The 56498-nt window shown below is 70.1% G+C and carries 56 protein-coding genes (2 of these 56 running past the window's edge); 24 read left to right on the top strand and 32 right to left on the bottom strand.

Going from position 1 to position 56498, the window contains the following annotated elements; all coding sequences use genetic code 11:
• From tkt to E9934_RS09650, 6 genes are all read left to right on the top strand, one after another.
• Positions 1–669, top strand: the final stretch of a protein-coding gene (gene tkt, locus E9934_RS09625; protein WP_136562686.1) for a transketolase. It extends 1440 nt beyond the left edge of the window; the window shows 669 of its 2109 coding nt (coding positions 1441–2109); its start codon lies beyond the left edge, outside the window; the stop codon is at positions 667–669.
• 39 nt (positions 670–708) lie between these two features.
• Positions 709–1827 (top strand): transaldolase, encoded by a 1119-nt coding sequence (gene tal / locus E9934_RS09630; protein ID WP_136562687.1) that lies wholly within the window; start codon positions 709–711, stop codon positions 1825–1827.
• An 8-nt stretch (positions 1828–1835) separates the two neighbouring features.
• The gene (gene pgi / locus E9934_RS09635) at positions 1836–3506 is read left to right on the top strand and encodes a glucose-6-phosphate isomerase (RefSeq protein ID WP_275106625.1); all 1671 of its coding nucleotides are present in this window, start codon (positions 1836–1838) and stop codon (positions 3504–3506) included.
• Positions 3503–4243, top strand: coding sequence for a 6-phosphogluconolactonase (pgl, locus tag E9934_RS09640; protein WP_136562689.1), 741 nt, complete (start codon positions 3503–3505; stop codon positions 4241–4243). Before pgi ends, pgl begins: the two co-directional genes overlap by 4 nt.
• Before the next feature lie 68 nt (positions 4244–4311).
• Positions 4312–5862 (top strand): sodium-dependent transporter, encoded by a 1551-nt coding sequence (locus E9934_RS09645; protein ID WP_136562690.1) that lies wholly within the window; start codon positions 4312–4314, stop codon positions 5860–5862.
• Positions 5859–5987 (top strand): methionine/alanine import family NSS transporter small subunit, encoded by a 129-nt coding sequence (locus E9934_RS09650; RefSeq protein ID WP_136562691.1) that lies wholly within the window; start codon positions 5859–5861, stop codon positions 5985–5987. Before E9934_RS09645 ends, E9934_RS09650 begins: the two co-directional genes overlap by 4 nt.
• A 29-nt stretch (positions 5988–6016) precedes the next feature.
• Here E9934_RS09650 and E9934_RS09655 read toward each other — a convergent pair whose 3' ends face one another.
• The 12 genes from E9934_RS09655 to uvrA all read right to left on the bottom strand — a co-directional run bounded on the left by E9934_RS09655 (position 6017) and on the right by uvrA (position 18718).
• Entirely contained in the window at positions 6017–6376 is a 360-nt protein-coding gene (locus E9934_RS09655; protein WP_136562692.1) for an RNA polymerase-binding protein RbpA, read from the bottom strand.
• Between the two features lie 24 nt (positions 6377–6400).
• Entirely contained in the window at positions 6401–6637 is a 237-nt protein-coding gene (gene secG, locus E9934_RS09660; protein WP_136562867.1) for a preprotein translocase subunit SecG, read from the bottom strand.
• A 30-nt stretch (positions 6638–6667) separates the two neighbouring features.
• Positions 6668–7459 (bottom strand): triose-phosphate isomerase, encoded by a 792-nt coding sequence (tpiA, locus tag E9934_RS09665; RefSeq protein ID WP_136562693.1) that lies wholly within the window; start codon positions 7457–7459, stop codon positions 6668–6670.
• Entirely contained in the window at positions 7456–8652 is a 1197-nt protein-coding gene (locus E9934_RS09670; protein WP_136562694.1) for a phosphoglycerate kinase, read from the bottom strand. The genes tpiA and E9934_RS09670 overlap by 4 nt, the downstream gene beginning before the upstream one ends.
• 33 nt (positions 8653–8685) lie before the next feature.
• The gene (gene gap / locus E9934_RS09675; RefSeq protein WP_136562695.1) at positions 8686–9684 is read right to left on the bottom strand and encodes a type I glyceraldehyde-3-phosphate dehydrogenase; all 999 of its coding nucleotides are present in this window, start codon (positions 9682–9684) and stop codon (positions 8686–8688) included.
• A 149-nt stretch (positions 9685–9833) separates the two neighbouring features.
• The gene (gene whiA, locus E9934_RS09680) at positions 9834–10820 is read right to left on the bottom strand and encodes a DNA-binding protein WhiA (RefSeq protein WP_136562696.1); all 987 of its coding nucleotides are present in this window, start codon (positions 10818–10820) and stop codon (positions 9834–9836) included.
• A gap of 38 nt (positions 10821–10858) precedes the next feature.
• Positions 10859–11827: a gluconeogenesis factor YvcK family protein gene (locus E9934_RS09685; protein ID WP_238694872.1), complete on the bottom strand. Its 969-nt coding sequence runs from the start codon at positions 11825–11827 to the stop codon at positions 10859–10861.
• Complete coding sequence (gene rapZ / locus E9934_RS09690) at positions 11820–12689, bottom strand: RNase adapter RapZ (protein ID WP_136562698.1); 870 nt, start codon at positions 12687–12689, stop codon at positions 11820–11822. Before rapZ ends, E9934_RS09685 begins: the two co-directional genes overlap by 8 nt.
• Positions 12682–14682, bottom strand: a complete 2001-nt coding sequence (uvrC, locus tag E9934_RS09695) for an excinuclease ABC subunit UvrC (protein WP_136562699.1) — start codon at positions 14680–14682, stop codon at positions 12682–12684. Before uvrC ends, rapZ begins: the two co-directional genes overlap by 8 nt.
• A 51-nt stretch (positions 14683–14733) precedes the next feature.
• Positions 14734–15132 (bottom strand): Rieske (2Fe-2S) protein, encoded by a 399-nt coding sequence (locus E9934_RS09700; RefSeq protein WP_136562868.1) that lies wholly within the window; start codon positions 15130–15132, stop codon positions 14734–14736.
• Between the two features lie 35 nt (positions 15133–15167).
• Entirely contained in the window at positions 15168–15662 is a 495-nt protein-coding gene (locus tag E9934_RS09705) for a Rieske (2Fe-2S) protein (protein ID WP_238694873.1), read from the bottom strand.
• 59 nt (positions 15663–15721) lie between these two features.
• A complete protein-coding gene (uvrA, locus tag E9934_RS09710; RefSeq protein WP_136562700.1) occupies positions 15722–18718 on the bottom strand; it encodes an excinuclease ABC subunit UvrA in 2997 nt (998 codons plus the stop codon).
• Between the two features lie 146 nt (positions 18719–18864).
• Here uvrA and E9934_RS09715 point away from each other — a divergent pair, with 146 nt between their 5' ends.
• Positions 18865–19557 (top strand): maleylpyruvate isomerase family mycothiol-dependent enzyme, encoded by a 693-nt coding sequence (locus tag E9934_RS09715; protein WP_158294974.1) that lies wholly within the window; start codon positions 18865–18867, stop codon positions 19555–19557.
• Positions 19554–20225, top strand: a complete 672-nt coding sequence (locus tag E9934_RS09720; RefSeq protein WP_136562702.1) for an MBL fold metallo-hydrolase — start codon at positions 19554–19556, stop codon at positions 20223–20225. Before E9934_RS09715 ends, E9934_RS09720 begins: the two co-directional genes overlap by 4 nt.
• A 49-nt stretch (positions 20226–20274) precedes the next feature.
• On the opposite strand, the gene E9934_RS09725 is transcribed toward E9934_RS09720, so the two are convergent.
• The 3 genes from E9934_RS09725 to E9934_RS09735 form a co-directional block, all read right to left on the bottom strand.
• Positions 20275–21315 (bottom strand): Ig-like domain repeat protein, encoded by a 1041-nt coding sequence (locus E9934_RS09725; protein WP_136562703.1) that lies wholly within the window; start codon positions 21313–21315, stop codon positions 20275–20277.
• A gap of 68 nt (positions 21316–21383) precedes the next feature.
• Positions 21384–21992 carry a DNA-3-methyladenine glycosylase I gene (locus E9934_RS09730; RefSeq protein ID WP_136562704.1) on the bottom strand — a complete coding sequence of 203 codons (609 nt, stop codon included), beginning with the start codon at positions 21990–21992 and terminating at the stop codon, positions 21384–21386.
• Between the two features lie 59 nt (positions 21993–22051).
• Positions 22052–22255: a cold-shock protein gene (locus E9934_RS09735; RefSeq protein ID WP_136562705.1), complete on the bottom strand. Its 204-nt coding sequence runs from the start codon at positions 22253–22255 to the stop codon at positions 22052–22054.
• A 230-nt stretch (positions 22256–22485) separates the two neighbouring features.
• Between E9934_RS09735 and E9934_RS09740 the strand changes: the two genes are divergently transcribed.
• Positions 22486–24426, top strand: coding sequence for an FAD-dependent oxidoreductase (locus tag E9934_RS09740; RefSeq protein WP_136562706.1), 1941 nt, complete (start codon positions 22486–22488; stop codon positions 24424–24426).
• 26 nt (positions 24427–24452) lie between these two features.
• Here E9934_RS09740 and E9934_RS09745 read toward each other — a convergent pair whose 3' ends face one another.
• From E9934_RS09745 to E9934_RS09760, 4 genes are all read right to left on the bottom strand, one after another.
• On the bottom strand, positions 24453–24884 hold the full coding sequence (locus E9934_RS09745; protein WP_158294975.1) for an SRPBCC family protein: 432 nt from the start codon (positions 24882–24884) through the stop codon (positions 24453–24455).
• Positions 24885–25071: 187 nt separating this feature from the next.
• On the bottom strand, positions 25072–26169 hold the full coding sequence (locus E9934_RS09750; RefSeq protein WP_136562708.1) for a ferredoxin--NADP reductase: 1098 nt from the start codon (positions 26167–26169) through the stop codon (positions 25072–25074).
• A gap of 33 nt (positions 26170–26202) precedes the next feature.
• Complete coding sequence (locus tag E9934_RS09755) at positions 26203–26505, bottom strand: hypothetical protein (protein WP_136562709.1); 303 nt, start codon at positions 26503–26505, stop codon at positions 26203–26205.
• Entirely contained in the window at positions 26505–27641 is a 1137-nt protein-coding gene (locus E9934_RS09760) for a 3-ketosteroid-9-alpha-monooxygenase, oxygenase component (protein WP_136562710.1), read from the bottom strand. Before E9934_RS09760 ends, E9934_RS09755 begins: the two co-directional genes overlap by 1 nt.
• Before the next feature lie 82 nt (positions 27642–27723).
• Here E9934_RS09760 and E9934_RS09765 point away from each other — a divergent pair, with 82 nt between their 5' ends.
• The 3 genes from E9934_RS09765 to E9934_RS09775 are packed head-to-tail and all read left to right on the top strand — an operon-like array spanning position 27724 to position 31538.
• Complete coding sequence (locus E9934_RS09765) at positions 27724–28917, top strand: acyl-CoA dehydrogenase family protein (protein WP_136562711.1); 1194 nt, start codon at positions 27724–27726, stop codon at positions 28915–28917.
• A 9-nt stretch (positions 28918–28926) separates the two neighbouring features.
• Complete coding sequence (locus E9934_RS09770; RefSeq protein WP_136562712.1) at positions 28927–29973, top strand: acyl-CoA dehydrogenase family protein; 1047 nt, start codon at positions 28927–28929, stop codon at positions 29971–29973.
• Positions 29970–31538: a long-chain-fatty-acid--CoA ligase gene (locus E9934_RS09775; RefSeq protein ID WP_136562713.1), complete on the top strand. Its 1569-nt coding sequence runs from the start codon at positions 29970–29972 to the stop codon at positions 31536–31538. Before E9934_RS09770 ends, E9934_RS09775 begins: the two co-directional genes overlap by 4 nt.
• On the opposite strand, the gene E9934_RS09780 is transcribed toward E9934_RS09775, so the two are convergent.
• The 3 genes from E9934_RS09780 to E9934_RS09790 are packed head-to-tail and all read right to left on the bottom strand — an operon-like array spanning position 31531 to position 35773.
• A complete protein-coding gene (locus E9934_RS09780; protein WP_136562714.1) occupies positions 31531–32979 on the bottom strand; it encodes an LVIVD repeat-containing protein in 1449 nt (482 codons plus the stop codon). The genes E9934_RS09775 and E9934_RS09780 overlap by 8 nt on opposite strands.
• 53 nt (positions 32980–33032) lie before the next feature.
• Positions 33033–34139 (bottom strand): NAD(P)H-dependent flavin oxidoreductase, encoded by a 1107-nt coding sequence (locus tag E9934_RS09785; RefSeq protein WP_136562715.1) that lies wholly within the window; start codon positions 34137–34139, stop codon positions 33033–33035.
• On the bottom strand, positions 34139–35773 hold the full coding sequence (locus E9934_RS09790) for an acyl-CoA synthetase (RefSeq protein ID WP_136562716.1): 1635 nt from the start codon (positions 35771–35773) through the stop codon (positions 34139–34141). Before E9934_RS09790 ends, E9934_RS09785 begins: the two co-directional genes overlap by 1 nt.
• A 46-nt stretch (positions 35774–35819) precedes the next feature.
• Between E9934_RS09790 and E9934_RS09795 the strand changes: the two genes are divergently transcribed.
• Positions 35820–36602, top strand: a complete 783-nt coding sequence (locus E9934_RS09795; RefSeq protein ID WP_136562717.1) for a crotonase/enoyl-CoA hydratase family protein — start codon at positions 35820–35822, stop codon at positions 36600–36602.
• 47 nt (positions 36603–36649) lie between these two features.
• Here E9934_RS09795 and fadD8 read toward each other — a convergent pair whose 3' ends face one another.
• From fadD8 to E9934_RS09810, 3 genes are read right to left on the bottom strand one after another with little or no spacing between them, the layout of a single operon-like run.
• Positions 36650–38248, bottom strand: a complete 1599-nt coding sequence (gene fadD8, locus E9934_RS09800) for a fatty-acid--CoA ligase FadD8 (RefSeq protein ID WP_136562718.1) — start codon at positions 38246–38248, stop codon at positions 36650–36652.
• 56 nt (positions 38249–38304) lie between these two features.
• Entirely contained in the window at positions 38305–38694 is a 390-nt protein-coding gene (locus tag E9934_RS09805; protein ID WP_136562719.1) for a hypothetical protein, read from the bottom strand.
• Between the two features lie 27 nt (positions 38695–38721).
• Positions 38722–39765, bottom strand: a complete 1044-nt coding sequence (locus E9934_RS09810; protein ID WP_136562720.1) for an LLM class F420-dependent oxidoreductase — start codon at positions 39763–39765, stop codon at positions 38722–38724.
• An 80-nt stretch (positions 39766–39845) separates the two neighbouring features.
• Here E9934_RS09810 and E9934_RS09815 point away from each other — a divergent pair, with 80 nt between their 5' ends.
• Genes E9934_RS09815 through E9934_RS09835 form a run of 5 tightly spaced genes read left to right on the top strand, consistent with a single transcriptional unit; the run spans position 39846 to position 45000 of the window.
• A complete protein-coding gene (locus tag E9934_RS09815) occupies positions 39846–40805 on the top strand; it encodes a Zn-ribbon domain-containing OB-fold protein (RefSeq protein WP_136562721.1) in 960 nt (319 codons plus the stop codon).
• 14 nt (positions 40806–40819) lie between these two features.
• The gene (locus E9934_RS09820) at positions 40820–41887 is read left to right on the top strand and encodes a thiolase domain-containing protein (protein WP_136562722.1); all 1068 of its coding nucleotides are present in this window, start codon (positions 40820–40822) and stop codon (positions 41885–41887) included.
• Positions 41887–43050, top strand: coding sequence for a thiolase domain-containing protein (locus tag E9934_RS09825; protein WP_136562723.1), 1164 nt, complete (start codon positions 41887–41889; stop codon positions 43048–43050). The genes E9934_RS09820 and E9934_RS09825 overlap by 1 nt, the downstream gene beginning before the upstream one ends.
• 30 nt (positions 43051–43080) lie before the next feature.
• On the top strand, positions 43081–43848 hold the full coding sequence (map, locus tag E9934_RS09830; RefSeq protein WP_136562724.1) for a type I methionyl aminopeptidase: 768 nt from the start codon (positions 43081–43083) through the stop codon (positions 43846–43848).
• 42 nt (positions 43849–43890) lie between these two features.
• Entirely contained in the window at positions 43891–45000 is a 1110-nt protein-coding gene (locus E9934_RS09835; RefSeq protein WP_136562725.1) for a carboxylate-amine ligase, read from the top strand.
• A gap of 29 nt (positions 45001–45029) precedes the next feature.
• On the opposite strand, the gene E9934_RS19590 is transcribed toward E9934_RS09835, so the two are convergent.
• From E9934_RS19590 to E9934_RS09855, 5 genes are all read right to left on the bottom strand, one after another.
• Positions 45030–45182, bottom strand: coding sequence for a hypothetical protein (locus E9934_RS19590; protein WP_158294976.1), 153 nt, complete (start codon positions 45180–45182; stop codon positions 45030–45032).
• 70 nt (positions 45183–45252) lie between these two features.
• Entirely contained in the window at positions 45253–45825 is a 573-nt protein-coding gene (locus E9934_RS09840) for a PepSY domain-containing protein (protein ID WP_136562726.1), read from the bottom strand.
• Between the two features lie 116 nt (positions 45826–45941).
• Positions 45942–47294, bottom strand: a complete 1353-nt coding sequence (locus E9934_RS09845) for a sensor histidine kinase (RefSeq protein ID WP_202977259.1) — start codon at positions 47292–47294, stop codon at positions 45942–45944.
• 1 nt (position 47295) lies between these two features.
• A complete protein-coding gene (locus E9934_RS09850) occupies positions 47296–47973 on the bottom strand; it encodes a response regulator transcription factor (RefSeq protein WP_136562728.1) in 678 nt (225 codons plus the stop codon).
• Positions 47974–48069: 96 nt separating this feature from the next.
• A complete protein-coding gene (locus E9934_RS09855; RefSeq protein ID WP_136562729.1) occupies positions 48070–49305 on the bottom strand; it encodes a cytochrome P450 in 1236 nt (411 codons plus the stop codon).
• Positions 49306–49502: 197 nt separating this feature from the next.
• Here E9934_RS09855 and E9934_RS09860 point away from each other — a divergent pair, with 197 nt between their 5' ends.
• Positions 49503–50666 carry a steroid 3-ketoacyl-CoA thiolase gene (locus E9934_RS09860; protein WP_136562730.1) on the top strand — a complete coding sequence of 388 codons (1164 nt, stop codon included), beginning with the start codon at positions 49503–49505 and terminating at the stop codon, positions 50664–50666.
• A gap of 66 nt (positions 50667–50732) precedes the next feature.
• Complete coding sequence (locus tag E9934_RS09865) at positions 50733–52166, top strand: NAD(P)/FAD-dependent oxidoreductase (RefSeq protein ID WP_136562731.1); 1434 nt, start codon at positions 50733–50735, stop codon at positions 52164–52166.
• On the opposite strand, the gene E9934_RS09870 is transcribed toward E9934_RS09865, so the two are convergent.
• On the bottom strand, positions 52167–53060 hold the full coding sequence (locus E9934_RS09870; protein ID WP_136562732.1) for an SDR family oxidoreductase: 894 nt from the start codon (positions 53058–53060) through the stop codon (positions 52167–52169).
• Positions 53057–53839: an SDR family oxidoreductase gene (locus E9934_RS09875; protein WP_136562733.1), complete on the bottom strand. Its 783-nt coding sequence runs from the start codon at positions 53837–53839 to the stop codon at positions 53057–53059. The genes E9934_RS09870 and E9934_RS09875 overlap by 4 nt, the downstream gene beginning before the upstream one ends.
• A 42-nt stretch (positions 53840–53881) precedes the next feature.
• On the opposite strand from E9934_RS09875, the gene E9934_RS09880 reads away from it, so the two are divergent.
• The 4 genes in view from E9934_RS09880 to E9934_RS09895 are tightly spaced (each overlapping or abutting the next) and all read left to right on the top strand, a layout consistent with a single transcriptional unit that may run on beyond the window.
• The gene (locus tag E9934_RS09880; protein WP_136562734.1) at positions 53882–54646 is read left to right on the top strand and encodes an enoyl-CoA hydratase family protein; all 765 of its coding nucleotides are present in this window, start codon (positions 53882–53884) and stop codon (positions 54644–54646) included.
• On the top strand, positions 54643–55536 hold the full coding sequence (locus E9934_RS09885) for a CoA transferase subunit A (RefSeq protein ID WP_238694874.1): 894 nt from the start codon (positions 54643–54645) through the stop codon (positions 55534–55536). Before E9934_RS09880 ends, E9934_RS09885 begins: the two co-directional genes overlap by 4 nt.
• On the top strand, positions 55533–56297 hold the full coding sequence (locus tag E9934_RS09890; protein WP_136562735.1) for a CoA-transferase subunit beta: 765 nt from the start codon (positions 55533–55535) through the stop codon (positions 56295–56297). Before E9934_RS09885 ends, E9934_RS09890 begins: the two co-directional genes overlap by 4 nt.
• On the top strand, positions 56290–56498 hold the beginning of the coding sequence (locus tag E9934_RS09895) for an NAD(P)H-dependent flavin oxidoreductase (RefSeq protein WP_136562736.1). Its footprint extends 862 nt past the window's final position; only the first 209 of its 1071 coding nucleotides appear in the window; the start codon lies at positions 56290–56292; its stop codon lies off the right edge, out of view. Before E9934_RS09890 ends, E9934_RS09895 begins: the two co-directional genes overlap by 8 nt.

The following is a 56498-nucleotide window of genomic DNA, read 5'->3' on the forward strand; positions in this document are numbered from 1 at the left end:
ATGGGCGCGCCGGTCGTCCACGTCTGGACCCACGACTCCATCGGCCTGGGCGAGGACGGTCCCACCCACCAGCCGATCGAGCACGTCGCCGCCCTGCGCGCGATCCCCGGTCTGGACGTCGTGCGTCCCGCGGACGCCAACGAGACCGCCGCTGCCTGGCTCCAGGTGCTGCGCAACAGCGACCGGCCGGCCGGCCTGATCCTGAGCCGCCAGAACGTGCCGACCTTCCCCCGGGGCACCGAGGGTTTCGCCACCACCGACGACGTGGCCAAGGGCGGCTACGTCCTCCTCGACGCCGAGGGCGGGCAGCCGGACGTCGTCCTGCTCGCGACCGGCTCCGAGGTGCAGCACGCCGTCACGGCCCGCGAGCAGCTGGCGGCCGAGGGCGTGCAGGCACGGGTCGTCTCGCTCCCCTGCCTCGAGTGGTTCGACGCGCAGACCCAGGCCTACCGCGACGCGGTCATCCCGCCGACCGTCAAGGCGCGAGTGTCGATCGAGGCCGGCGTGAAGCTGGGCTGGCGTGACTACGTCGGCGACGCAGGCCGCATCATCAGCATCGACCACTACGGGGCCAGCGCAGACGCTGGGACCCTGTTCCGAGAGTTCGGCTTCACACCCGAGGCCGTGGTCACCGCCGCCAAGGAGAGCATCGCCGCCGCGAGCGTCTGACCGACACCCCTTCGGGCACCCATCCCACGAGGAGGATCCATGACCGACCGACTGAAGGCGCTCGCAGACGCGGGCGTCTCCATCTGGCTCGACGACCTGTCGCGGGAGCGGCTCGAGACCGGCAACCTCGCCGATCTCGTGGCGACGCGATCTGTCGTCGGCGTCACGACGAACCCGACGATCTTCGCCGGAGCGATCTCCGACGGCGAGCGGTACGACGCCCAGGTCCGCGGCCTCGTCAGCGACGGCAAGGGCGTGGACGAGGTGATCTTCGCCCTCACGACGGACGACGTCCGCGCCGCCTGCGACGTGCTGGCCCCGGTGGCCGCGTCCACGGCTGACGACGGACGCGTCTCGATCGAGGTCGAGCCGACGCTCGCCAACGACACCGAGGCGACCATCGCGTCCGCGAAGGCGCTGTGGGCCGCCGTCGACCGTCCCAACGCGTTGATCAAGATCCCCGCGACGCTCGAGGGCCTGCCGGCGATCACCTCCGTCGTCGGCGCCGGCATCAGCGTCAACGTGACGTTGATCTTCTCCACCGAGCGCTACGAGGCCGTCATGGACGCCTACCTCGCCGGCCTCGAGCAGGCCCAGAAGGCCGGTATCGACCTGTCGACCATCCGCTCGGTCGCGTCCTTCTTCGTCTCCCGCGTCGACAGCGAGATCGACGGGCGGCTGGAGAAGATCGGCACCGACGAGGCCCTTGCCCTGCGCGGCCAGGCTGCCGTCGCCAACGCCCGACTGGCCTACGCCGCCTTCGAGTCGGTGCACCGCACCGAGCGCTGGGCCCGCCTGGCCGAGGCCGGGGCCAACGCGCAGCGGCCGTTGTGGGCGTCGACCGGCGTCAAGAACCCGGACTACCCGGACACCCTCTATGTCACCGACCTCGTCGTCGCGGACACGGTGAACACGATGCCGGAGAAGACGCTGCAGGCCTTCGCCGACCACGGCGAGGTCGAGGGCGACAAGGTCTCCGGACAGGGCGAGGCGGCACGAGCCGTCTTCGACCGGCTGGAAGCGGTGGGCGTCGATCTGGACGATGTCTTCCTTGCGCTCGAGTCCGAGGGCGTGGACAAGTTCAAGGCGTCGTGGACCGAGCTGGTCGCCACGGTCGAGGCACAGATGGCGGCGGTCACGGACCGCACCGGGGACTGATCCGGGTGGTGGACGCCCCGGTCGACCCGATCACGACGGCAGCCTGGGCGGACCTCCGCGCACTGGCCGACGGCTTCACCCCCGACCTGAGGGGATGGTTCGCCGCGGATCCCGAGCGCGCTACCGACCTGACCCGCACGGCAGGTGACCTCCACGTCGACCTCTCCCGCAACCTGGTCGACGCCGACGTGCTCGCCGCGCTCCTCGCGCTGGCGGAGCAGGTCGGGCTGGAGCGTCATCGCGACGACATGTTCGCTGCGCGACGGATCAACGTCACCGAGGACCGCGCCGTGCTGCACACGGCCCTGCGGCTGCCGCCCGGATCCCGGCTCGAGCTCGACGGCACGGACGTCGTACCCGAGGTCCAGGAGGTCCTGACGCGCTTCCTCGCGTTCGCCGACGACGTGCGCGAAGGTCGCTGGCGCGGTGTCACCGGCGCTGCGATCACGACGGTGGTCAACATCGGGATCGGCGGCTCCGACCTCGGCCCGGTCATGGCCTACGAGGCGTTGAAGCCGTTCGTGAGGGAGGGCCTCGAGTGTCGCTTCATCAGCAACCTCGACCCCACGGACGCCGCGGAGAAGCTCAGCGGTCTCGATCCCGCCACGACCCTGTTCATCGTCTCCAGCAAGACCTTCGGCACGCTCGAGACCCTCACCAACGCCCGGCTGTGCCGCAGCTGGCTCCTCGACGCCTTCCGGGACGCCGGAGTCATCGAGGCAGGTGCGGACCGCGATGCCGTGGCGCGCCACTTCGTCGCGGTCTCGACAGCGCTCGACAAGGTCGCCGACTTCGGGATCGACCCCGCCAACGCCTTCGGGTTCTGGGACTGGGTCGGTGGCCGCTCCTCCGTCGACTCCGCCATCGGCCTCTCTCTCGCGATCGCGATCGGACCGGACGGATTCCGCGAGTTCCTCGGTGGCTTCCACACGATGGACGAGCACTTCCGCACTGCGCCGATCGAGCAGAACGTCCCGGTCCTGATGGGCCTGCTCAACGTCTGGTACGCCAACTTCCTCGGCGCACAGACCCACGCCGTGCTGCCCTATGCCCAGTCACTGCACCGTTTCCCCGCCTACCTCCAGCAGCTGACGATGGAGTCCAACGGCAAGGGTGTGCGCTGGGACGGCTCGCCCGTCAGCACGTCGACCGGCGAGGTGTTCTGGGGCGAGCCCGGCACCAACGGCCAGCACGCCTTCTACCAGCTGATCCACCAGGGCACGCGCCTGATCCCTGCCGACTTCATCGCCTTCGCCACCCCCGCCCATCCGCTCCGTGACGGCGACCAGGACGTGCACCAGCTCTTCCTCGCCAACTTCCTGGCCCAGACCCAGGCGCTCGCGTTCGGCAAGACCGTCGACGAGGTCAGGGCCGAGGGCACGCCGGAGTCGATCGTGCCGGCACGGGTGTTCACGGGCAACCGACCGACGACGTCGATCATGGCGCCGGCCCTGACCCCCCGTGTGCTCGGCCAGCTCATCGCCCTCTATGAGCACATCACCTTCACCCAGGGCGCGATCTGGGGTGTCGACAGCTTCGACCAGTGGGGTGTCGAGCTCGGCAAGCAGCTCGCCGTGCAGATCGTCCCTGCCCTGGGCGACGACACCGATCTCGCCGCCCACCAGGACCCCGCGACGCGGGCCCTGATCGCCTACTACCGGAAGCACCGATCGTCATGACCGATGTCACCGACCGCCCCGAGGCGCTGGTCGAGGTCCACCCGGACGCCGACTCACTCGCCACCGCCGTCGCCGGCGAGCTCCTGAACCGCATCGCCGATGCCCAGGCCGCGGGCAGCGTGCCCGAGATCGGTCTCACCGGCGGCTCCATCGCCGAGGCGATCCACCGCGAGGTCGCCCGTCTGGCCGACGACTCCGGCGTCGACTGGGGCGCCGTCCAGTTCTGGTTCGGCGACGAGCGGTTCGTCCCCCGGAGCTCCCCGGACCGCAACGCCGGTCAGGCACGTGCGGCGTTCCTCGACGCCGTCGGCGCCTTCCGGGTCCAGGAGGTGCCGGCCGCGGCCGAGGTCGCCACGGCCGAGGAGGCCGCGGCGGCGTACGCCGAGCAGTTCACGACCCAGGGCACCGGCGGCTTCGACATCCTCATGCTGGGCATCGGCCCCGACGGCCACGTCGCCTCCCTGTTCCCCGGGCATCCGGGGCTCGACGTGACGGGCGCGACCACGGCTGCCGTCCACGACTCCCCCAAGCCGCCGCCGGACCGGGTGACCTTCACCTTCGAGGCCCTCAACCGGGCGACCACCGTCTGGTTCGTCGCGAGCGGAGCCGGCAAGGCAGACGCCGTACGACGCGGCCTGGCCGAGAGCGGGAGCGTCGCGGAGACCCCGGCGCGCGGCGTGCGGGGTGAGCGGGAGACGACCTGGTTCCTCGACCACGACGCTGCTGGCGAGCTCTGACCGGGTCTGACCCCCGTCTGACGGCACGGCAGCTTGGCTGGTCCTCCCTGGTGTGATGACGTGGTCCCATGACGACCACCGGAGACGAGACGCAACGGCGCGGAGCGTTCACGAGCCGCAAGGTGTTCATCCTGGCCGCGATCGGCTCCGCCGTCGGCCTCGGCAACATCTGGCGGTTTCCCTACGTCGCCTACGAGAACGGTGGCGGCGCCTTCCTGATCCCCTATCTCATCGCGCTGCTGACGGCTGGTCTGCCGTTCCTGCTGCTCGACTACGCGATCGGCCATCGTCACCGCGGCTCCGCACCGCTCAGCTTCGCCCGGCTCCACCGCCGCACCGAGATGCTCGGCTGGTGGCAGGTCGGGATCTGCTTCCTGATCGCCATCTACTACGCGGCCGTCATCGCCTGGGCCCTGCGCTACACCATCTTCTCCGTCGACCAGAGCTGGGGCGAGGACCCCGAGGGGTTCCTGTTCGGCGACTTCCTCCAGGCCGGTGACCCGGGAGTGTCCACCGAGGTCGTCCTCGGCGTCCTCGTGCCGCTCCTGCTGGTGTGGGTCGCCGTCCTGGTGATCATGTCGCTCGGGGTCGAGAAGGGCGTCGGCCGGCTGTCCCTCTACCTGATCCCGGTGCTCGTGATCGCCTTCGGTGCCCTCGTGCTGCGAGCCGTCACCCTCGACGGCGCCGCGCTCGGCCTGGACGCCCTCTTCTCACCGCACTGGGCCTCGCTGACCGAGCCGAGCGTGTGGGCGGCGGCGTTCGGCCAGATCTTCTTCTCGCTGTCGATCGGCTTCGGCATCATGATCACCTACGCGTCGTACGTCGACCGGCGCAGCGACATGACCGGCTCGGGCCTGGTGGTCGGCTTCGCCAACTCCGGCTTCGAGCTCCTTGCCGGCATCGGCGTGTTCGCCGCTCTCGGCTTCATGGCGCAGGCACAGGGCGTCGCGGTCGATGAGGTGGCCACGCAGGGCCTCGGCCTGGCCTTCGTCGTCTTCCCGGCGCTGATCAGTGAGGCGCCCGCGGGTGCACTGATCGGCGTCCTGTTCTTCGGCTCGTTGGTGATCGCCGGCCTCACCTCGCTGGTGAGCGTCATCGAGGTGGTGATCTCTGCCGTGCGCGACAAGTTCGAGCTCTCGCGGCTGACGGCCTCGCTGGCCGTCGGCGGACCGGCGGCGATCATCAGCCTCGTGCTCTTCAGCACCACCAGCGGGGTCTACGTGCTCGACATCGTCGACCACTTCATCAACCAGTACGGCATCCTGCTCGTCGCAGTGGTCAGCATGCTGGTCGTTGCCTGGGCCCTGCGGGCCCTGCCGGGTCTCGCCGCGCATCTCAACAGGTTCGGCTCGCTACGACTCGACCGCACCTGGTTCGCGCTGATCGGCCTGCTCGCGCCGCTCGCGCTCGCCTACGTCCTGGTCGACGCATTCGTCACCGACCTGCAGACGCCCTACGAGGGCTATCCGTCCTGGATGCTGAACGTCCTCGGCTGGGGCAGCGCCGTCGCCGTGATCGCGTTCGGCGCTCTCGCGACCCTGGTGCCATGGCGCCAGGAGACCAGCCTCACCGTCGCCGACGATGATGCCGATCCACTCACGAAGGAGACAGGCCGATGAGCGCCGACGCAGTGATCCTGATGCTGGTCGCGATGACGATCCTGTGGGGCGGACTGGTCGTGGCCGTCGTCCGGCTCCGCCGACACGGGCTTCCGGACGGCGACGAGCTCCACCGCGACCTCTGACCCGAAGCCGGGTCAGAGCCGTCGGGCGATCAGAAGATGATCTCGCCCGACTTGCGGCGCGAGCGCAGCAGCTGGATGGCCTCGTCGAGTATGACCTCGGCCTCCTTGTCGGAGCGTCGCTCCTTCACGTAGGCCAGGTGGGTCTTGTAGGGCTCGATCTTCGGCGGGGGCGGCGCGTTCTCCGAGTCGAGACCGGCCGGGAGGCCGCACTTGGGGCAGTCCCACGAGTCGGGCACGTTCGCCTCGACCGAGAACGTGATCACCGAGCGGTGCTCGTTGGTGCAGAAGTAGGTGACGGCCTGTCGCGGCGCAGCCTCGCCCCGCTCGGCCTCGCCCATCGGACCCGCGCCGACCCGGCTTCCCCGGATCGCGTTTCCTCCACCAGCCAACGGACTCTCTCTCCTCTGGGTCGATCAGTTCTGGTACGCGAGCAGCAGTCCGAGTGCGATCACGCACGCGAACCAGATCACGCCGATGCCGACCGTGAACCGGTCGAGGTTGCGCTCAGCGATGGACGATCCACCCAGCGAGCTGGAGACGCCACCGCCGAACATGTCCGAGAGTCCGCCACCACGGCCCTTGTGCAGCAACACCAGGAGGATGAGCAGCAGACTCGTGATCACGAGGAGGACCGTCAGCAGCGTCGACAACACGCGGGGAATCCTACGGTAGGGCCCTGATCAGGGCAGAACCGGCATGTCATAGAAGCGGCAGATGCCCCCGAACTCGTCGGCTTCGAGGCTCGCGCCACCGACGAGGGCACCGTCGACATCGGCCTTCGCCATGATGCCCGCGACGTTGGCGGCCTTCACCGAGCCGCCATAGAGCACGCGTACGGCGTCGGCGGCCTCGTCCCCGAAGGACTCGCGGATCTGGCCGCGGATCGCCGCGCAGACCTCCTGGGCGTCGTCCGGCGTGGCGACCTCGCCCGTGCCGATGGCCCACACGGGCTCGTAGGCGATGACCAGGCCGGCGACCTGCTTCTTCGACAACCCGGCGAGGGATCCCTCGACCTGCGCCATCGTGTAGGGCACGTGCTCGCCCGCCTGGCGGACCTCGAGGCCCTCCCCGACGCAGACGATGGGCGTGATCTTCTCACCGAGAGCGGCCTTCGCCTTGGCGTTGACGATCTCGTCGGTCTCGGCGTGGTACTGCCGGCGCTCGGAGTGGCCGACCACGACGTAGGAGCAGCCGAGCTTCGCCAGCATCCCCGCCGAGATCTCGCCCGTGTAGGCGCCCGATGCGTGCGCGGAGACGTCCTGGGCGCCGTACTTGAGCGAGAAGCGGTCGCCGTCGACGATCGTCTGGACCGAGCGCAGGTCGGTGAACGGCGGGATCACCGCCACCTCGACCTTGCCGTAGTCGTGGCGCTTGTCGGACAACAGCCACGCCAGCTTCTGCACCAGGTGAACGGCCTCGGCGTGGTTGAGGTTCATCTTCCAGTTGCCGGCCATGAGCGGGGTGCGGGTCATCGGTTCTCCTCCAGGACGGTGATGCCGGGCAGTTCCTTGCCCTCGAGGTACTCGAGGCTGGCTCCCCCGCCGGTCGAGATGTGACCGAACGCTGCCTCGTCGAACCCGAGCGTGCGGACTGCCGCCGCCGAGTCGCCGCCTCCGACGACGGAGAGCCCGTCGACCTCGGTCAGTGCTGCGGCAACGGCTCGGGTGCCCTCCGCGAAGGCAGGCTGCTCGAAGACGCCCATCGGGCCGTTCCAGAAGACGGTCCTGGCATCGGCGAGCGCTGCGGCGAACGCGGCGCCGGAGTCGGGGCCGATGTCGAGGCCGAGCGCATCGGCGGGGATGGCGGTCGCCGGCACGACGCGTGCCGACGCCTCGTCGCCGAACGAGTCGGCCACGACGATGTCGGTCGGGAGCAGGATCTCGACGCCGATCTCCTTGGCGCGGGCCTGGTAGGAGCGCACGGTGTCGAGCTGGTCCTCCTCCAGCAGGCTCTTGCCGACCTCGTGACCGTCGGCCTTGAGGAAGGTGAACACCATGCCGCCGCCGATCAGCAGCTTGTCGGCCTTGCCGAGCAGGTTGTCGATGACACCGAGCTTGTCGGACACCTTCGACCCGCCCAGCACGACGACGTAGGGACGCGCCGGCTCGACCGTGAGTCGACGCAGCACGTCGATCTCCGCCCCCACCAGCGCACCCATGGCGTGCGGCAACCGCTGGGCGACGTCATAGACGCTGGCCTGCTTGCGGTGGACCACGCCGAAGCCGTCACTCACGAATGCGTCGGCGAGCGAGGCCAGCTCGTCAGCGAAGGCGCCACGCGCTGCGTCGTCCTTGCTCGTCTCCCCCGTGTTGAACCGGACGTTCTCGAGGAGCGCCACCTGTCCGTCGGCGAGGGCCGCCACCGTCTCCTTCGCCGAGGCACCCACGGTGTCGGACGCGAAGGCGACGGGGGCGCCGAGCAGGTCTCCGAGCCGTTCGGCGACGGGCGCCAGGGAGTACGACGGGTCGGGCTCCCCCTTCGGTCGACCGAGGTGCGCCACCACCACGACCCGGGCGCCCGCGTCGGCGAGCGCCTTGATGGTCGGCACGCTTGCGCGGATGCGCCCGTCGTCGGTGATCGTCGTGCCGTCGAGGGGCACGTTGAGGTCCGATCGGACGAGGACGCGCTTGCCGCTGACCTCGCCCAGGCCGTTGTACTCAGTCACAAGCGGCGAGCCTAGGGCATTTTCGCAGGGCGATCAGAGTGAGGTGCCGACGTGGGTGATCAGGTCGGCGAGCCGGTTCGAGTAGCCCCACTCGTTGTCGTACCAGCCCGCGACCTTGACCTGGTTGCCGATCACCTTGGTCAGCGGAGCGTCGAAGATGCACGATGCCGGGTCGGTAACGATGTCGGAGGACACGATCGGGGCAGTCGAGTACTTGAGGTAGCGGCCGTCGGCGGCGGCCTCGACGATCGCGTTGACCTCCTCCACGCTGGTCTCTCGCGCGGCCTCGAAGCTGAGGTCCGTCAGTGAACCGGTGGGGGTCGGCACTCGCAGTGCGTAGCCGTCGAGCTTGCCCTTCAGCTCCGGCAGCACGAGGCCGATCGCCTTGGCGGCGCCTGTCGACGTCGGGACGATGTTGATCGCGGCAGCGCGAGCCCGGCGCAGATCCTTGTGGATGTTGTCCTGCAGGTTCTGGTCGGCCGTGTAGGCGTGGACGGTCGTCATCAGTCCACGGACGATGCCGAGGCCGTCATTGAGCGCCTTCGCCATCGGCGCCAGGCAGTTGGTCGTGCAGGAGGCGTTGGAGATGACGGTGTGGGAAGCCGGGTCGTAGAGCTGGTGGTTGACCCCCATCACGACGGTGATGTCCTCGTTGGTGGCCGGGGCCGAGATGATCACCTTCCTCGCGCCACCACCGTCGACGTGGGCGCGGGCCTTGGTCGCATCGGTGAAGAATCCGGTCGACTCGACGACGACGTCGACGCCGAGGTCGCCCCACTTCAGGGCGGCCGGATCGCGCTCGGCCGACACCTTGATCTCGGTGCCGCCGACGACGATCGCGTCATCGGTGGCCGTGACCTCGGCGTCGAGAACCCCGAGAATGGAGTCGTATTTCAACAGGTGCGCGAGAGTTGCGTTGTCCGTCAGGTCGTTGACCCCGACGATCTCGAGGTCTGCTCCGCTGGCCTGCACGGCGCGGAAGAAGTTGCGGCCGATCCGGCCGAATCCATTGATGCCCACACGAACGGTCACCTGGTGCTCCTCTGATAGGTCGCCGGCAGACCTGGTCTGTCGCCAGCAGCGTTGTGATGCAGGTCATGCATCACCTCGACCCTATCGGCGCGGGCACAGCCGACGCGCCTCTCGGTCCGCGATACGGGCCGGTAGCAGCAGGTGCCGGCTCAGGCGTCGCCGGCGAGCATCTCGGGCGTCAGGGACGCCTCGGTGTCGGGGATGCCGAGGTCCTCGGCACGCTTGTCGGCCATGGCCAGCAGGCGCCGTATCCGGCCTGCGATGGCGTCCTTCGTCAGCACCGGGTCGTGCAGCTGACCGAGCTCCTCGAGCGAGGCCTGCTTGTGTTCGAGCCGCAGCTCCCCTGCCATCCGGAGGTGGTCGGGGACCTCCTCGCCGAGGATCTCCATCGCGCGGTCGACCCGGGCGCCCGCAGTGACGGCAGCCCGCGCCGAGCGGCGGAGGTTGGCGTCGTCGAAGTTGGCGAGACGATTGGCCGTGGCGCGGACCTCGCGCCGCATGCGGCGCTCCTCCCAGGCCATCAACGTCTCGTGGGCGCCGAGGCGCGTCAGCAGCTGGCCGATCGCATCACCATCGCGGATCACGACCCGGTCGACGCCGCGGACCTCGCGGGCCTTGGCCTGGATGCCGAGCCGCCGGGCGACACCGACCAGGGCGAGTGCAGCCTCGGAGCCGGGGCAGGTCACCTCCAGGGAGGACGACCGGCCGGGCTCGGTGAGCGAGCCGTGGGCGAGGAAAGCACCTCGCCACGCCGCGACGGCGTCGCACGCGCCGCCGGACACGACAGCCGGCGGAAGGCCGCGCACGGGGCGGCCACGCTGGTCGAGGAGACCGGTCTGGCGGGCCAGCGCCTCGCCGTCCTTGGCCACACGGACGATGTAGCGGCTGCCCTTGCGGATGCCGTTGCCCTGCACCATGACGACGTCGGAGCTCTGGCCATAGATCTCGGCGATGTCCTTGCGGAGCCGGCGCGCGGCGGCTCCGGTGTCGAGCTCGGCCTCCACGACGATCTTGCCGCTGACGATGTGCAGGCCGCCGGCGAAGCGCAACGTGGAGGCGACCTCCGCCTTGCGGCAACACGCCTTGGTGACCGGAGTGCTGGCCAGTTCCGCCTTCACCTGAGCCGTCATCGCCATGGGGCCGATCCTGCCATGGAGGTCAACCACCTCGGCAGTCAGGAGTCGGCGAAGATCCGTGCGTAGGCCGCGGCGAGTCGCGTGGGGTCGTGGCGGTGGCTGCCGTCGTCCGCTGCGACGTCGTCGACGACCAGACGCGCTCCGAGCGCGGTGACGGTCTCGGCGAGCTCGGCGAGACCTGCGCCCACGGAGGCACGGTCGGCGAGGACGGTGTGGATGACGAGATCCGGTGCGTGCTCGGCCAGCACCGCGAGGTGATCGGCCGGACCGAAGCCACCCGTCTCGCCGTCCTGCTCCGCCAGGTTGAGTACGACGACAAGGCGGGCGTCCGTGCGGACGAGGGCCTGGCGCAGCTGCGGCACCAACAGGTGCGGCAGCACGGAGGTGAACCACGAGCCGGGGCCGAGCAGGGCCCAGTCGGCATCGTCGATCGCGCTGATCACGGCCGGTGACACGTCGGGCACCGCCGGGTCGAGGGCGATCGAGGTGATCACGCCGCCGGTCGTGGCCACCTCCACCTGTCCGCGGACGACGGTCAGTGCATCCGGGTCGTCGGCGATGAGGCCGCGAACCTCGGCGGTGATGTCCATCGGCGTGGCCGCCATCGGCAGCACCCGGCCCCGGGCGCCGAGCAGGCGACCGACCCAGGCCAGGGCGTCGACGTGGTCGCCCAGCAGCTCCCAGAGCCCCACGATGAGGAGGTTGCCGACGACGTGGCCGCGCATCTCACCGTCACCCTCGAAGCGATGCTGGAGGACGCGGGCCCAGGTGTCGCCCCACTCGTCGTCCCCGCAGAGCGCCGCCAGCGCCATCCGCAGGTCGCCCGGCGGCAGCACGTTGAACTCGCCCCGTAGCCGGCCGGACGAGCCGCCGTTGTCGGCGACCGTGACCACCGCAGTGAGCTCGTCGACGGTCAGGTCGTCGAGGAGCAGACGCAGCGACGTCAGCGAGGCGTGCAGGCCGTGGCCGCCGCCGAGCGCGACGACGGCCTGGGCACGGTCACTCACGACCGAGGTCTCGATGCAGTGCCCGCGCAGTGAAGCCCCGCTCGCGCAGCCGCTGGGTGATCTCCTCGCTCATCGCCACGCTGCGGTGCTTGCCGCCGGTGCAGCCGATGGCGACCCGCATGAAGCGCTTGCCCTCGCGCAGGTAGCCCTCGGCGACGACACCGAGCAGCGGGACGTAGGCGTCGAGGAACTCCGCCGCGCCGGGACGGTCCAGGACGTAGGACGAGACCTCCGCGTCCTGTCCCGTGCGCGGCCGCAGCTCGGGCACCCAGTGCGGATTGGGCAGGAAGCGCATGTCGGCGACGTAGTCGGCGTCGATCGGGATGCCGTACTTGAACCCGAAGCTGATCACCGTGACCCGCAGGCCGGTCGTCTCCGACGTCCCGAAGGCCTCGGCGATCCGGTCGGTCAGCTGGTGCACGTTGAGGTCACTCGTGTCGATGACGAGGTCGGCCTCCGAGCGGAGGTCCCCGAGGACGACACGCTCGCGGACGAGGCCGTCGAGCAGCCGACCGCCCTCCTGCAGGGGGTGCGGGCGCCGCGCGGCTTCCTGTCGACGGACCAGCACGTCGTCGCGTGCGTCGAGGAACACGAGGGTGGTGTCGCGGCCGGCGACGCCGTGGGCGATCGCACTGCGCAGTCCCTGGAAGAAGGATCCGGACCGCACGTCGACGACCACGGCCACCGGCTGCATCGGCCCGTGACTCTCGTCGACGAGGCGCACGACGTCGGGCAGCAGGCTCGGCGGCAGGTTGTCGACGACGAAGAAGCCGAGGTCCTCCAGCTCCTTGGCCGCCGTGCTGCGGCCCGCACCGGTCATGCCGGAGACGATGACGAGCTGGCCGGGGACCGTCTCACTCATGTGGGAGCTCCTTCCTGGCGACCTTGGGATCCTTGGGGTCCTGGGCGTCCATGGCGACATTGTCTCCTGCGAGCGCCGCCTTGATCGCCTCGGCGGTCGTCGGGCCGATGCCCGGGACCAGAGCGAGCTCGTCGACGGTGGCAGCGCGCAGCTTGCGGAGCGATCCGAAGTGGCGCAGCAGCGTCCTGCGTCGCACCTCACCAAGCCCGGGCACGTCGTCGAGGAGGCTCTCCACCATCGACTTCGACCGCCGGTTGCGGTGGTGGGCGATCGCGAAGCGGTGGGCCTCGTCGCGCACCCGTTGGAGGAGATAGAGGCCCTCGGAGGTGCGCGGCAGGATCACTGGATCGGCCTCGCCCGGCACCCACACCTCTTCGAGGCGCTTGGCCAGGCCGCAGACGGGGATGTCGTCGATGCCGAGCTCGTTGAGCGCCCGCTGCGCAGCAGCGACCTGGGGTGCGCCGCCGTCGACCACCACGAGCCCCGGGGCGTAGGCGAACTTGCGGGGCCGCCCCGTGTCCGGGTCGACGAGCAGCGGCCCGACTCCCGTCGCGGGGTCGCCCGGCTTGAGCTCGGAGCGCGACTGCTCGTCGAGGAGCCGCCGGAAGCGCCGGGTGATGACCTCGTGCATCGCTGCGACGTCGTCGGAGCCTTCCTGGTCGCGGATGACGAAGCGGCGGTATTCCCCCTTGCGGGCCAGGCCGTCCTCGAACACCACCATCGAGGCAACGATCTCGGTGCCCTGGATGTGCGACACGTCGTAGCACTCGATGCGCAGCGGCGGCTCGTCCAGCTCGAGCGCCTCCGCGATCTCGGCGAGGGCACGGTTGCGTGTCGTCAGGTCACTGGCGCGCTTGGTCTTGTGGAGCAGGAGGGACTCGGCCGCATTGCGGGCCACCGTCTCCTGGAGGGTGCGCTTGTCGCCCCGCTGCGGCACGCGCAGCTCGACCCGCGAGCCGCGCACGTCGGACAGCAGCTCCTCCCACGTGTCCGACTCGGCGGGCAGGGCGGGGACGAGGATCTCACGCGGCACCGCGTCCCGTGCGTCCTCGGGCGCCACGCCGGCGTAGAGCTGGAGCAGGAAGTGCTCGACCAGCGCGGCGGTGTCGCCGTCGTCGGTCCGGTCCGCGACCCAGCCGCGCTGGCCGCGGACCCGGCCGCCGCGGACGTAGAACACCTGGACCGCCACCTCGAGTGGATCCTCGGCCAGCGCGATCACGTCGGCGTCGGCGCCGTCGCCGAGCACGACCGCCTGCTTCTCGAGCGCCTTCTGCAGCGCTCCGAGGTCGTCGCGCAGCCGGGCCGCCTTCTCGAAGTCGAGGGCGTCGGATGCGGCGTACATCTCCTGCTCGATGCGTCTGGTGAACGCCGCGGTCCGTCCGGCCATGAACTCGCAGAAGTCGTCGACGATCGCGCGGTGGTCGGCGGGCGAGATGTTGCCGACGCAGGGCGCCGAGCACTTGTCGATGTAGCCGAGCAGGCAGGGCCGACCGATCTGGCCCGACCGCTTGAACACGCCGTTGGTGCACGAGCGCATCGGAAAGACGCGCAGCAGGATGTCCACGGTCTCGCGGATCGCCCAGGCGTGGCTGTAGGGCCCGAAGTAGCGGATGCCCTTGCGCTTGGCGCCCCGACCGACCATCACCCGCGGGAACTCGTCGCCGACGGTGACCGCGAGCCACGGGTAGGACTTGTCGTCGCGGTACTTGACGTTGAAGCGGGGGTCGAACTCCTTGATCCAGGAGTACTCCAGCTGGAGCGCCTCGACCTCGGTGCCGACGACCGTCCACTCGACCGAGGTCGCCGTGGTCACCATGCTGGCGGTGCGGGGATGGAGGTTGGCGATGTCCTGGAAGTACGACGACAGCCGCGCACGAAGGCTCTTCGCCTTGCCGACGTAGATCACCCGACCCTGCCGGTCGCGGAACCGGTAGACCCCCGGCTGGGTCGGGATCGACCCTGGTGCGGGGCGGTAATTCACGGCGGGTGACACGGCGATCAGCCTACGGACCGGCGCCGACAGCGCCGCGCCGGGCCGTATTCGTCAGGCAGCGAGGATCTTGCCGTCCTTGACGGTGATCTCGACCGTGGCGAGGGCCTCCGGGGCGGGTCCGCCCTGGACCGCCCCCGTCGTCGCGGAGTACGACGACCCGTGGTGGGCGCACTGGATGGTGTCGCCGTCGACGGACGTCACCGTGCGTCCCTCGTGCGTGCAGGTGGAGGTGAACGCCTTGAACTCACCCTCGGTGGGCTGGGTGATGACGACGCCCTCGTCGGCCAGCACGATGCCGCCCCCGACGGGGACCTCACTGGTCGACGCCAGCTCGGCGCCGGACTCCACGCTCGCCCCTCCGTCGCCGCCGTCGTCGCCCCCGGCACATCCCGCGAGCGCCGCGGCCACCCCGAGCGCGCCGAGACCGCTGAAGACGATGCGCCGCGACATCACCGGCGTGCTCCTCGTGGTCCTCGCGGTGCCCGTCATGCCCGGACCACCTGTCCGTCGACCACCTCGACGGCGACCTCTTCGAGCGGACCGTTGGCCGGTCCCCCCAGCACGGAGCCGTCGGTGATCGAGAACGTGCTGTTGTGGCACGGGCAGGTGATGGCGCCGTCGCCGACCGAGCCGACCAGGCACCCCTGGTGGGTGCAGATCGCGGTGAACGCCACGAAGCTGCCGTCGCCGGGCTGCGTGACGACGAGCTCCTCCTCCGACAGGATCACTCCCCCGCCGACGGGGACGTCGGCCGTCGCGACCAGTCCGACGGCGGGTGCAGTCCCCTCCGCGTCGGGGGTCGTGCCGCCGTCCGGCGCCGATCCCGTCGACGTCGGGCTCGTCGACGTCGGTGTGGACGGGGAGGTCGCGTCGGTCGCCGTGCCGTCGTCACTCCCGCTGCAGGCGGCGACGAGTGGCGCAGCCGCGCCCAGGGTCACCGCTCCGCGGAGGGCGTGCCTCCGGTGCATCGCTGAGGTCATGGGAGTCAGGTTACGGCTGGTGGCTGAGAGGAGCCTGTGGCCGGGCGATGCGAACCGGCTCAGGCCTTGGCGGAGCGGGTCGCCTTCTTCGCGGGCGCCTTCCTGGCAGGAGCCTTCTTGGCCGGAGCCCTCTTCGCTGCCGACTTCTTGTCGGGCTCCGGAGCCGGCGCCTTCCGCGGACGGCCGGGCTGCTTCGCGCCGCGGCCGTCGAGCAGGGGAGCCAGGAAGCTGCCGGTGTGGCTCGCTGCGACGGCGGCGACCTCTTCCGGCGTGCCCTCGGCGACGACGGTGCCGCCCCGCGAGCCACCCTCGGGACCCATGTCGATGATCCAGTCGGCGGTCTTGATGACGTCCAGGTTGTGCTCGATCACCAGGACCGTGTTGCCCTTGTCGACGAGACCGGCGAGGACGTCGAGCAGCTTGCGGATGTCCTCGAAGTGCAGGCCGGTCGTCGGCTCGTCGAGCACGTAGACGGTGCGTCCGGTGGATCGCTTCTGCAGCTCGGCGGCGAGCTTGACCCGCTGCGCCTCGCCGCCCGACAGCGTGGTCGCCGGCTGACCGAGCCGGACGTAGCCGAGGCCGACCTCGGTGAGCGTCTTCATGTGCCGTGCGATCGCCGGGACCGCGCCGAAGACCTCCAACGCCTCCTCGATCGGCATGTCGAGCACCTCGGCGATGGTCTTGCCCTTGTAGTGCACCTCGAGCGTCTCGCGGTTGTAGCGCGCTCCGTGGCAGACCTCGCAGGGGACGTAGACGTCCGGCAGGAAGTTCATCTCGATCTTGATCGTGCCGTCGCCGGCGCACGCCTCGCAGCGACCGCCCTTGACGTTGAAGGAGAAGCGGCCCTGCTGGTAGCCGCGCATCTTGGCCTCGGGCGTCTGCGCGAACAGCTTGCGGACGTGGTCGAAGACGCCCGTGTAGGTCGCTGGGTTGGACCGCGGCGTGCGGCCGATCGGCGACTGGTCGACGTGGATGACCTTGTCGACGTGCTCGAGCCCCGTGACCTTCTGGTGGCGCCCGGGGATCGCGCGGGCGTTGTAGATCTGCTTGGCCAGCGACGTGTAGAGGATGTCGTTGACCAGCGTGGACTTGCCGGACCCGGAGACGCCGGTGACGGCGCAGAAGACGCCGAGCGGGAAGGCGACGTCGACGCCCTGGAGGTTGTGCTCCTTTGCGCCGATCACCTTCAGCTCGCGACCGACGGTCCGCGGGCGTCGTACGGCGGGCACGGCGATCTCGCGTCGACCGGAGAGGTACTGCCCGGTCATCGAGTCCGGGTGCGTCAGCAGGTCGGCCACGGTGCCGGAGTGGACGACCTGGCCGCCGTGCTCGCCGGCGCCCGGGCCGATGTCGACGATCCAGTCGGCGACCTTGATGGTGTCCTCGTCGTGCTCGACGACGATGAGGGTGTTGCCGAGGTCCTTGAGGCGGATCAGGGTCTCGATCAGCTTCTGGTTGTCGCGCTGGTGCAGGCCGATCGACGGCTCGTCGAGGACGTAGAGGACGCCGACGAGGCCGGCGCCGATCTGGGTCGCGAGCCGGATCCGCTGGGCCTCGCCGCCGGACAGCGAGCCCGAGGGCCGGTCGAGCGAGAGGTAGTCGAGGCCGACGTCGAGCAGGAAGTTGAGACGCTCCTGGATCTCCTTGAGCACCCGCTCGCCGATCTGGCGCTCACGGGCGGACAGGTCGAGGTCGGCGAGATAGGCGGCCGCCTCGTTGATCGGCAGCGCGCACACTTCGGCGATGTTCTTGCCGCCGGCCTCCCGGGAGCCCAGCGTGACCGACATCGACACGGGCTTGAGGCGGCTGCCGGCGCACACGGGGCACGGGACCTCCCGCATGAAGCCCTCGAAGCGCTCGCGGCTGGTGTCGCTCTCGGCCTCGCGGTGGCGCCGCTCGACGTAGGTCCGGACGCCCTCGAAGTCGGCGTAGTAGGAGCGCTCGCGGCCGTAGCGGTTGCGGGTGACGACGTGGACCTTGGTGGGGTGGCCCTCGAGGATCGCCTTCTGCGCCTTCGGTGACAGCTGCTCCCACGGCGTGTCGACGTCGAAGCCGAGCTCCTCACCGAGGGCGATGAGCAGGCGCCCGAAGTAGTCCGCGACGTGGGCGTGGCTCCACGGCTGCAGCGCGCCCTCGGCGAGGGTCGCGTCCTGGTCGGGCACCACGAGCTCGGGGTCGACCTCCATCCGGGTGCCGAGGCCGGTGCAGGACGGGCAGGCGCCGAACGGGGAGTTGAACGAGAACGAGCGCGGCTCGAGGTCGTCGGTCTCGATGGCGTGCTCGTTGGGGCAGGCCATCTTCTCGGAGAACCTCATCTCCTCGCCGCCCCGCTTGGTGCTGTCGACCATGTCGAACACGACGAGCCCGCCGGCGAGGCCGAGCGCGGTCTCGACCGAGTCGGTCAGGCGCCGCTTGGCCGAGTCCTTGACCGCCAGGCGGTCGACCACGACGTCGATGCTGTGCTTGAGCTTCTTGTCGAGGGTCGGCGGGTTGTCGAGGCTGTGCGTCTCGCCGTCGACCCTGACCCGGGAGAACCCCTGGGACTGCAGCTGCCGGAAGAGGTCGACGTACTCCCCCTTGCGGCCGCGCACGACGGGTGCGAGGACCTGGAAGCGGGTGCCCTCCTCGAGAGCCATCATCCGGTCGACGATCTGCTGCGGCGTCTGGCGCTCGATCGGGGCCCCGCACGTCGGGCAGTGCGGTCGCCCGGCGCGGGCGTAGAGCAGTCGGAGGTAGTCGTAGACCTCGGTGATCGTGCCGACCGTCGAGCGGGGGTTCTTGCTCGTGGACTTCTGGTCGATGCTCACCGCCGGGGACAGGCCCTCGATGAAGTCCACGTCGGGCTTGTCCATCTGGCCCAGGAACTGACGCGCGTAGGCGGACAACGACTCGACGTAGCGTCGCTGCCCCTCGGCGAAGATCGTGTCGAACGCCAGGCTCGACTTGCCCGAGCCCGACAGTCCGGTGAAGACGATCAGTGAGTCGCGGGGCAGGTCGATGGAGACGTCCTTGAGGTTGTGCTCCCGCGCCCCGCGGATGATCAGCTGGTCGATCACTGCTTGCCCTTCATGGCTGGTCGGACCCACGACGGATCCGTCGAACACATGTTCGCCATCGTACGACGGCACGGCAAACCGCCACGCCTGGGACCCAGCCTCTCACCCGCCACCGACAACGCTCGTTTCGCGGGCATGATGGTGGTGTGACGCCCCCCGAACAGACCGCCATCGAGGCCGCCACCGACCGCCTCCTCGCCACCGTGGAGGCCCTCCCGGACGACACCTGGCGGGTCCAGAGTCTCTGCTCCGGCTGGTCCCGCGCGCACGTGGTGGCCCACGTCGCGCTCAACGCGGAGGGTCTCGCCGGCGTGCTCGGCGGCCTGGCCGATGGCCGGCCGACCACCATGTACGTCTCGGACGAGCGTCGCGACTCCGACATCGCCGAGCTCGGCGCGGGTCCCGTCGAGGAGATCCGCCGGCGTCTGACGGCGGCCTGTGCCGCCTTCGCGGACGCGGATCAGAGGGCCGGCGTGGTTGCCGCCGGCACCACCTTCGACCGGACTCCCGGCGGCCAGGTGCTCGACGCCTCCTTGATCCCGCTCCTGCGGCTGCGCGAGGTCGAGATCCACCACGGAGACCTGGTGGCCGGCTATGGCCCCGAGGACTGGCCTGCGGAGACGGCCCGGGAGTTCCTGGCGTGGTCGGCACGGCGTCACCGCGGTCCCGGCTTCCACGTCGACGCCGACGGCTGGCTCCTCGACTTCGGCACGCCCGGTGCGGAGGCGCCGACGCTCTCCGGCCCCGTGGCCGCCCTGGCCTGGTGGGCCACCGGTCGCGACCCGGGGCCAGTACTGTCGAGCACGGACGGGACGCTGCCGACGATGGGGGGACGATGACCTACACCGGAGAGGTGACGCCGGGCGGCGCACCCGACGTACGCGAGCTGGCCGACCTGACCATCACGAAGGTCGCGGTCGACGAGAAGATGTCCAACAACTGCTACGTACTGACCTGCCGAGCGACCGGCAGCCGAGTGCTCATCGACGCCGCCGACGCCGCGGAAGAGCTGTTGGCGCTGCTCACCGGCACCAACCTCGGCTCCGTGATCACCACCCATCAGCACTGGGACCACCACCGCGCGCTCAAGGCGGTCGCCGAGGCCACCAGCGCCGCGGTGGTCGCCGGCGAGCCCGACGCCGACGCCATCACGGAGCAGACCGGCGTGCACGTCGACCGACGCGTCGTCGACGGTGACACCATCGTGGTCGGCGAGTGCGTCCTCGAGGTCATCCGGATCACCGGGCACACCCCCGGCTCGATCTGCCTGCTCTACCGCGACCCCTCAGGTCACCCGCACCTGTTCACCGGCGACTCGCTCTTTCCGGGCGGCGTCGGCAACACGTTCGGCGATGACGCGGCGTTCGCGACCCTCATCGACGACGTCGAGACCAAGATCTTCGGCACGCTCCCGGACGACACCTGGTTCTACCCCGGCCACGGCAACGACTCCACCCTCGGCGAGCAGCGTCCGCACCTGGCCGAATGGCGCGAGCGCGGCTGGTGAAGCGCTCGCACCGTCACCCTGCCCTGAGGTCAGCCGACAGCATCCGGGGTCAGCGCCGGACGGTGATCACCCGCGTCGCCGACGACGACGCGTTCAGCGTGGTGGCCCGATAGACCACCGTGACGGTGGCCCTGCCCCTGGCCAGCCTCGGTAGCCGCTGCGTCACCGTCCCGTTGACGAGCGTGCGGGTGGCGACGGACCTGCCGTTCACCCGGATCACCACTCTCCCCTTCGCGGCGACGCCGCCGGCCTTGACCCGAGTGGTGATCGTGGGCCGCGCTCCGACCTTGACGGAGGTCGGCGCAGCGAGAGACGTGATCGTGACGTACTTGGGCACGGTGACCGTCACCGGGACGGCGGTCGAGCTCGCGAAGGCGGGGAAGGGACTCTCGAACCAGCCGATGTAGGTGTGCTTGCCGGGCAGCACACCGGTCAGGGAGCCCGTCCCGGCCCCACCCAAGAGCAGCAGACCTAGGAGGGAGTCGTGGACCTCACGGATCTGGATGCTCGATCCGGCGGGCGGAGCCGGCGTGACCGAGCCCGTGAAGGTCACCTTCTGCCTGCTCACCACCGCCGACAGCGTGGTGAGCGTCGGCTGGGCGTCGACGACGGTGACCTGCGTCTGCGACCCGGCGCAGTAGAGGTACGACGAGCCGTAGTAGAACCGCACGGTGTAGGTGTGGGAGCCGGGCACCAGCGGGAGGTCGGTGATGACCGTCGGCGTCTCACCGGTCGGGTTGTTGACGTTCCAGCGACGCCTCGACCCCACGACGGCACCGACCTCGTCACGCACGATGTAGTAGCCCCTGTCGGCCGGTGGAGTCGGCGTCGGTGGCGGGCCCTCGTAGAAGGACTGGGCGCACGTCGTCGAGAGGTGGATGTCGAACGTTCCCGTGTCGTGGTCCACCGCCGTCCAGGTGGCGCCGGCCGTGGTGCCCGTCACCGAGCCGGCATCGCCGGTGATGGGCGTCGCGTTGGCGATCAGGTCGTTCGACGGCGCTGCCGCATCGGCCCGGGCCGCGCCGAGCCCGACACCGGCCAGGGACGTGGCGACAAGCGCCAGGGTCGCCGACAGCGCACGGACGGTCATGTTGGCACGCTAGCCAGCGGGGAACCTGCCGGGGCAGTAGGGAATCGGCGTAGTCCGCGTGCGGGGGACTACGCCGGGGAGGCGAAGGACGCCCGCGCGTCGCGGACGGCCTCGCGGGTCACGCACCCCTCGACGTGGTCGTTGACGAGGCCCATCGCCTGCATGAAGGCGAAGGCGGTGGTCGGCCCGACGAAGCGCCAGCCGCGCTTCTTGAGGTCCTTCGACATCGCGATGGCGGTGGGCGAGGTGGTGAGCGTCTGCGGGACGGGCACCTCGGCCGGGTCAGGCTCGAAGGACCAGAAGTACGCCGCCAGCGAGCCGCGCTCCTCGATCAGCTCGAGCGCGCGGGCGGCGTTGTTGATGGTCGCCTCGATCTTGCCGCGGTGGCGGATGATCCGCGCGTCGGTCAGCAGGCGAGCGACGTCGGTCTCGCCGTAGGCCGCGACGAGGCTGGGATCGAATCCGGCGAAGAGCTCGCGGAAGGCCGGGCGCTTCACCAGGATCGTGCGCCAGCTCAGCCCGGACTGGAAGCCCTCGAGGCACACCTTCTCGAAGAGGCGCAGGTCGTCGACGACGGGGAAGCCCCACTCGGTGTCGTGGTAGGCGGGGAACTCCGGCGCGGAGACCGCCCACGAGCACCGGAAAATGCCGTCAGGGCCGGGCAGCACGTTCGTCACGCGACGAACTGTGCCACCCGGCCCCGACAGTGCGAGCCCAAGATGGGCTCAGCGCAAGATCAGACCTTGCGGACGTTCTCGGCCTGCGGGCCCTTGGGGCCCTGCGTGACCTCGAACTCGACCTTCTGGTTCTCGGCGAGGCTCTTGAAGCCGGTGCCGGCGATGGCGGTGTGGTGAACGAACACGTCGGCGCCGCCACCGTCCTGCTCGATGAAGCCGAAGCCCTTGTCGTCGTTGAACCACTTCACGGTGCCACTGGCCATGTGAGTCTCCTTGAATCGTCATCCTCGAGCCGTGCCGGTCAAGTCGACCGACACGGGCTGAAACCACTCGAACGGCGTCTCAGCATGACCAAGAGCAACTGCAGTGACCGCTGGTCGACAGGACAGACCGACCGGCGGGAAGGTGCGTGTCACCACGGACCTCCTTCAACACGTCGACGCTAGCACTGACTTGCTCGCCATGGGGCATTGCCACCCCTAGAGTCCCGATCATGGCGTTCACTGCACGGCAGGTCCGGGCGATGGGTCTCATCGCCGACACGTTCGCGGGCAGCACCGACGGCGCGCCGCTGCCGACCGATCTGGGCACCCACGAGCTGGCCCTGAGCCTTGCCGAGCGCAACCCTCGGGCCGGCGAGATCCGCCAGCTCAAGGTCCTCCTCGATCTCTGGGACTCCCGCGCGACCGGTCTCGCGCTCACGGGCCGACCACGCCGCTTCTCGCAGCTCTCCCAGGCAGAGCGCGAGGCGGCGCTGCTCTCGCTGTCGGACTCCTCGATCGGCGCGAAGCGAGCTCTCTTCCAGGGGCTCAAGACGGCCGCGCTCTCGTCGTACTACATGACCGGAGGTCCGCAGGTCTGGGACGACCTGGGCTACTCCGGTCCCCTCGGCGTCCGGCCCGACCCGCCGGCGCCCGAGATCCAGCCGCTCACCATCGACCGGGAGACGGCGATGTCCTGCGACGTCGTCGTGGTCGGGTCGGGCGCGGGCGGCGGTACGGCGGCCGGGGTCCTGGCCGCGGCCGGGCTCGACGTGATCGTCCTCGAGGCCGGCCAGCTCCACGACGAGCGCCACTTCGACGGCGGGGAGGAGACCGGCTTCCTCGAGCTCTACGCTCTCGCGCCCCAGTCGACAGCGGAGGGGCAGGTCGCGCTGGTCGCCGGACGCGGCCTCGGCGGCGGGACGGTCGTCAACTACACGACGTCCTTCCGCACCCCGGACCGCGTGCGGGAGGAATGGGCGGGTCACGGTGTCCCCCAGTTCACCACCGAGGAGTACGCCGCCTCGATGGACGCCGTCTGCGCGCGACTGGGCGGCAACACCGAGCATGACAAGGCCGCGCCCCGTGACGCACTCCTGGAGCGTGGGGCGCTCGCACTGGGCTGGGAGTCGGCCGCCATGCCGCGCAACGTCCTCGGCTGCGACCAGGACGTCGAGTGCGGGCGCTGCGGCATGGGCTGCCGGGTCGGTGCCAAGCAGTCGACCACCAAGACGTGGCTGCTCGACGCGGCTCGCGCGGGAGCTCGCCTCGTGACGGGCGTCCAGGTGCGCCAGGTGCAGACCAGCTTCGGCCGGGCCACCGGGGTGGTGGGAGTCAGCGACGCAGGGCACCGGGTGCGGGTCCGCGCCCGTGCGGTCGTCGTCGCCGCGGGCGCGATCCAGACGCCCGCCCTCCTGCACCGCAGCGGGCTGACCAATCCCAACATCGGACGTCATCTCCGCCTGCACCCCGCGACGGCGGTGTGGGGACGGATGGACGAGCCCGTGCGTGGCTGGGTCGGATCCATGCAGAGCCGCTACGTCGACGCGATGACCGACCTCGACGGCAACGGCTACGGCGTGCTCTTCGAGACCGCGCCCCTGACGCCCGGCTTCGGCACGGGATTCGTCAACTGGCGGGGTGCTGACGACTTCCGCGACCGGATGAAGGACCTGCAGCACATGCTCGGGGTGGCCCTCATCGTCCGTGACCGTGACCCGGGCGGCACCGTCGAGACCGGCAAGGACGGCGAGCCGATCGTCCGCTACCGGCTCTCGCCGCGCGACACCGAGCACCTGATGCAGGGCATGGTCGGGGCGGCCCGCATCGCGGAAGCCGCCGGAGCCCGCTGGATCGCCTCGACGCACCACCGCCCGGTCGACTACGAGCCCGGTGTGCGTGGCTCGGTCGAGTCCTTCGAGAGGGACCTCCGGGCGGCGGGCGCCGCGCCTGCGTCGCTCGCGCTGGCAGCGCTCCACATCATGGGGAGCGCACGGATGGGCGGCTCCCCCGACACCTCGGCCCTGGACCCCGACGGCCGCACGTGGGACGTGGAGGACCTCTACGTCGCCGACGCCTCGTGCTTCCCGACGCCGTCGGGCGTCAACCCGATGATCTCCATCGAGTCGATCGCCCACATGATCGCGATGCGTCTCGCGGCCCGCCTCGGCTGACGAGCGGCCTCAGACCCGGATCCGGGTCAGAGCGCGAGGAGGTGCTCCTCCAGGCTGGATGCCACGCGCGACCCGAGGACCTCGATGCCGCCGGCGATCAGAGGTGTGGCGAGCTTCGCCGCCCCGCGCGGCGTGAACTCGGCGCGATAGGTGACCGTCGTCGAGGTGCCGTCGGACGAGAACGACATCGTGTCGTGCAGGTCGAGGCCACTGGCGGAGCCCACGAGCTCGAATCGCTCGTAGGGCTCGTAGGCGACCACTTCGTAGTCCACCGTTGCCTCGTGTCCGAGAACCTTGCTCACGTTGCGGTAGGTCGTGCCGACGCCACCGTCACCCGACGTCCGGACCGTCGAGACCGTCGGCGGGTCCCACTGCTCCGTGGTCGAGAAGTCGGTCAGATAGGTCCACACGGCCTCGACGGGGCGATCGACCGTGATGGTGCGCTCGACGGAAGACATGCGCTCCCGGTACCCGTGCGCGTCCGCGCCAGTCGGGACCGATGGCCGCCAGGCGGACTTGAGCTCTACGCAAGACAACTGCGAGCGCGGCAGCGTGGCGTCCCGGGCGGCGAAGCCGCATCGGAGGCAAGCATGGGCCCGAAGGGTCCGTGCGCTGCCTTCGATCGGACGACACGCTCGCGCCATTTCAGCTGTAGCTGACCTTGACCGTGTCGGTGAGCGGCAGCGCCTGGCAGCCGAGCCGGATGCCGTCCTCGAGGTCGTCCTTGTCGAGGACGTCGTTGTGGATCATCTTCACGTCGCCCTCGACGAGTCGGATCGCGCAGGCCGAGCACTCCCCCTCGCGGCAGGAGTACGGCGCCTTGACACCCTTCGACTCCAGGAAGTCGAGCATCTTGGTCCGGGGGTCCCAGTCGTCGAAGGTGTGCTCCTCGCCGTCCAGCTCGACCTCGAGCTTGACCGGTCCGGCGGGCAGGTCACCGAAGGCGTCCGCGGCCGCGGCGTCGTCGTCGGACTCGGCCGCGGCGATCTCCTCCTCCGCGGCCTGGATCTCAGCGACGTCGCCGAAGGGGTTGCCGCCGAGGGAGACGAACTTCTCCTGGTGGCGCAGCTCGCGCGGGACCTCGAGCTCCTTGAGGACCGAGGTGACCATCTTCATGAAGGGCGCGGGACCACAGACGAAGGAGTCGAACCCGGCGTACTGCCGGGCGAAGGCCTTCATCTGCTCCTGGGTGGGCAGGCCCTGGACGCTCTCTAGCCAGTGGATGACCTGGAGCCGGTCGGGGTGCTCCGCGGCGAGGCGCGTGAGCTCGTCGGCGAAGATGACCGACCGTTCGTCGCGGTTGGCGTAGAAAACGACGATCCGACCGGCGCCCTCCACCAGCGCGGTGCGGGTGATCGACATGATCGGCGTGACGCCGGAGCCGCCGCCGAAGAGCAGCAGGTCGGCGTTGATGTCCTTCGGCGTGAAGATCCCGGACGGCGGCAGCACCCTCAGGGTGTCGCCGACGGCGAGGTTGTCGCAGATCCAGTTCGACGCGTAGCCGTCGGCGGTGCGCTTGACCGTCACGGTCAGCGGACCACCGTCGTGCGGGCTGCTGGACAGCGAGTAGCAGCGCGCCGCGAGTCCGGTCTGGTCGCTCGGCACGGCGACCGTCAGGAACTGGCCCGGTGTGTAGGCGAACTTCTCCGCCGCACCCTCGGGCACGGCGAAGCTGATGGACTTGGCGTCGGCGGTCTCCTCGACCACGCCGACGACGTCCAGCACAAAGGACTCGATGTCCACGGAACTCCTACGAAACGTTGTGTGGGGCGGGGCTCAGTACCCGTCGTACGCGCCGATCGGGACGTCTCCGGCCCGAACCGCGTCGTCGATGCTAGCCATCATGCGCGGGCACGGCTTGTGCAGATCTCGCCTGCCGGGCCCGGTTCCTCGGCGCTGGAACTCTTGACAATGCGACCGTCCCTCCGTGCTCCATTGCACGGAGGTCTGGTGCTCGCTGTTCTTCTTCACCCGCACCGACGCGAGGCAGTCGAGGCAGGCGACCTCGACGAGGCGCTCCTCGGTGTAGAGGCGCTGGTCCTCGACGGTCTCGGCGCTGGAGGGGACGAAGGAGGCCATCAGTGGTGGGCGTGCTCGCCGTCGGCAGCCATCCGGGCAAGGTTCTCGGCGACCTCGGCGTGCCAGTACTCGTTGGCCTTGGTGGTGTCGACCTCGAACTCGAACCGGTCGGTCATCTCGGGCTTGATGTCGGCGACATCGGTGTAGAACTGCTCGTACCACCGACGCAACTGGTAGACGGGACCGTCCTCCTCGCAGAGCAGCGGATTCTGGACCGCGACCTTGTTCTCCCAGATCGCCACGTCCTGGAGGAAGCCGTCGCCGAAGGACTTGGTATAGGCCTCGGCGATGTAGTCGACCGACTTCTCGTCGAGACCCTCGGGCTTCCGCACGCTGATGCCGTACTGGAGCCGGAAGCTCTCGGGCCCGGTCGGAATGTGACAGTTGATGAGGATGACCTCGGTGACGAAGCCCTTGTAGTCGACCTCGAGCCAGTTGATCATGTACGACGGCCCGTAGTAGGTGGCCTCGGAGCGCAGCATCGAGTCCTCGCCGCTGTAGCCGCCGTCCCCCTTGTCCGGTCGCCCCTTCGACTCCATGAACTGGGTGGCGGTGTGACCCTCGAAGATGTTGCGGAAGCTCGTCGGGAAGGCGAAGTGCACGTAGTAGAAGTGCGCCATGTCCGCGACGTTGTCGATCAGTTCGCGGCAGTGGGAGCCGTTGATCTCCTTCACGTGCCACGACCACGGCGTGTACTTGTCCGTCATCACGTCCGGCAGCTCCGGAGGCAGCAGGTCGTGGTCGGCCGCCGACCCCTCGGGGTCGTTCCAGATCAGCAGCTGCCCGTTGCGCACCGCCGTCTCGTAGCGCTGCGTGCGGGCGCGCAGCGGCACGCGCCGCGCGTAGGGGATCTCCTTGCACTTGCCGTCGCCACCCCAGCGCCAGTCGTGGAAGGGACAGGCGATGTTGTCGCCCTTGACCTCGCCCTGGGTCAGGTCGCCACCCATGTGCCGGCAGAAGCCGTCCAGGACCTTGAGCTCCCCCTGGGAGTCGGCCCACACCACGAGCTTGGTGCCGAAGCCCTCGATCGGGTGCGGCTTGCCGTCGCGGAAGTCCTCGGCGAGGCCGAGGCAGTGCCACCCGCGCGCGAAGCGGATGGGCGCATTTCCCTGATCGAGGGTTCGGGTGTCGGTCATGTAGAACACGTTACAGTTTTGCCGTTACAGTGACAACAACCGGCTCGCCCGGACGCACCACAGACCCGCCACAGGAGATCCGATGCACATCGACCTGGAGCCGCAGCAGATCGCGCTGCGCGAGGAGCTCCGCGCCTACTTCGCCGAGCTCGTCACGCCGGAGATCCGGGCCGGGCTGGCCTCGGCCACCGGCGAGTTCGGCGAGGCCGGCGTCTACAAGGACGTCATCCGACAGATCGGCAAGGACGGTTGGCTCGGTATCGGCTGGCCCAAGGAGTACGGCGGCCAGGCCCGCTCCATGGTGGAGCAGCTCATCTTCACCGACGAGGCTGCCGTCGCGGGCGTCCCGATCCCCTACCTGACGCTCAACACGGTCGGGCCGACGATCATGCGCTTCGGCAGCGAGGAGCAGAAGGAGTTCTTCCTCCCGAAGATCCTCGCCGGAGAGCTGCACTTCTCGATCGGCTACTCCGAGCCCGGCTCCGGCACCGACCTCGCCTCGCTCCAGACGAAGGCGGTCCTCGACGAGTCGACCGGCGAGTGGGTCATCAACGGGCAGAAGATGTGGACCTCGCTCATCCAGTACGCCGACTGGCTCTGGATGGCCTGCCGCACCGAGCCCGACGCACCGCGCCACAAGGGCCTGTCGATGATCCTCGTGCCCGCGGACTCGCCCGGCTTCTCCTACACCCCGGTCCACACGGTGGCCGGGGTGCACACCTCGGCGACCTACTACACCGACGTCCGCGTCCCCGCCGGCAACCTCATCAGCGAGCGCGGCGGCGGCTGGGCCCTGATGACCAACCAGCTCAACCACGAGCGGGTGGCCCTCACGTCCGCCGCACCGCTGCGCCTCTCCCTCGACACCGTCAAGCAGTGGGCGTCCGAGACGCGCAACCCCGACGGCAGCCGCGTGATCGACACCGAGTGGGTCCAGATCGCCCTCGGTCGTGCCCACGCCCGGATCGAGGCGCTGACCCTCGTCAACTGGAAGCTCGCCGCCGACGCCGACCACGGCGTGGCGCTCTCCCCGGCCGAGGCGTCGGCCACCAAGATCTACGGCTCGGAGCTGGCGACCGAGGTCTACCGGACGTTGATGGAGATCGTCGGCCCGCATGCCGGCATCACTGCGGACTCCCCGGGCGCGGCGGTGGCCGGCCGCCTCGAGCGCTTCCACCGCTCCTCGCTGGTCATGACCTTCGGTGGCGGCACCAACGAGATCCAGCGCGACATCATCGGCTACGTCGGCCTCGGCCTCCCGGCCGCGAAGCGATAAGGACACCCCATGGACTTCCTCTTCACCCCTGAGCAGGACGAGGCGGCGGATCTCGCGGCGAAGATCCTCGCCGACAAGACGACCAATGAGCGCCTCAAGCAGGTCGAGGTAGACGAGACGACACCGGGGCGCTTCGACCGCGACCTGTGGAAGGACCTCGGCGAGGCCGGCCTGCTGAGCCTCCACCTCCCCGAGGAGTACGACGGGGCGGGGCTCGGCCTCATCGAGCTCGCCCGGGTCCTGGTCGAGACCGGCCAGCGTGTCGCCCCCGTCCCGCTGGCCGTGCACGGCGCGTGCACCGCGCTGCTCGCCGAGCAGGGGCACGCCCCCTCTGCTGCCGTCTACGCCGCCGCGGTCGCCGAGGAGCGGGCCCATCTGCCGTCCGCGCCCACCGTCACCGCGGACGCGACCGGTGCCCTCACCGGCGTCAAGACGCTGGTCCGCGCCGGCATGGTCGCGGACGCGTTGCTCGTGACCGCGACCGGGCCGGAGGGCGTGGGCGTCCACCTCGTCGAGACCGCCGGGCTGGACCGCCAGCCGCAGAAGACCAGTGACGGCGACGTCGCGGCGCTCGTCACCTTCGACGCCACGCCGTCGACGCGCGTCGGCGATGCCGCGGCCGCGGAGCGACTGGGTCACCTGCTGGTCGCCCTCTCCGCCGCCGAGCAGCTCGGCGTCACGGAGGGTGCGCTGCGCCTCACCGCGGCGTACGCGAAGACGCGCGAGCAGTTCGGCCGACCGATCGGCACCTTCCAGGCGGTGTCCCAGCGCCTGGCCGACGGCTTCATCGACGTCCTCGGCCAGCGCCTGACGCTGTGGCAGGCGATCTGGCGCCTGCAGGAGGGCCTGCCGGCTGCGACCGAGGTCGCGACCGCCAAGCTGTGGGCCGCCGACGCCGGTCACCGGATCGCGCACACGACGGTCCACGTCCACGGTGGTGTGGGCATCGACCTCGACGGCGAGGCGCATCGTTACTTCACCACCGGCAAGCGTTTCGAGTTCCTCTTCGGGGGCGCGACGGAGCAGGCGCTGGCGATCGGCCGCACCTTCGCATGACCGTACGCGAGCAGCTGCTCGCCCGCTCGTCCGACGGCCGCCCCGGCCTGCTCTTCGAGGATCGGCGCTGGTCGTGGTCCGAGGTCGTCCAGGAGAGCGCGGCACGGGCCAACGCTCTCGACGAGGTGCTGGCGTCCGACCGACCGCCTCACGTCGCCGTGCTGATGGACAACGTCCCCGAGTTCGCCTTCGTGCTCGGCGGTGCGGCCCTGGCCGGCCAGGTCGTCGTGGGCCTCAACAGCACCCGCCGGGGCGCGGCGCTCGCAGGAGACGTCGCGCGCACCGACTGCCAGGTCGTCCTGGTGGAGCCGCACCTGCGGGACCTGCTCCCGGACGACCTCTCCGTGCCGGTCATCGACGTCGACGGGGCAGCGTGGCGCGACCTCCTCGAGCGACAGGCCGGCGCTCCGCTGCCCGACCACCGGTCGAGCCCGGACGACCTGCTGATGCTGATCTTCACCTCGGGCACCTCCGGCGACCCCAAGGCCGTCCGGGTCACCGACCAGAAGGTCTCCGGCCCCGGCGTCCTCCTCGGCGAGCGCTTCGGGCTCAGCGCCGGGGAGGAGCAGGACATCGCCTATGTGTCGATGCCGATGTTCCACTCCAACGCGATCATGGCCGGGTGGGCGCCGGCACTCGCGACCGGCTCCGCGGTCGCCCTCGCCCGACGGTTCAGCGCCTCCGGCTTCCTCGTCGACGTGCGGCGCCATGGCGCCACCTACGCCAACTACGTCGGCAAGCCGCTGACCTACGTGCTGGCCACCCCCGAGCAGCCCGACGACGCGGACAACCCGCTGCGGCTGGTCTTCGGCAACGAGGCCAACGAGGCCGACATCGCCGCCTTCGCGGAGCGCTTCGGCTGCGAGGTCGTCGACTCCTACTCCTCGACCGAGAACGCCGTCATCGTCCAACGCCGCCCCGGGATGCCGGCCGGCAGCCTCGGGATGCCGCTCGAGGGGATCAAGGTCCTCGACAGCGAGACGGCGTCCGAGACCGCCGACGCGGTCTTCGACGGCGACGGCGCCCTCCTCAACGCCGACGAGGCGATCGGAGAGCTCGTCAACACGGCCGGCCGGGGCGCCTTCGCCGGCTACTACAAGGACGACGACGCCGAGGCCGACCGGATGCGCGGCGGGATGTACTGGTCCGGCGACCTGGCCTACCGCGACGCCGACGGCTGGGTCTACTTCGCTGGGCGCACCGGCGACTGGCTGCGGGTCGACGGCGAGAACCTCGCCGCCGCCCCCATCGAGCGGGTGCTGCTGCGCCACCCTGCCGTCGCCGAGGCGGCCGTCTATGCCGTGCCCGACCCGAAGGTCGGCGACCAGGTCGCCGCGGCACTGCTCCTGCGGAGTCCCGTCGGACCCGATGAGCTCGAGTCCTTCCTCAGTGCCCAGGCGGACCTGTCACGCAAGGCATGGCCGCGCTTCGTGCGGATCGTCGAGGCACTCCCCCGGACCGCGACCAACAAGGTGCTGAAGCGGACGCTGGCGGCTGAGGGAGTCCCCGCGCCGGGCACCGCGTGGGTGCGGGCCGAGCGCGGCACGTCGTACGACGTCAGTTGAGCAGGTCCTCGACGCCGTTGGTGAGCTCGACGACGAAGAAGCCTCCGGTGCCGTCGGTGTACCAGACCGTGCCCGCCTCGACGTCCCACGCGGGCTGTGACATCGCGGTCGCGCCGTTGCGCGAGGGCTTGTTGAAGTAGGCGACCTCGACGGGGTTCTCGACGTCGCGGATGTCGAAGATCCGCAGGCCCGAGCCGAGCATCGAGCAGGCGGCGAGGTTGGGGTTGTCCCGCGTCGGCACCGAGCAGTAGTGCGCCGAGTAGCCGCCGATCGGCAGCGCCGCACCCGGGTCCTTCATGAGCTCGGCCGTGCGGTTCTCCTTCTGGTGCACCGCGAGGCGGATGTCGGAGACGAGCGCGGGCGCCGAGGAGTCGGTGACGTCGATGATCCGCGCGGCACCGACTGGACTCGTCGCGAAGTCGACCGTCCAGCCGTCGCCGAAGAAGTCCGTGAACTCGTCGACCTCGAGGACGTACTGACGCCCGTCACGCGTGAAGGGCTCGGCCACCTGCGGGATGGAGATGTCGGTCCAGTCGAGCTCGGAGAGCTTGGTGATCTTCGCCGACTTCTGGCGGTCCTGGACCTGCGAGACGTCGTAGATCTGCAGGCTCGGGTTGTCGAGGATGCTGTTGGCCGAGGGCGCACCCATGTTGGCGACGTACATCGTGTCGCCGTCGTCGGAGAAGCGCAGGCCGTGGGCGACCAGGCCGGGGTGGATCAGGATCGGCTTCGGCGACTTCGGGTTGACCATGTCGATCGCGGTGATGGTGAAGCCCGCGGCGCCCGCCGACCAGAAGGTGTTGCCGTCGGGCGAGAAGCCGCTCTCGTGCCCCAGGACGCCGGACAGTGAGGACGACAGCAGCCGCGGCTTGCGGCAGTCCTTGCTGATGTCATAGACGTCGAGCACGCCGGGCGCCGTGAGCAGCGTGCCCATGACGCCGACCAGCAGTCCCCGCTCCTCGTTGAGGAGCAGCGACTCGTGCGGGCTCAGCATGGCCGGCGACATCAGGTTGGCGGTCTTGCGCGGCGCGGCCGGATCGGCCATGTCGAGCACGACGACGCCCAGTCCGGTGCCGTTGAGCAGGTTGCCGACGACGTCGAGCCCGATCATCCGGGTCGAGTCGTAGAACGCGCAGGTGTGTCCCTGGGCGTCGGTGTAGCGCAGCGTCTTGAACCCGCCGGTCGCGCCGTACTTGCCCACCTGGCGGGTGTTGCAGGTGTAGCCCTTGAGCGCGCGGCCCGAGGTGAAGTCGGCCTTGGGGGTGCGTCCCTGGAGCCCGGTCTCCGGCAGCGAGTCGGGTCCGCACGTCGCCGTGGGCACCGCCTGCGGCGGGCCACCGTCCTCTGCGACGGCGAAGGTGCCGCCGATGACGACGCCGGCGGCGGCGACCGCCACCGCCACGCGACGTCGCAGCGGGTTCAGCATCGGTCGAGCCCCCATGGCCAGCTCCTCGTCTCGGGTGACGCGCGTCACTCTAGTGGTGCGTGCGGGCGTCAGCCGCCGGCGATGCCGTCGAGCTTCTTGACGGTGTCCTGGAACTCCGCCACGAGGTCGGCCATGACCTCGGCGACGGGGCGGACCTCGTTCATCCGACCGACGATCTGACCGATCGGCATCGAGATGACGTCCGGGTCGCCGGAGGCGTTGATCCGGTTGTGCGCGTCGGCGACCAGGAGGTTCTGCAGCGGCATCGGGAGAGGCGCGGGAGCACCCTCCTCCTCCCAGGCCTGCGTCCACTTGGTCTTCAGGAGGCGCGCGGGCTTGCCGGTGTAGACCCGGGTGCGCACCGTGTCGGACGACGTCGCGCGCAGGAAGGCGGTCTCCCAGCCCTCGTTGGAGGCGAGGTTGCGATACTCCTCGGTGCCGAGCCAGATCGAGCCGGTCCACACGCCCTGGGCGCCGAGCCCGAGCGAGGCAGCGATCTGCCGGCCGGAGCCGATGCCGCCCGCGCCGAGGACGGGGACGTCGGGACCGACGGCGTCGACGATGTCGGGGGTGAGCACCATGCTGGCGATCTCGCCGGTGTGGCCGCCCGCCTCGTAGCCCTGGGCGATGATGATGTCGACGCCGTTGGCGACGTGGCTCTGCGCGTGCTTCGGCGCACCCGCGAGGGCCGCGACCTTCAGGCCCGCGGCCTGGCACTCCGCGATCACGTCGGTCGGCGGCGTGCCGAGCGCGTTGGCGATGAGCACCGGGCGGTGCTGGAGTGCGACGTCCACGTGGGAGCGAGCCATCGAGTGCAGCCACCCCAGGACGCCCTCGCGCCCCTCGCCCTCCGGGAGCGGCGGGACGCCGAGCTTGAGCAGCGTCTCGTCGACGAACTTCCGGTGGTCCTCGGGGATGTACTGCGAGAGGTCGGTCGAGGTTCCCTCGGTGGGCACCTTCATCGGCATGACGACGTCGACGCCGTAGGGCTTGCCGTCGGTGTTGTCGTCCATCCAGGTCAGGACCCGGTCGAGCTCCTCGGCGTCGTTGAACCGGACGCACCCGAGCACACCCAGGCCACCGGCACGCGACACGGCCGCGGCGACGTGCTCGGAGGGGGTGAAGGCGAAGATCGGGTACTCGATGCCGAAGGCATCGCACAGCGGGGTGCGCATCAGGCGTTCGCTCCAGTGGTCGTGGCGGTTGCGGCGAGGGCCATCTCCTTCGCCTTGGGGTACTGCGCCTTGCCGGTGGCATTGCGCGGGATCTCCGGGACGATCGTCAACGCCCGCGGCAGCTTGTAGCCGGAGAGGTGCGCGCGGAGGAACGTGCGGAGCTCCTCGAGCTCGACCGTGTGCCCCGGACGGGCCTCGACGACGGCAGCGACGGCCTGCCCGTACTTCTCGTCGGGCAGGCCGACCACCAGGCAGTCATAGACGCCCGGGTGGGCCTTGATCGCCTGCTCGACCTCCTCCGGATAGACCTTCTCGCCACCGGTGTTGATGCAGTTGGAGCCACGGCCGAGCAGGGTGATCCGGTTGCCCTCCTCGATCCGGGCGTTGTCGCCGGGGATCGAGTAGCGCACGCCGTCGATCTCGACGAAGGTCTTCGCCGACTTCTCGGGGTCCTTGTAGTAGCCGACGGGCACGTTGCCGGAGCGAGCCGTGCGGCCGACCCGGCCGACGTCCTTGACGGGGTCGAGGAGCTGGTTGTCGTCGCCGAGGATCACGGTCGTCGGCGGGATCGACACGACCGGTCCATCGGTCGACAGGGCGCTGGCGTCCTGCAGGCCGGTGCCTTGGAAGCCGGTCTCGGAGGAGCCGACGGAGTCGGTGAAGACGGCGTTGGGGAAGTGCTTCATCCAGCGCTCCTTGACCGACTTCGAGAAGATCGCGGCGCTGGAGGCGATGGCGAAGAGCGTCTGACCGTCGAAGCCACCGGCCTCGTAGGCGTCGATGAGCGGGACCGCCATCGCGTCGCCGGTCATGAACATCATCTGCACGCCGTGCTTGTCGACGAGCTCCCAGGTGCGGACCGGGTCGAACTTCGGCTCGAGGATCGTCACCTGACCGGCGAAGAGGTGCATGAGCAGCGATGCCTGCGCGCCGCCGTGCATCAACGGGCTGAGCGGCAGCGTGACCAGGCTGTCGTCCTTGGCCTTCTTCGACTGGTCGTACTCCTCCAGCGGCTCGGCCGTCATGAAGTCGATGCCGCCGCCGAGGACTCGCCAGAAGTCCTCGTGCCGCCACATCACGCCCTTGGGGAAGCCGGTGGTGCCACCCGTGTAGATGATGTGGATGTCGTCGGGGCTGCGCTCGCCGAAGTCGCGGGCGTCGGACTGGCCGGCGACGGCCTGCTCGAGCGTGACGCCGCCGAACGACGACAGGTCGCTGGCGTCGTCGGGCTCGAGCGGGTTCGGCACCGCCACGAAGGTCTTCAGGCTCCCGATCTTCGGCGCCACCTCGGCGACCAGCGGGGCGTAGACCCGGTCGTGCACCAGACCGACCAGGTCGGCGTTGTCGAAGAGGTACTCGAGCTCGCCGGCGACGTACCGGAAGTTCACGTTGATCGAGACGGCCCGCACCTTGAGGATCGCGATCAGGGCGATGACGTGCTCGATCGAGTTCTTGGAGTAGAGACCGACGTGATCGCCCTTGCCGATGCCCTGCGACTGCAGGTAGTGGGCGAGCCTGTTGGACTCGGCCTCCAGTTCGGCGAAGGAGATGACGCGGTCCCCCACCTGGACGGCGGGCTTGTCCGGAACGGCGTCGACGGCGTGTTCGAAGAGGTCGGCGATGTTGAGGGCCACGACGCGAGACTAGAACACGTTTCACTTTTTCGCTAGCGTGGTTCACATGACTGATTGCCTCGTCGAGCAGGACGGCCACAAGCTCGTCGTCACCATGAACCGTCCCGAGCGTCGCAACGCGCTGTCGAGCGAGATGCTCCGGATCATGGAGGACGCGTGGGACCGGGTGAACGACGACCCGGAGATCCGCGTCTGCATCCTCACCGGCGCCGGCGGCTACTTCTGCGCCGGCATGGATCTGCAGAAGGCCGACGAGAAGCCGCCGTCGGAGAGCTTCGAGTCGGGTGAGTACGACCCCACCGTGATCAAGGGCCTGCTCAAGGGCTTCCGGCTCACCAAGCCGCTCATCGCCGCCGTCGAGGGTCCCGCCATCGCAGGCGGCACCGAGATCCTGCAGGGAACCGACATCCGCGTCGCCGGCGAGTCCGCCAAGTTCGGCGTCGCCGAGGCGCGCTGGTCGCTCTACCCGATGGGTGGCTCCGCCGTCCGCCTCCCCCGCCAGATCCCCTACACCGTCGCCGCCGAGCTGCTCCTCACCGGCCGCACCCTCCTCGCCCCCGAGGCCAAGGAGCTCGGCCTGATCGGCCACGTCGTCCCGGACGGGTCGGCGCTGGCCAAGGCGCACGAGATCGCCGACCTGATCGCCGCCAACGGCCCCCTCGCCGTCCAGGCCATCCTCAAGACCATGCGCGACTCCGAGGGCAAGCACGAGGAGGACTGCTGGGCCGAGGATGCCAGGATCGGCGCGGCCGTCTTCTCCTCCGCCGACGCCAAGGAGGGTCCGCGCGCCTTCCTCGAGAAGCGCGCTCCGCAGTTCCAGGGGCGGTGATGTGGGTGCGCAATTCACGGGTTGACCCGTGAATTGCGCAGCCCGCATCAACCCACCGAGCGGTCGCCGGTCCAGAAACGGGCGCGCAGGGCCTTCTTGTCGGGCTTGCCGAGGGCGGTGAGGGGCAGCGCGTCGACGGCGATGACGTCCTTGGGTGCCTGGACCGAGCCCTTGCGCTCCTTGACGGCCGCCTGGATCTCGGCGACGACCTCGTCGGTCAGCTCGTGCCCGTCGCGGAGTACGACGACCGCGGTCACGGCCTCGCCGAACTTCTCGTGCGGCGTGCCGATGACGCCCACCTGTGCGATGGCCGGGTGCTCCGCGATCACGTCCTCGACCTCACGCGGGAAGACGTTGAAGCCGCCGGTGACGATCATGTCCTTGGTGCGGTCGACGATGTACCAGAAGCCGTCCTCGTCCTCGCGGGCCACGTCGCCGGTGTGCATCCAGCCGTCGCGGAAGGTCTCGGCCGTGGCCTCGGGCAGCTGCCAGTAGCCGGCGGACAGCAGTGGTCCGGCGACGCAGATCTCCCCCGGCTCGCCGGGCGCGACCGGGTTGCCCGACTCGTCGAGCAGTGCCGCCCTGATGTAGGCCGACGGTCGGCCGCACGACGTCAGGCGGGACTCGATCGGCTGGCCGTCGGCGTCGACGTGGTCGCCCTTCGGGAAGTAGCTGATCACCATCGGCGCCTCGGACTGCCCGTAGTACTGGGCGAAGATCGGGCCGAACCGCTCGATCGCCTCCTTCAGGCGGACCGGGTTGATCGCGCTGGCGCCGTAGTAGACGGTCTCGAGGGAGGACAGGTCGCGCGTCCGCGAGTCGGGGTGGTCCATCAGCGCGTAGAGCATCGTCGGCACGAGCATCAGCGAGTTGATCCGCTTCTCCTCGATCGTCTTCAGCACGTCGGCGGGGTCGAAGCGGGCCGACACGAAGAGCGTGCCGCCCTGCAGCACCACCGGCACGAAGAAGGCGGCGCCCGCGTGCGACAGCGGCGTGCACATCAGGAAGCGCGGCTCTGCTGGCCATTCCCACTCCGCCATCTGGATCTGCGCCATGGTCGAGAAGGCCCGCACGTTGCCGATCACGCCCTTGGGCTTGCCGGTGGTGCCGCCGGTGTAGGTGATCGAGGTGATGTGGTCGGGCTCGAGGACGGCGGCCGTCAGCGGCTGCGGCGTGAAGGTCGCCGCGACCTCGGTCAGATCGGTGCCGACCTCGGCGAGCTCCTCCGGCACTGGACCGATCGTGAGCACCTGCTTGAGGCCGGGGCACTTGCCCAGCAGCTCGACCGCACGTCCGGCGAAGTAGGGGTCGATGACCAGCGTGGTGATGCCGGCGTCATTGATGACATAGGCGTGGTCGTCGGCGGACCCGAGCGGGTGCAGCGACGTGCGCTGGAAGCCCTGCGTCTGGCCGGCGCCGAGGATGAAGAGGACCTCGGGCCGGTTCAGCGCGAGGAGCGCTCCCGGCGTACCTCGGCCGGCGCCGAGGGACTCGAAGGCCTGGATGTATTGCGAGATCCGGTCCGCGGTCTGCTTCCCGGTCAACGTCACGTCGCCCAGGTGCACGATCGGACGGTTCGCGTGGCGCTTGAGGGCGGCGACCATGAGGTGGCCGTTGTGGGCAGGGGTGCGGAGCGAGTCGGTCACGCGCTCACACTAGAACGTGTTCTATTTCGGATCAAGGACCCGGGGATCGGGCCGGCTCAGCTCGCCGGCCGTTCCTCCGCGGGTACGACGAGCGGGCGCACGCCGCCGAGGCGACGCTGGAAGTGGACGTGGCCCTCACGGCTCTCGAGGATCTGCCAGAGCGTGCGGTGAGCGGCCCACGGCAAGGGCTCGTCGCCGCGGCGCCACATCTCCCCGAAACTGACCCAGACCGGCGTCCAGTGGGCGGCGTCGTCCCAGGCGCCCCTGCGTGCCATCAGCAGGGTGCGGCGCAGCTGGAACGCCTGACGCGGACCGTCGGGGCAGATGGGCGCGGTCGCGACCGGCCACACCCGGAAGTCGAGCTCCATCAGCTCGAGCTCCAGGTCGGCCAGCACGTCGGGGTCGACCAGGACGGTCGCGACGTTCTCGTGCGGAGGCCGCGTCATGGAGGAACGCTAGCCCCGGGCCCCGGATCAGGCCAGCAGCTCGGCCACCTTGCGCACCTCGTCGGCGCTGCGGCAGGACAGCAGCAGTGTGGTCACGCCGGTCTCCTCCCACTGCGCGACGCGCTCCTTGACCTCGCTCGGCGTGCCGATGATGTGCAGGTCGTCGACCAGCTCGTCGGGGATCAGCGCTGTCGCCTCCTCCTTGCGTCCGTCCAGGTAGAGCTCCTGCACCTTCGCCGCCAGGTCGCCGTAGCCCATCCGCGTGAAGACCTGGGTGTGGAAGTTCTGCTCCTTGGCGCCCATGCCGCCCATGTAGAGCGAGGCGAACGGCTTCATCGCGTCCAGGGCCTGCTGCTTGGCCGCAGCGTCCGGGACGATCTGCAGGTTGCAGGTCGCGGCGATCTCGAAGTCGGCGCGGCTCCGGCGCGCGCCCGGCCGCGCGAAGCCCTCGTCGAGCCACGGCTGGTACATGCCCGAGCTCTTGGGGGTGTAGAAGATGGGGATCCAGCCGTCGGCGATCTCCGCGGTCTGGGCGACGTTCTTGGGGCCCTCGGCGCCCAGCCAGATCGGCAGGTCGGCGCGCAGCGGGTGGACGATCGGCTTGAGCGGCTTGCCCAGGCCGACTGAGCCGGGACCGCGGTAGGGCAGCGCGTGGTGCGGGCCGTCGTTGGTCACCGGTGCCTCGCGGGCGAGCACCTGGCGGATGATGTCGACGACCTCGCGGGTGCGCGCCAGCGGCTTCTCGAACGGCTGTCCGTACCAGCCCTCGACGACCTGGGGACCACTGACGCCCATGCCGAGGATGACCCGGCCGCCGGTGAGGTGGTCGAGGGTCAGCGCGTGCATGGCGATCGAGGTCGGCGTCCGACCTGACATCTGGACGATCGACGTGCCGAGGCGCACCCGCGACGTCTCGCGGCCCCACCACGCGAGCGGCGTGAACGCGTCACTCCCCCACGCCTCGGCGGTGAAGATCGCGTCGAATCCGGCGTCCTCCGCGGCCGCCACGAGCTCGCCCACGCCCTGCGGCGGCTGCGCGCCCCAGTAGCCCAGCTGCAGTCCCAGTCTCATGCGTCGCATCATGCCGGGTCGCCACGCCGCATTTCTAGAACATGTTTCACTTTTGAGCAGAACATGTTTCACTTCGGGTCATGAGTCGCACCCTCTCGGCGCCCGTGACGGTCGCCTTCGACTACACCCGATCGACCGGCCCCGTCGTCGGTCGCTTCCTCTCCGGACTCCGCGACGGAGTGGTCGTGGGCGGACGGACCTCGACGGGCCAGGTCGTCGTCCCGCCGCTCGAGTTCGACCCCGTCACCCACGAGGCGACGACTGAGTTCGTGGAGGTCTCGCCCGTCGGCACCGTCACCTCCTGGACCTGGGTCCCGGAGCCCGTCAAGGACCAGCCGTTCGACCGGCCGTTCGCCTTCGCGCTGGTCACCCTCGACGGCGCGGACGCGCCGCTGCTGCACGCGCTCGACGTCTCCTCGCCGGCCGAAGTGACCACCGGCATGCGGGTGCGCGTGCGCTGGGCCGCCGAGCGCGTCGGCCACATCAACGACATCGCGTGCTTCGAGCCGCTCGCCCCGGGTGAGGCCGAGGCCGCAGCACCGGCAGCCTCGAGCGAGGAGCCGGTCACCGGCGTCGTCACCAAGGTCTCGCTCGACTACCAGTACGCCGCCTCGCCGGAGGAGTCGCTCTTCTATCGCGGCCTCAACGAGGGCCGGATCATGGGCCAGCGCTGCCCCACCTGCCAGAAGGTCTACGTCCCGCCGCGCAGCGCGTGCCCCTCGGACGGCACGCCGACCGTGGAGGAGGTCGAGCTCTCCCAGACCGGCACGATCACGACGTTCTGCATCGTCAACGTGCCCTTCCTCGGCCAGAAGATCACCCCGCCGTACGTCTCGGCGTACGTGCTCCTCGACGGCGCCGACATCGCGGTCCTGCACCTGATCCTCGGCGTCCCCGCCGACGAGGTGCGGATGGGCATGCGGGTCAAGGCGGTCTGGAAGCCGAAGGACGAGTGGGCGTACTCCCTGGAGAACATCGACCACTTCGCGCCGACCGGCGACCCGGACGCCGACTACGACACCTACAAGCACCACCTCTGAGACGGGAGAAACAGATGCGTGACGTCGCCGTCGTCGGGTTCGCCCAGCGACAGATGCCCCAATTCGACGGGTCGCCGACCTGCGTCGAGCTCCTCGTTCCGGTGTTCAAGGAGCTCTACGAGCAGACCGGCTGGACCCGCAAGGACGTCGGATTCTGGTGCTCCGGCTCCTCCGACTACCTCGCCGGCCGCTCGTTCTCGTTCGTCCAGGCGGTCGACGCGATCGGCGTCATCCCGCCGGTCAACGAGTCGCACGTGGAGATGGACCTGGCCTGGGCCATGTACGAGGCCTGGATCAAGATCCAGACGGGCGAGGTCGACACCGCCCTCGTCTACGCCTTCGGCAAGAGCTCGGCCGGCGTGCTGCGCCGTACCCTCGCGCTGCAGCTCGAGCCCTACACGATGACGCCGCTGTGGCCCGACACGGTGTCCCTGGCGGGCCTGCAGGCCCGCGCCGGCATTGACGCCGGTCTCTGGGACGAGCGCGCCATGGCCGAGGTCGCCAACCGCTCGCTGACCGACGCGGAGAAGAACGATCACGCCATCCGCAAGGGCGGCTCGTCGGTCGAGGAGCTGCTCGCCCGACCGATGTACGCCGACCCGCTGCGCAAGCACGACTGCTCGCCGGTCACCGACGGTGTCGCAGCCCTGGTGCTCGCCGCCGGCGACAAGGCCCGCGACGTCCGCGAGCGTCCGGCCTGGCTCACCGGCATCTCCCACTCCATCGACCCGATGGGCATGGGCGTCCGTGATCTGGCCCGCTCGCCCTCGGCCCAGCGGGCCGGTGCCGCGCTCGACCTCGGCGGCGTCGAGGTCGCCGAGCTGCACGCACCGTTCAGCCACCAGGAGCTCATCCTCCGCACGGAGCTCGGCCTGGGCGACGACGTCGTCATCAACCCGTCCGGCGGCGCGCTCGCGAGCAATCCGATGTTCTCCGGCGGCGGCATCCGCGTCGGCGAGGCGGCGCAGCGGATCTGGTCCGGTGACGCCGACAAGACCCTCGCCCACGCCACGAGTGGCCCCGCCCTGCAGCAGAATCTCGTCTGCACCCTGGAAGCCTCGACCGAAGGAGAGCGGATCTGATGGGCAAGCAGCCTGCAGCCATCATCGGCGTCGGCCAGACGCACCACCGTGCCAAGCGCGAGGACGTCTCCATGGCGGGCCTGTGCCGCGAGGCCATCGACCGCGCGCTCCTCGACGCCAACCTGACGCTCGACGACATCGATGCGATCGTCGTCGGCAAGGCGCCGGACCTGTTCGAGGGCGTGATGATGCCCGAGCTGTTCCTCGCCGAGGCGCTCGGCGCGGCCGGCAAGCCGCTCCTGCGCGTCCACACCGCCGGCTCCGTCGGCGGCTCGACCGCCATCGTCGCGTCGTCCCTGGTCCAGGCCGGCGTCCACAAGCGCGTGCTGACGGTCGCCTACGAGAAGCAGTCCGAGTCCAACGCGATGTGGGCCCTCTCGGTGCCGCTGCCGTTCAACATGCCGGTCCACGCCGGAGCCGGCGGCTACTTCGCGCCGCACGTGCGGTCCTACATCCGGCGCTCGCAGGCACCCACCCACGTGGGCGCGATCGTGGCCGCCAAGGACCGCAACAACGCGTTGAAGAACCCCTACGCTCACCTGCACAACGAGGGCACGACCGTCGAGTCCGTGCTGGCCTCGCAGATGCTGTGGGACCCGATCCGCTACGACGAGACCTGCCCCTCGAGCGACGGTGCGTGCGCGCTGGTCATCGTCGACGAGGACACCGCGAAGTCCTCGCCGAACCCGGCCTGGATCCACGGCACCGTCATGCGCTCGGAGGCCACCACCGCCGCCGAACGAGACCAGGTCAACCCCCAGGCCGGTCGCGACGCAGCAGCCGCCCTGTGGAAGCAGGCCGGCATCACCTCGCCGATCGACGAGATCGACGCGGCCGAGATCTATGTGCCCTTCTCCTGGTTCGAGCCGATGTGGCTGGAGAACCTCGGCTTCGCCGCCGAGGGCGACGGCTGGAAGCTGACCGAGGCGGGCGAGACCGCGATGACCGGCAGGATCCCGGTCAACTGCTCGGGCGGCGTCCTCTCGTCCAACCCGATCGGCGCGTCCGGGATGCTGCGCTTCGGCGAGGCGGCCCTCCAGGTGCGCGGTGCGGCCGGCGAGCACCAGGTCGACGGCGCGCGCAAGGCGCTGGGCCATGCCTACGGCGGCGGGTCCCAGTTCTTCGCGATGTGGGTCGTCGGGGCGGACAAGCCCAGCAACTGACGATTCCCGGCGCGCCGTAGGCTGGGGCCCGTGATCGAGCTTCGTACCCCGACCCAGATCGAGCAGATGCGTCCCGCGGGACGCTTCGTCGCCTCGGTGATCCAGGCGCTCATCGAGAAGGCCGACGTCGGGGTGAACCTGCTCGAGCTCGACGAGCTGGCCCACCGGATGATCAAGGACGCCGGCGCGGAGTCCTGCTACATCGACTACCACCCGTCCTTCGGCGCGAGCCCGTTCGGCAAGGTGCTGTGCACCTCCGTCAACGACGCCGTCCTGCACGGACTTCCGTTCGACTACGTCCTGCAGGACGGCGACCTGCTCTCCGTCGACTTCGCCGCCTCGGTCGACGGCTGGGTCTCGGACTCGGCCATGTCGGTCGTCGTCGGCAACGGTGACCCGAAGGACCAGTGGCTCATCGACGTCACCCAGCGTGCGCTGGACGCCGGCATCGAGGCCGCCCGCGCCGGCAACAAGCTGGGCGACATCTCCTTCGCCATCGGCAGCGTCGCGCACGCCGAGGGACTGAAGGTCAACCTCCAGTTCGGCGGCCACGGCGTCGGCAAGACCATGCACGGCGAGCCGCACGTCCCCAACGACGGACGCGCCGGCCGCGGACTGAAGCTGCGCCCCGGCCTGGTGATCGCGATCGAGCCCTGGTTCCTGCACACGACCGACGAGATCGTCTTCGACCCCGACGGCTGGACGATCCGCAGTGCCGACGGCTCCCGCGGCGCCCACGTCGAGCACACGGTCGCCATCACCTCCGGCGACCCGCTCGTGCTGACCGCCCGCGACTGACCCGTCCCGGCTGCCCGCACGGCGCGCGGGTACAGGACCGGCGTGGGTCGCACCGTCGGAGTCGAGGAGGAGCTGATCCTCGTCGATCCCCTGACCCGGCGCGCCTCACCCCGCTCGCAGCAGGTGCTGAAGTACGCCGCCGAGAGCGGGCTCGCCGGCCACGACGTTCTCGACCACGAGCTGTTCCGCCACCAGCTGGAGACCCGGACACCACCCTGCAGCGACCTCGGGGAGCTGCGTGACCACCTGTGGGCCGGGCGGCGCGCCGCCGCCGTGGCCGCTGCTGGCGTCGGGCTCGGCACGGCCGCATCCGGCGCGGTGCCCATCGAGAGCGGCGAGCCCCGACCGACCCGCGACGACCGCTACCTCGCGATGATCGAGACCTACGGCGAGATCGCCAGGCCCGGCGGCACGTGCGGCATGCACGTGCACGTCAACATCGACTCCGACGACGAGGGCGTGTCGGTGATCGACGCGATCACCCCCTGGCTCCCGGTCCTGCTGGCGATCAGCGCGAACTCGCCCTTCCACCTCGGCCGCGACACCGGCTATGCCTCGTGGCGCTCCCAGTCCTGGGCGCAGTGGCCCAGCGCGGGACCGCCGGAGCGGTTCGGATCCGCACAGGCCTACCACGACGTCCGGCGGCGCCTGGTCGCCTCCGGCGCGGCCGCCGACGACGGGATGCTCTACTTCGATGCCCGCCTGTCCCGCAACCAGCCGACCGTCGAGGTCCGCATCGCCGACGTCTGCACCGATCTGGAGGACGCCGTGCTGATGGCGGCCCTGACCCGCGGCCTGGTCGAGCGCGCGGCGGACGACGATGCCGCGCCCCGGGACGCCGCGTGGAGAGCCGAGCTGCTGCGCGCGGCGCGCTGGCGCGCTGCCCGCTTCGGCCTGGCCGACCGGCTCCTGGACCCCGTCACCGGTGAGCTCGAGCCGGCTCGACAGGTCGTCGAGAGCCTCGTCCGCCACGTCCGGGACCAGCTCGACGACAACGGCGACACCGACCTCGTCGGGACCGGCGTCGACCGCGTCCTTGCCGAGGGCGGCTCCGCTCGGCAACGCGCAGCCCATGAGCGCAGTGACGGCAGTCTCGTCGCGGTGGTGGACGAGCTCGTCCTGCGGACCAACGCTGGGCCCACAGCGCCCTGACCAGCAGCGTCAGCGCCCCCGCGCGGGACTCAGTTGGAGAGGCCCCAGAAGAAGCCGAACACGCCGCAGGCCACGCCCAGGCCCACGATCAGCCAGAGCGAGATCCACGCCAGCGTGTGCATGCCGTGCTGGTAGTGGTTCTCGGAGAACCCGGGGAAGTGCTCGGTGTTGACGTCGCCCATTGCGACCTCCTTAGATCAGCCTGCGTCCTGCCCAACGCTACTGCACCCGGAGCCGACCCGGTCGGCACGCTCAGCGATCGGCGTGGGTCGCGACGATCCCGAAGTCCGCGTCGAGCTCGATGTCCCACTCCAGGCCGTCAGCATCGCGCACCTCGACCTCGTAGGCGACGCCACGGACGTCGCTCGCTTCGACATCGATCACCGTGCTGCCGGGCTTCTCGGTCAGCGCGGCCTTCTCCGCGGCGGTCCGCTCGGCATCACTGAGGACGCGGTCATCGGCGTCCGGGCGCTCGTCGCTGTCGTCGTCGCGGTCGTCGTCGCGGTCGTCATCCCTGTCATCGCGGTCGTCGTCGTGCTCCGTGCTGACGACCTCGAGGTCCTCGTCGAGGAGGACGTCGACCTCGCGGCCGTCCTCGAGCAGGACCTCGACCTCGTAGCCGTCCTCGCCGTCGTCGGCACGTTCGACGTCGAGGGCGCGCCCGCCGCCGGCAGCGGAGGTGGCCGCATCGGCGGCGCGGGTGCGCTCGTCACCGCGGACCTCGTCGGCCGAGGCGACCCACACGGTGCCGCCGACGGCCAGCGCAGCGACGGCGAGCGTGGCGGGGATGACGACCTTCTTGGAGCGCAGACGGGCGATCTTCATGATGTGTCCTCTCGGATGAGCTCTCGTGCCACCGCTCTCGGTGGCCTCGTGGCACGAGCCTGCCGAGGGGGCGCTGAAGCCAGCCTGAAGGCTCCTGAAGGGCCGTTCAGGCAGGGTCAGGCGGGTCTGGCGGGAAGCCGGACGACGAACCGGGCTCCGCCCAGGTCCGACCCGTCGACCGTCACCGAGCCACCGTGGGCGGTGACGACCTCACGGACGATCGCGAGGCCCAGTCCGCTGCCACCGGCGTCGCGGGTGCGGGCGTCGTCGAGCCGGACGAAGCGGTCGAACACCCGGTCACGGTCGGGCTCAGGGATCCCCGCGCCGTCGTCCTCGACGGTCAGGACGACCCCGCCCGACTGGTCACCGAGCGAGACACGCAGCGCTCCCTCGGCGTGCCGCGCGGCGTTGTCGACGAGGTTGCGCACGACCTGACCGAGGGCGACCGCGTCACCCACGACCCGCGCAGCTCCGACACCGGTGGCGTCGACCGTGAGGCCGAGCCGACGGATCCGTCGTACATCGGAGAGGACGAGGTCGTCGAGGTCGATCTCGGTCGGGGCGGTGCGCGGACGACCGTCGCCCATCCGGGCGAGCAACAGGAGCTGGTCGACGATGGCCTGCATCCGCAACGCCTCCTCGAGCACGGTCTCGCTCAGCTCTTCGTGGCCGACCGCCTCGGGGTGGGCGCGAGCGACCTCGGCGACCTGGCGCAGACTGCTCAGGGGCGAGCGCAGCTCGTGCGAGGCATCGCCGACGAACTGCTCCTGCCGGTCCCGCGCCCGCTGGAGCCGGGCCAGCATGTCGTTCATCGTGCGGGCCAGGCGACCGATCTCGTCGTCGGCGGCAGGCTCCGGCACCCGGCGCTCGAGCTCGGCACCGGTGATCAGGTCGACCTCGCGGCGGATCTCGTCCACCGGCCGGAGCGCCCGGCCCACGATCAGCCAGGTCGACAGGCCGAGGACGGCGAGCAGGGCGGGCAGCCCGACCAGCAGCGGCGTCACGAGCGCGGCCGTCGTCTCGTCGACGTCCTCGAGGGAGACCGCTGCCGTGACGACGTAGCCGGGACCGGCGTCGACGGTCTCCCGGGCCACGACGTAGGGGTGGTCCTGCATGAGATCGAAGACCGCTCCATCCTCCTCCGGGAGCACGGTGTCCGCGCCGGACGACGCGACGCTGAACCCTTCGTCTCGGTCGACGACCTGCCAGACAACGTCGTCAAGATCATCCTCGTCGTCCTCTTCATCATCGTCATCGAGGTCGCCTCGCGGTGACGGCGGCACCTGACCGGCCTCGAGCTGAGCGGCGAGCGAATCCACCTGCTGCTCCGCGGCGGACTCGGCACTGTCGCGCAGGGAGTCGCGGACGGCGAACACGAGCGCCGCGGCGCCGACCAGCAGTGCGGCCGCGACCACGAGCACCGCGGCGAGGGTGGTGCGGGTGCGGATCGAGGTGGTGGACCAGCTCACGTCAGCCCCCGTCGCTCGCGAGCCGGTAGCCGGCGCCGCGGACGGTCTGGATCGCGTCCTTGCCGAAGGGCCGGTCCAGCTTGTTGCGGAGGTGGCGGACATAGACCTCGACGATGTTGGGATCGCCGTCGAAGTCACCGTCCCAGACGCCGTCGAGGATCTGGCGCTTGGAGCAGACGTCACCGGCGTGGCGGGCCAGGAAGGCGAGGACGGCGAACTCGCGCGCCGTCAGGCCGATCTCGTCGTCCGCCCGCCAGGCCCGTCGGGCGGCCAGGTCGATGCGGAGGTCGCCGAACCCGAGCTCGGTCGGACGCTCACGTGCACCCCTCCGGGCGACCGCGCGCAGGCGGGCGACGAGGACGGGGAACGAGAAGGGCTTGGTGAGGTAGTCGTCGGCGCCGGTGTCGAGCCCCTCGACCTGGTCCCACTCGCCGTCCTTCGCCGTGAGCATGAGGATCGGCGTCCAGTTGTCCTCACCCCGCAGCGTCTCGCACACCTTGTAGCCATTGATGCCCGGGAGCATCAGGTCGAGCACGATCGCGTCGTAGTCGTTCTCCCGGGCGCGCCACAGCCCGTCCGTGCCGTCGTGGGCGACGTCGACCGCGAAGCCCTCCGCCTCCAGCCCCAGCTTCAGCGATCGCGCCAGCCTCACCTCGTCGTCGACGACCAGGACGCGCATCGGACCTCCGGCAGGGGAATCGACAGGGAAAAGGCAGAGCAGGGCGGCTCCATTGTCGTGGAGCCGCCCTGAATCTGCGCTGAAGGAGTCAGCCGGTCAGGCGTACTTGACCTGCATCTCCTTGATCGCGTTGAGCCACCCCGAGCGCAGGCGACGGGGCTCCTCGGCCAGCTGGATGTCCGGGGCAAGGTCCGCCAGGGCCTCGAAGATCAGCTTGATCTCCATCCGGGCGAGGTTGGCGCCGATGCAGTAGTGCGCACCGTGACCGCCGAACGCCACGTGCGGGTTCTTCTCCCGCGTGATGTCGAAGGTGAACGGGTCGTCGAAAACGGTCTCGTCGAAGTTGGCCGAGGCATAGAAGATGCCGACGCGCGCACCCTTCTTGACCTCCTGGCCGGCGACGACGACGTCGTTCTTGGCCGTGCGCTGGAACACCGTGACCGGTGTCGACCAGCGGATGACCTCGTCGATCATCGTCTCGGGCCGCTCCTTCTTCCACAGCTCCCACTGCTCGGGGTGCTGGAAGAAGGCGTGCATGCCGTGGCTGATCGCGTTGCGGGTGGTCTCGTTGCCGGCGACCGCGAGGAGGATGACGAAGAACCCGAACTCGTCGTTGGTCAGCGCGCCGTGGTCGTCGTCCTGGCCGACGCTGACGAGCTTGGTGACGATGTCGTCCTGCGGGTTCGCGCGCCGCTCGTTGGCGAGGGCGTCGAAATAGACCAGCAGCTCCATGGAGGCGGTGGCCGGGTCGGAGGTGTTGTCCGGGTCGTCGTAGCCCATCATCGAGTTGGACCACTCGAAGATCTTTTTGCGGTCCTCCTGCGGTACGCCGAGGAAGTCGGCGATCGCCTGCAGCGGGAGCTCGGCGGCGAGGTCCTCGACGAAGTCACCCGTGCCGCGGTCGACGGACTCCTGGACGATCTCGTAGGCGCGGGCGCGCAGGTTCTCCTTGAGGCTGGCGATGGCGCGCGGCGTGAAGCCGCGCGACACGATGCCGCGCATCTTGGTGTGGTCCGGCGGGTCGTGGTGGATCAGCATCGCGCGCTGGACCTCGACCTGGTCGCGGGTCATGTCCTCGGCGAAGCGGATGATGACGCCGTTCTCCGCGGTCGACCAGTTCTCGTTGTCCTTGGAGATCTCGCGGACCTCCTGGTGCCGGGTGCAGGCCCAGTAACCGGTGTCGAGGAAGCCGGCCCGGGCCTCGGGCGGCTGCTCGATCCAGCGGATCGGCTCGTTCGCGCGCAGGGCACGGAACTCCTCGTGGGGCAGGGCCGCCGCATTGATGTCGGGATTGGTGGGATCCCAGTCGGTCGGAATGAGGAGCTCGGTCACGCCACGAACCTTTCACTGCAGGTGGACACATGGGGGTTGCTCGAAGGGTGCTCCGTGTCGTGACCCGGGTCACTGGAACACGTTCTAGAGCCACACTACAAAGCATCGCGCGATTACGAAAGGCTTTCGTCCAGCGAGTTGCCAAAGACAGCGGGACGAAACAAGAACGTGTTCTAGTTCGGTGTTATCGTGGGGCCATGGGCACCCCTGTCATCGTCGAAGCCGTCCGCACTCCCCTCGGTCGCCGCAAGGGCCAGCTGGCGGGCATCCATCCGGCCAACCTCCTCGGATTCGTCCAGGCCGAGGTGCTGCGACGGGCCGGTGTCGACTCCGAGCTCGTCGAGCAGGTCATCGGCGGCATCGTCACGCAGGCGGGCGAGCAGTCCAACGACACCGTCCGGCGGGCGTGGATCCACGCCGGGCTGGCCCAGCACACCGGCGGCACCACGCTCGACGCCCAGTGCGGCTCGGGCCAGCAGGCCTCCCACCTCGTCAACGACCTGGTCGCGGCCGGCACGATCGACATCGGCATGTCGTGCGGCGTCGAGTCGATGTCGCGCATCCCCCTGGGCGGCAACGTCCCGGCGGGCCTCGGTGACCCACGTCCCGAGGACTGGAGCATCGACATGCCCAACCAGTTCGAGGCGGCCGACCGGATCGCCCGCAACCGCGGCATCAGCCGAGCCGACCTGGAGGCCTTCGGTGCGGCGTCGCAGGCCAAGGCCCGGGTCGCGGTCGACGAGAGCCGCTTCAAGCGCGAGATCGCTCCGCTTGAGGCCCCCGTCCTCGACGACGAGGGCAAGCCGACCGGCGCGACGCAGGTCGTCGAGGCCGACGGCGGCCTCCGCGACACCACGCTGGAGGGCCTCGCCGGACTGCGCACCGTGCTCGAGGGCGGACTCCACACCGCCGGCACCTCATCCCAGATCTCCGACGGTGCCGCCGCCCTGTTGATCATGGACGAGGACAAGGCGCGTGCGCTCGGCCTGAAGCCCCGTGCCCGGATCCGGAGCCACTGCCTGGTCGGCTCCGACCCCTACTTCCACCTCGACGGCCCGATCGACGCCACCCAGCGCATCCTGGACCGGACGGGGATGGCGATCAGCGACTTCGACCTCTTCGAGGTCAACGAGGCCTTCGCCTCGGTCGTGCTGTCGTGGGCCGGCGCACACCGGGTCGACATGGACCGGGTCAACGTCAACGGCGGCGCCATCGCACTGGGACACCCCGTGGGCGCGACCGGGGTCCGTCTCATCACCACCGCGCTCCACGAGCTCGAGCGCCGCGACGCCTCGACAGCGCTGATCTCGATGTGCGCCGGCGGCGCCATGGCCACCGGCACGGTCATCGAGCGGATCTGACCCCGATCTGACCGACATCCGGTCAGGCCCATTGCCGCGACAGCGTGTCGCGGCAAGACTCGCCCCATGGGCTCCCGTCACCACGTCGTCGTTGTCGGCTCCGGCTTCGGCGGACTCTTCGCCACCAAGGCGCTCAAGCGCCCCGACGTGGATGTCACGCTGATCTCGAAGACCACCCATCACCTGTTCCAGCCGCTGCTCTACCAAGTCGCGACGGGCATCCTGGCGCAGGGCGAGATCGCCCCGCCCACCCGCGAGGTGCTGGCCCGGCAGGAGAACGCCCGCGTCGTGCTGGGTGAGGTCAACGCGCTGGACCTCCGGGCGCGCACCATCACCTCCGACATCCAGGGGCGGGTGCACCAGCTCTCCTACGACTCGCTGATCATCGCCGCCGGCGCCGGCCAGTCGTACTTCGGCAACGACCACTTCGCCGACTTCGCCCCCGGCATGAAGACGATCGACGACGCGCTCGAACTGCGCGGGCGGATCTTCGGTGCCTTCGAGCTGGCCGAGCTCGCCGAGACGAAGGAGGAGCTCGAGCGCTACCTGACCTTCGTCGTCGTCGGCGCGGGACCGACGGGCGTGGAGATGGCCGGCCAGATCGCCGAGCTCGCGCACAAGACGCTGCGCCGTGACTTCCGCAGTTTCGACCCCCGTCAGGCGCGGGTGGTCATGGTCGACGCCGCACCGCAGGTGCTGCCACCGTTCGGCGCCAAGCTCGGTGCCGTTGCCCAGAAGTCGCTGGAGAAGCGTGGCGTCGAGGTGCTGCTCGGCGGCATCGTGACCACCGTCGACCAGCTCGGCATCGAGCTGCAGCACAAGGACGGCTCGACCACGCGGATCGAGGCCGCCACGAAGGTGTGGGCGGCCGGAGTCCAGGCGTCACCGCTCGGCAAGCTCCTTGCCGATCAGACCGGCGCCCAGCTCGACCGCGCCGGACGCGTCGCCGTGAACCCCGACCTCACGCTGCCCGGCTATCCCGAGGTCTTCGTGGTCGGCGACATGATGGCGCTGGACAACCTGCCCGGTGTCGCGCAGGTCGCGATCCAGGGCGGCAAGTACGCCGCGAGGACGATCAACCAGCGTGTCGAGGAGAAGGCGCCCCCGGGCCCGTTCAAGTACTTCGACAAGGGCTCGATGGCGACGATCTCGCGCTTCAGCGCGGTCGCCCTCGTGGGCAGGCTGCGGCTGACCGGCCTGATCGCCTGGCTGATGTGGCTGGTGATCCACCTGCTGTATCTGACCGGCTTCAAGAACCGGTTCACCGCGCTGCTGCACTGGCTGGTGACCTTCGCGAGCAACAGCCGCTCGGAGCGGACCGCGACCGCTCAGCAGATCTATGCCCGCCTGGCGATCGGTCGTCTCGAGGGAGGGACGGCGTCGGTGGCCTCCTCGCCGGCCCACTGGAACGACCTCCGTGCGGAGCTCGAGGCGAAGGCCGCCGAGGAGACCCGGCTCACCGACAGCGGTGAGCGTGGGTCGCGGGTCGAAGCGGGCTGATCAGGCGCCGTAGACGGGCTCCGGAGCCGGCGCCTCGGCCAACAGCTCGCGCAGGGCGGGACCGACCTTCTCGGCCTCCCACCGGGCGCCGGCGTCGCGGGAGGGACCGTGCGCCCAGGCGTTCTCCACCGTGATCACGCCGCCGTCGACCTCGATGACGCGGCCGGTCACGTCGCCGGCCTCCTCGGAGGCGAGCCAGGCGACGATCGGCGAGTTGTCCTCCGGCAGCGCCATCGCCGAGGTGTCGAAGGCGCCCTCGGTCATCCGGGTCTTGGCGACCGGCGCGATCGCGTTGACCGTCACCCCGACCCGGCTCAGCTCGGCCGCGGCGACGAGGGTCATCGTGGCGATGCCGCCCTTCGCGGCGGAGTAGACGACCTGCCCGATCGAGCCCTGCAGGCCGGCGCCGGACGTCGTGTTGATGACCCGAGCCACCCGCTGACGGCCCTGCTTCGACTCCGCGCGCCAGTAGGCAGCAGCGTGGCGCAGCGTGGCGAAGTGGCCCTTGAGGTGCACCCGCACCACCGCGTCGAACTCGTCCTCGGTCGCGTTGACCAGCATCCGGTCGCGGACGAACCCAGCGTTGTTGACCAGGATGTCGAGGCCACCGAAGGTCTCGATGGCCTGCTGCACCAGGGCGGCGGCCTGCTCGAAGTCGGCGACGTCGGCGCCGTTGACCACGGCCTCGCCCCCCATCGCCTCGATCTCGGCGACCACCTCGTGGGCCGGGCTCTGCCGATCGGAAGGGGCGGTCTTCTCACCGTTGTTGGAGACGCCGAAGTCGTTGACGACGACCTTCGCACCGTGCCGGGCCAGCTCCAGCGCGTGCGCACGTCCGATGCCACGACCCGCGCCGGTCACGATCGCGACGCGACCCTCGAGAAGCTTGCTCACTGGGACTCTCCTTGTGTGTTCTGGGCGTTCTGGGCGATGTGGAGGAAGACGGGCTGCTCGCCGCCTCCGTGGCAGGCGAGCCGCGCTCCCGAGACGTAGGACGCCAGGTCGCTGGCGAGGAACGCGACGACCTGTCCGATCTCGGTGACGTCCGCCATCCGGCCGGCGGGGATGGTGGCCTCGATCGCCACCACGGTCGCATCGCCGCCGTAGTGGTCGGCCGTGTCGGGCGTGCGGACCAGGCCCACGTCGACCGCGTTGACCCGCACCTTCGGTCCCCACTCCTGGGCGAGCGACGCGGTGAGGGCGTCGACGCCTGCCTTGGCGGCGCCGTAGGCGGCCGTCCCCGGCGAGGGACGGGACGCGGAGATGGAGGAGATGTTGATGATCGCCCCGCCGCCGGGCTGGCCCTGCATGACGTGGTTGGCGGCCTGGCTGACCAGGAGCGAGGACATCAGGTTGAGGCCGACGATCTTGTCGTGGAAGCGGGGCGAGGCCTCCGCAGCCAGGGCGTACGGCGCCCCGCCGGCGTTGTTGACGACGATGTCGAGGCGATCGTGCTCGGCCGTGAGGGCGTCGATCAGGGCGGCGACGGACTCGGGGTCCCGCACGTCGCACAGGCGGTGCACGGCCCCGGTCGGGGGCTCGGCCTCGGAGCGTCCGCAGGTCACGACCGTGGCGCCGGCGGCGAGGAGGACCTCGGAGATGCCGCGGCCGATGCCGCGCGCGCCGCCGGTGACGAGGGCGACGCGACCGGTCAGGTCGAGGTGGAGTGGCATGGGCGCCACCCTACCAAGCAAATGCTTGGTAGGGTGCTGGACATGACGATCTCCAGTGAGCTGCGTGACGACGGCATCCGCGTCATCACGATGAACGCTCCCCCGGTCAACGCCCTCACCGTGCAGGGCTGGTTCGACGTCGCGGCCGCCCTCGACGAGGCCGGCGCGGACCTCGCGACGAAGGTCGTCGTGCTGCGCGCCGAGGGCAAGGGCTTCAACGCCGGCGTCGACATCAAGGAGATGCAGAACACGAGTGGCTTCGACGCCCTGCTCGGCGCCAACAAGGGCTGCTACGCCGCCTTCAAGGCCGTCTACGAGTGCAGCGTCCCGGTCATCGCCGCCGTCAACGGCTTCTGCGTCGGCGGGGGCGTCGGCCTGGTCGGCAACGCGGACTGCGTGGTGGCGAGCGACGACGCCTACTTCGGCGTACCCGAGGTCAACCAGGGCGCCCTCGGCGCCGCCACCCACATGGCACGCCTGGTCCCGCAGCACATGATGCGCACCCTCTACTTCACGGCCCGCACCATCCCGGCGAAGGACCTGGTCCAGTTCGGGTCGGTGCTGGAGGTGGTCCCCCGCGACGAGCTCGACGAGGCAGCGCTGCGCGTGGCCCGCGACATCGCCGCCAAGGACACCCGGGTGATCCGCGCCGCCAAGGAGGCGCTCAACGGGATCGACCCGATCAACGTCAACCAGTCCTACCGCTGGGAGCAGGGGTTCACTTTCGAGTTGAACCTGATGGGCGTCAGCGACGAGCTCCGCGACGACTTCGCGGGCACGGACAAGAGCAAGGGAGCCAGCCAGTGACCCGCAAGCCCCGCGACAAGCGGATGTCCATCGACGAGGTGGTCGCCACCCTCGAGGACGGGATGACCATCGGCATCGGGGGCTGGGGCCCACGACGCAAGCCCATGGCGCTGGTCCGCGCGATCCTGCGCTCGGACCTCAAGGACCTGACCATCGTCAGCTGGGGCGGCGCCGATGTCGGCCTGCTGGCCCGCGCGGGCAAGATCCGCAAGGTCGTCTACGCCTTCGTGTCCCTCGACTCGATCCCGCTCGAGCCCAACTTCCAGCGGGCCCGCCAGAACGCCACGATCCCGGAGGTCGTCGAGCTCGACGAGGGCATGTTCCAGACCGGCCTCAAGGCCGCCGCGGAGCGGCTGCCCTTCCTGCCGATGCGTGCGGGCCTGGGCTCCGACGTGCTGGTCAACAACCCGTGGATCAAGACCGTCACCAGCCCCTACGACGACGGTGCCGGTCACGAGGAGCTCGTCGCTGTCCCCGCGCTGAAGCTGGACGTCGCCCTGGTGCACCTCAACCGCGCGGACGTGCACGGCAACGCGACCTACCTCGGTCCGGACCCGTACTTCGACGACCTGTTCGCCATGGCGGCCGACCGGACCTACCTGAGTGTCGAGCAGATCGTCGACACGGCCGGCCTCACCGTCGACACCCCCGTGCAGCGCGTCCTGCTCAACCGGATGATGGTGACCGGAGTCGTCGAGACCCCCAACGGCGCGCACTTCACCAACTGCGTGCCCGACTACGAGCGCGACGAGCGCTTCCAGAAGGCCTATGCCGCCGCGGCCGGCGGGTCCGACGAGGACTGGGCCGCCTTCGAGGAGCGCTTCCTGCCCGGCGACGAGGCCGCCTCCCAGGCCGCAGTCGCGGCGTTCGCAGAGGAGACGAGCCGATGAGCAATGACACCACCACCCGCGCGGACGTGTGCGCCGCCGCCATCGCCGACGCCTTCGCCGACGACGGCGAGATCTTCGGCAGCCCGATGGGCCTGCTGCCGATGCTGGGCGTGCGGCTCGCGAAGCTGACGAGCAACCCCGACCTGGTCATCTCCGACGGCGAGTCGCTCTTCCTCGCCGGCGTCCCGCCGCTCTTCGCCAAGGGAGACGTGGTGGAGGGCTGGATCCCGTTCCGCCGCGTCTTCGACGTCGTCGCCTACGGCAAGCGCCACGTGATGATGGGCGCCACCCAGGTCGACCGCCACGGCAACCAGAACATCTCGGCGATCGGCGACTTCGCCCAGCCGAAGCGTCAGCTGCTCGGCTCCCGCGGGGCGCCCGGCAACACGGTCAACAACCGCACGTCCTACTGGGTGCCGAAGCACTCCCCCCGCGTCTTCGTGGAGAAGGTCGACATCGTCTCCGGCGTGGGGCCCCGCAACGCGAAGGCCGCCGGTCCCGGAGCCTCGCGCTACAACGACATCCACCGGGTCGTCAGCAACCTCGGTGTCTTCGACCTGACCGGCGCCGACGACACGATGCGACTGCGCTCGGTGCACCCCGGCGTCACCGTCGACGAGGTCGTCGAGGCCACGGGCTTCACCCTCGACATCCCCGCGGACGTCCCCGTCACCCGGGAGCCGTCCGTCGAGGAGCTCCTGATCATCCGCGAGGTCCTCGACCCCAAGGGACTGCGCTTCCGGGAGGTCCCCCATGAGTGAGCAGCGCCTGCGCACCGCCTTCACCGACCTGGTCGGGATCCCCCACCCCGTGGTCCAGACCGGGATGGGCTGGGTCTCCGGCCCACGCCTCGTCACCGGCACCGCCGAGGCCGGCGGGCTCGGCATCCTGGCCTCCGCCACGATGACCTTCGCCGAGCTCGAGGCCGCGATCATCGAGGTCAAGGGCCGCACCGACAAGCC

Source organism: Nocardioides caeni (assembly GCF_004912195.1).
Taxonomy (GTDB): domain Bacteria; phylum Actinomycetota; class Actinomycetes; order Propionibacteriales; family Nocardioidaceae; genus Nocardioides; species Nocardioides caeni.

Bases quoted from the DNA above. Each gene is read 5' to 3' on its own strand.
- E9934_RS09700 (WP_136562868.1), bottom strand. From the start codon at position 15,132: ATGTCGCGGCGCATCGTCTTCAGCGGTCTCGGCGCGCTCGGGGTGGCC.
- E9934_RS09890 (WP_136562735.1), top strand. From the start codon at position 55,533: ATGAGCAATGACACCACCACCCGCGCGGACGTGTGCGCCGCCGCCATC.
- E9934_RS09880 (WP_136562734.1), top strand. From the start codon at position 53,882: ATGACGATCTCCAGTGAGCTGCGTGACGACGGCATCCGCGTCATCACG.
- E9934_RS09735 (WP_136562705.1), bottom strand. From the start codon at position 22,255: ATGGCCAGTGGCACCGTGAAGTGGTTCAACGACGACAAGGGCTTCGGC.
- E9934_RS09725 (WP_136562703.1), bottom strand. From the start codon at position 21,315: ATGACCGTCCGTGCGCTGTCGGCGACCCTGGCGCTTGTCGCCACGTCC.
- E9934_RS09795 (WP_136562717.1), top strand. From the start codon at position 35,820: ATGACTGATTGCCTCGTCGAGCAGGACGGCCACAAGCTCGTCGTCACC.
- E9934_RS09780 (WP_136562714.1), bottom strand. From the start codon at position 32,979: ATGGGGGCTCGACCGATGCTGAACCCGCTGCGACGTCGCGTGGCGGTG.
- E9934_RS09705 (WP_238694873.1), bottom strand. From the start codon at position 15,662: ATGACCTCAGCGATGCACCGGAGGCACGCCCTCCGCGGAGCGGTGACC.
- E9934_RS09850 (WP_136562728.1), bottom strand. From the start codon at position 47,973: ATGCGCGTCCTGGTCGTCGACGACGAGGTGAGGCTGGCGCGATCGCTG.
- E9934_RS09650 (WP_136562691.1), top strand. From the start codon at position 5,859: ATGAGCGCCGACGCAGTGATCCTGATGCTGGTCGCGATGACGATCCTG.
- whiA (WP_136562696.1), bottom strand. From the start codon at position 10,820: ATGGCGATGACGGCTCAGGTGAAGGCGGAACTGGCCAGCACTCCGGTC.
- E9934_RS09820 (WP_136562722.1), top strand. From the start codon at position 40,820: ATGCGTGACGTCGCCGTCGTCGGGTTCGCCCAGCGACAGATGCCCCAA.
- tal (WP_136562687.1), top strand. From the start codon at position 709: ATGACCGACCGACTGAAGGCGCTCGCAGACGCGGGCGTCTCCATCTGG.
- E9934_RS09805 (WP_136562719.1), bottom strand. From the start codon at position 38,694: ATGACGCGGCCTCCGCACGAGAACGTCGCGACCGTCCTGGTCGACCCC.
- E9934_RS09770 (WP_136562712.1), top strand. From the start codon at position 28,927: ATGGACTTCCTCTTCACCCCTGAGCAGGACGAGGCGGCGGATCTCGCG.
- E9934_RS09840 (WP_136562726.1), bottom strand. From the start codon at position 45,825: ATGAAGATCGCCCGTCTGCGCTCCAAGAAGGTCGTCATCCCCGCCACG.
- E9934_RS09775 (WP_136562713.1), top strand. From the start codon at position 29,970: ATGACCGTACGCGAGCAGCTGCTCGCCCGCTCGTCCGACGGCCGCCCC.
- E9934_RS19590 (WP_158294976.1), bottom strand. From the start codon at position 45,182: ATGGGCGACGTCAACACCGAGCACTTCCCCGGGTTCTCCGAGAACCAC.
- E9934_RS09875 (WP_136562733.1), bottom strand. From the start codon at position 53,839: ATGCCACTCCACCTCGACCTGACCGGTCGCGTCGCCCTCGTCACCGGC.
- E9934_RS09740 (WP_136562706.1), top strand. From the start codon at position 22,486: ATGGCGTTCACTGCACGGCAGGTCCGGGCGATGGGTCTCATCGCCGAC.
- E9934_RS09765 (WP_136562711.1), top strand. From the start codon at position 27,724: ATGCACATCGACCTGGAGCCGCAGCAGATCGCGCTGCGCGAGGAGCTC.
- E9934_RS09865 (WP_136562731.1), top strand. From the start codon at position 50,733: ATGGGCTCCCGTCACCACGTCGTCGTTGTCGGCTCCGGCTTCGGCGGA.
- E9934_RS09720 (WP_136562702.1), top strand. From the start codon at position 19,554: ATGACCTACACCGGAGAGGTGACGCCGGGCGGCGCACCCGACGTACGC.
- tpiA (WP_136562693.1), bottom strand. From the start codon at position 7,459: ATGACCCGCACCCCGCTCATGGCCGGCAACTGGAAGATGAACCTCAAC.
- pgl (WP_136562689.1), top strand. From the start codon at position 3,503: ATGACCGATGTCACCGACCGCCCCGAGGCGCTGGTCGAGGTCCACCCG.
- rapZ (WP_136562698.1), bottom strand. From the start codon at position 12,689: ATGAGTGAGACGGTCCCCGGCCAGCTCGTCATCGTCTCCGGCATGACC.
- E9934_RS09860 (WP_136562730.1), top strand. From the start codon at position 49,503: ATGGGCACCCCTGTCATCGTCGAAGCCGTCCGCACTCCCCTCGGTCGC.
- E9934_RS09815 (WP_136562721.1), top strand. From the start codon at position 39,846: ATGAGTCGCACCCTCTCGGCGCCCGTGACGGTCGCCTTCGACTACACC.
- E9934_RS09745 (WP_158294975.1), bottom strand. From the start codon at position 24,884: ATGTCTTCCGTCGAGCGCACCATCACGGTCGATCGCCCCGTCGAGGCC.
- E9934_RS09825 (WP_136562723.1), top strand. From the start codon at position 41,887: ATGGGCAAGCAGCCTGCAGCCATCATCGGCGTCGGCCAGACGCACCAC.
- E9934_RS09810 (WP_136562720.1), bottom strand. From the start codon at position 39,765: ATGAGACTGGGACTGCAGCTGGGCTACTGGGGCGCGCAGCCGCCGCAG.
- E9934_RS09785 (WP_136562715.1), bottom strand. From the start codon at position 34,139: ATGCGCACCCCGCTGTGCGATGCCTTCGGCATCGAGTACCCGATCTTC.
- E9934_RS09760 (WP_136562710.1), bottom strand. From the start codon at position 27,641: ATGACCGACACCCGAACCCTCGATCAGGGAAATGCGCCCATCCGCTTC.
- E9934_RS09645 (WP_136562690.1), top strand. From the start codon at position 4,312: ATGACGACCACCGGAGACGAGACGCAACGGCGCGGAGCGTTCACGAGC.
- E9934_RS09755 (WP_136562709.1), bottom strand. From the start codon at position 26,505: ATGGCCTCCTTCGTCCCCTCCAGCGCCGAGACCGTCGAGGACCAGCGC.